Genomic DNA, 42,317 nt, shown 5'->3' with positions numbered 1-42,317 from the left:
AAAAAAATGCAAGGTTTTCAGTCATATTTTAGAAAACCTTGCAATATTTTCACAGGGTAGAAATCAATTTTCCCCAATAGTTATGCGGGTTGGACGAGATTTTAAGGGAGGACTAGCTAGTGGTTAGTTAGCGGTCAGATTTTAGAAGCCGTTGAAATTCAGATTTTGCCCGGAGTAGGCTCCTTCGCATCCCAATTCGACGGCTCGTAACCCGAAACCGCGTAATCCCGACGATGGAGGCTGTAACCGTAACCGTCCGCGTCTTCGGGCCAAAGCCCCCGATCCGAGTAAAGTATCGCATCGGAAACCTGATAATAGACGACCGAAGAATCTTTCAAATTCTTGGCGATTTCCAGCGGATTTTCCACGGAGATTTTTTCCCCGCGATTGGAAAGTTTTCCCGCATACTGGAAAATCTGCAGCGATTCGGGCAACTTCCATTTGGCGCGAAATTCTTCCACCGTTACGGGAACCGAAGAAAATCCGTCGGCTGCCGTATAATTGGTAGGAATAAGAACGGCGACTTCCTGCGGCAAAAGCACATTGCTCTCCCCGAATTCAAAACCGACTCCCGAAATTTTCCAACCGACGAATAGCGTATTCAGCATGGCGCGGAGAGTGACGGAAGAATCCGAGTTGTTAACGATTTCCAAAAATTCCACGTCGCCATCAAGAGGATTGTAAAAGACTTCGCTGATGAAAAGCGGCCCCAGGGAAATTTCCGAATTGGCTGCACCCTTTGTCGGTTTTTGCAGCATTCCCTGCTGGCTCGTCTCGTCGGAAAGCGAAATCACGCCCGCAGAATGCCCCGGAAGAACCGCAGCATATTCCAAGCCGGATTCCACGCCAGTCGCCTTTCCCGCTTGCACTTCCCGCAAGTAAACCGCTTCGCCCCGAGCCACAAAGGAAACGCTGTCCAATTCGCCCGATTCATTTTCCAAAGCATCCAGAACGGCATAGCCGCCTGCCGGAATTTTCGTGCCCGCCGGGATGAAACGCACGCTGTCTTTGACATCGGCACGGACGAGTTTCCAACCGCCGATATCCGCTTCCGCAGAACCCGCATTGTAAAATTCTATCCACGATTCCGATTCGCCGCCATGATACGGCATGATTTCGTTGATGCGCACCGACGATGCAGCATAATACGGGTCTTCCGCAGAGCCCGGATTTCCGTTCGGGGTTTTGCTCGCCGCCCAGGATTCCGCATAAGCGGGATTGTCTCCAATGAAAACGAGGGAGCTGCCGTTTCCGTCGGCAAGGCTCGGCCAAGGCGGATTGTTGTCAAAGCGGGCGTCAAAATCCCCCTTCCCGTCCAATTTGATTTCCAAAACATCTCCTGAATTGGAAAGTTTATACCCGGCGTCCCATTGGAAAAGCCGTCCCGTGAAAGAGGGATATTTCTCCCGGAAAAGCGACGCATCTTCCGTCACGACGATAATTTCATCGACATCCAAAGGTTCATCGGGAAAAGAATACTGCACGGCACCGTCCAAACGCAAATTGACCGCCGACATACTGGAAAGCGATTTCCCCGTCAGCTTGAGTTCGACAAATTCCGGATAGCCGGGCGCTGGATTGTACATCAGTTCGGTGCAAGTCATCGCGGCAATTCCCACTTCCCGCGTCTTTCCGCTGCTGCTGTCACTGCAACCGATAAAAGCGAAGGCAAAAGCCGCTGTCAAAGTCACCGTCGAAAACGGTAACCGCCATTCTTTTTTCATGCGAAAACCTCCTTGGAATCTTCAAAATCGCCAGCCAGATAAGGGAAACGCGCGTCACGAAAATCTCGGGGATTTTCATAAACCCGCTTCCATTCGGCGGCAGCATTCCCGAATTTAGAAAACGCTCCATGTTTTAAATTGAACCGGTGAATCAAATCGAGCATCCAGAACGGCACCTGTAAAGCGGGGCACTTCAATTCCAAAACGGCGTTGCAATCCCTTTGAAAAAATCGCGGCAGGCTGGTGGACCACATCTCCGCCGAATCGACGCTGTAATCAAATCCATTTTCTTCGCGAAAGCGCATCCCCATGTCGATTGTCACCCGGGAATATTCCTCGTTCAAGCCAAACCAGGCGCGCCTTTTGTATTGCGTCAAAAGCCTCGGTTGCGCATTATAAATATGCGTTTTGCCGATAAACTGACGCACATACATTTTGTCCGTTTCCGTTTTGCAGGGCCACTCCTCTTCGGGATGGGACCACACAAAAGAAGGATTCACGCCTTTAATCGTTCCTCGACTTTTATAGCCGACATTCGCCACTTTCCGCTTGACTTCAAAATGGAAAGAGCCCTCGTTGTCCGGATGTTCGCCGTAACAGCGCACCCGCATATTGAACCGGTCCAACTTGCCCGCTTTTTTCCAACTAAGAAAAGTCCACCGCGGGGAATCCAGATACAAATTCGTAATCCAGTAAAACCCGCCCGGCGTCTTTTTGGAATAGAAATCCTCTTCGCAATAAGGTTTCAGAAAATCCCCGATTTCGTCGGCGAGGGACACAGGAATGTGATACTTGAGTTCAAACCTTTCAAGCAGACTGAAACCGCGCGCTTCGCTCATTTTTCAGGTCCCGCTTTCAAATGATTGTTCACATCCGTTCTGCCGAGCGCTCCGGTCTGAAAAAGAAGATCCAGATACACGGTAAAAATATTGTCGTCCAATTCCACGATTTTGAGCTGGCTTTCCACAGAGCTCTGCTTGGCGCGCAGCAAAAGAAGGGGATCGTTTCCAGCCCGATTCGCAAAGTCTTCGAATAAAGCACCCTGATCGACCTGTTCCACAAATTTCTGCTGCACTTCCCGCTGGGTGATGAACCCTAGAATTTCTTCGCGGCGGCGTTCCACTTTTTGCGAGACGTCTCGCTTGGTCTTCTGGTAATCCCGTTCGCTTTCTAAGACATCGATTTGCCGTTTTAAATTGCCGGAATTGTCATTGCTGAAAAACGGAAGCCGCACCGCGATGGATGCGTAAAATTTATCCTGCGTTCTGCGGTCGTCATCGGTGCGCTGCAACTGCCACTCTTCAACACAACTCGAACCGCTGCATTCCTTCGTTATCCATTTGTATTTGTAACGCCCGTACACATACTTGTACCCCACGCCGATTTTTGAAATATAATTGCGATCGCTCGCCGTTTCCTGTTCGGCGCGTTTTTCATCCACGGCCCATTTTGCGCGAGCCGTCGCCACCTCGGAATATCTTTCTGCATTCAAAGACATCTCGGTCAGAATTTTTTTCAATTCCTCAATCGACGGTAAAAATGTGGAATCAATATCCACTTCATCGTAGCCTTCGACCCATGAAAGCAGTTTCATTTTAGAATCCCGAATCGCATTGGAGTCGGCGACAAGCTTTGCCGAAATCGACACCTGCTCTTCCAAAGCCGAAACCAGATCCTGCAAACGGAATTCTTCCGAGCCGCTCTGCGCATGCAAAACTTCTATACGATCCGCCGCGATTTGCGAAAGCTGCAAATGCAAATGCAAAATCTGTTGCCACTTGACAAATCGAAGCGCGTGTTCGTAGCGTTCATAAAGGACGAGCGCCCGATCCAGATTCTGGTGCGCCCGCTGGTATTCCGCTTGACTTTTCCAATAAGCATCGTCGGCAGAACCTTCACCAAAGGCTTTCGGCTTGATTTTCAATTCAAAATCGTGTTCCATAAAGCCGAAACCGTCCAATGTGTACTCCAACTCCAAATCGTCCCAAAGTTTGGTCCCTGAACGGTGAGCAATGGCGGACTGTTTTTTCCCCGACGCTTGCAAAACCGGATCGTTTTCCGCAGACGCAATCAGCTTTTCCCAAGTCAGAGGGGTCGCAAAAGCCGACACCGAAAGAACGAGACCCCAAACAGAAAATCTCATTTTTCATCTCCCTGCATCACGGATTCCTTGAAAATCTGGGGAATTTTTGTTTTTTCTGCAATGGAAACCCTTTCGCCTAAAAGCAATCGATTTCCCTGCGGAACCCGAATCGTCACTTCTCGCCCGTAAAGCGGCATATCTACCATTTTCAACAAACGAATCGGAAAAGGCACTATCCGGCTGGACATTCCTAAAATGGCGCCCATCATGTGCTCGCCGCTATTGGAAATGACTTCGACTGCATCGCCGACTTCCAGACGCGCCACAATCTTCTCGTTGATGTAGCCCCGTACAAGAGTCACCTCTTTATGCGTGAGAGTGATAATCGGATTAAAACTCGAAACCTTTTCCCCGTCACGCACATCGACACTGGCGACAATCCAATTTTCCTTGGCGATAATCGTCTGCTCGTCAATCTGCCGTTTAATCATTTCCATTTCGCGATGGAGCGCTTCGATTTCCGCCTTGTTACTCGTTTTCTCCAAACCTTTGCTCCCCCTCAAAAGACGGATCTGCGAAGCTGCATTCGCTTCGGCAACGCGCAATTCCTTTTTGAGATTCCGGATGCTCAACAGGATGCCGCTGTTGCTGTCCGCTTTGACCGAACCGGAAATGCTCTTAAGCTTGGAAGAGAGTGCCTGATTCTGCTGATACTGCGTATTCAGTTTTTCAATTTCCAAATTGATGGTGTTGCGGCGCATATTCAAATCGGATTGGACTTCCGCGACTTTCTGATCGATGCTTGCCGAATTGATGTTTCCGCGCCCTTCGATGGCGTCCAGTTCCCGCTGGAGTTCATTCATGCGCACGGCAAGGGCGGGGCGAGCCAATTCGACCAGAGTGTCGCCCGCTTTGACTTCTTGCCCCGGAATCACGTGAATTTTAACGACTTCCACCGCTTCCGGCATACTGATGATGGTTTCGTCCGCTTCGGCGATTCCCGAAAAAACGATATTCTGTCCGTGAAAACAATACCCGAGAACGACGATAGCTACCACAGCGACAATCCAGGCAAAAAGCATCTTGTGCGATTCAATGGCATGAAAACGAGAAGAATTCAAGTCCGCCAATTCGTCCAATTTCTTAAAAAACATTCCCATCTCCTAGACTTCCGTCGTTGCGTCCTGCATCATAAAGTGAATGTTGGAAACCCCGGGGATTTTCGTCAGCTCTTTGAGCACTTCGTTTGCCGGACGCTTGCGGCGCAAGCGCACCTGGTAGGCGACATCGATGCGTTCGCCGCCATCGACCTCTCGCATTGTAATCAGCACGAAGGTCTTGATATTTGCCCGCAAAACTTTTTCGAGTGCTTCCCGGGAAGCGGAATCGTTTGTCATGGCAAAGCGGAGCATCCCGTCAAAAAAATTCTTGGTGCCGAGACCCGAACGGGAAAGTACAAAAGCGATAACGCAAAAAGTCAGCGTTCCACCCGCAGCGATTCCCCAAGCGAAAACGCCGCAGCCGATGCCCGCACCCAGAGCGGCGAACAAGAACATAATGTCCCGCGGGTCCTTAAAGCTCGTCCGAAAGCGCACAATCGAAAGAGCGCCAAGCATTCCCAAACCGCGACCGACGTTATCGCCAATCGCCTGCATCACGGTGGCGGCCACAACGGAGCTTAGCACCAGCGCCTGGACAAAATTCCGGGAATAGGAAAGTCCCAAAAAAGTGTGTTCGTAGGTAAATCCTATCGCCGTCGAGCATACGAACGCCAAAAGCAGGGTATATACCATTGTGATGACTGTCGGATAAGCGGCGCTGGATTGCACCGTGAGAAGATCTAGCATAAAAAGCTCCAATGTTTGCCTAACTTGAAATTAAATATCCATCTTCCAGAAAACACCCTAAATAAAATTTAAAAAAAGGGTTTAAGCGATTTTTTACGTTCTTTTTGCGTTTTTCGGGAATTTTCGTTCTTTTTTTGGGGGCTTTCAAAAATTCGCGGAAAAGGCAAACCAAAAAGGGCGGATAATCCGCCCCGATTTTCTAAACAAGCAAGACTATTCCGTAGGTCCCAAAGGAGCGTCCGGAACCGACGACGGCTTCGACACCAGGCGCATATAAACAATCCCGAGGATTGCCGACGCGAAACTGCCCGAAAGGATGCCAACCTTGGCCGCGGCAAGAAAAGACGCATGGTCCGCATCGCTGAACGCCAGCCCCGCCACAAACAAAGACATGGTGAATCCGATACCGGCAAGCATTCCTCCGCCCAGAAGAGCTTTCCAGTTCACGCCCGCAGGCAATTTGCAAATCTTCGCTTTAATCGCCGCAAAGGACACAAGGAATATGCCCAGCGGCTTGCCGATTAAAAGTCCCAAGGCAACGGACAAAGTGACAGCACTGATTGCGCCCGGTTCAATCACAACGCCCGCATTTGCCAAAGCGAAAAGCGGCATAATCACAAAATTCACCCAGGGCTGCAAGTGCGTATTCAAGCGTCCCTGCAAAGAACCGCTCTCGCGAGAAGTCCGTTCCAGCATATCCAGAACTTCTTTGCGCTGATCGTTTGTCATCGGGCGATTCGCCTTGACCGCGTCCCCCACAGTCACAATAAGCTTGTCCATGTAGGTCTTGGCGACCATCGGCGTCACTGGAGTCAAAAGCCCGATAATCACACCGCAAATCGTCGGATGCACACCGCTTTGCACAAAGCAGAACCAGGAGATCAAAGCCAGAACCCCATGCACAAAGAAATTGCGGATGCCGACCTTAAAGGAGAGCCAAGTCAAGAAAAGGAATATGGCGGCGATCGCTAGGGCACTCCACTGCACACCACTGGAGTATCCGACAGCCACGACGATAATCGATCCGATATCATCGGCAATCGCCAAAGTCAGAATCATGACCCGAAGTCCATGCGGAATGCGAGAGCCGAGCAAAGCCATGCAACCGACCGTAAACGCAATATCCGTCGCCATCGGAATTCCCCAGCCGTGGTGCGCTGCGGGAGGGCAAATCAACAAATAGATAATCGCAGGAAAAATCATCCCGCCGACGGCAGCCAGAATCGGCAAAAGAGCCTTGCGCACGTCATGGAGTTCCCCCTGCACGATTTCTCCTTTGACTTCCAGCCCGACGGAAAAAAAGAAAATCGTCATCAGGGCGTCGTTCACAAACCAGCCGATGGTCGGAACATGACCGTGCAAAGCCTTGTCGATGCTCCACGGACCTATAGTAAAATTAAAGGGCAGGTTCCAAAAAGCACTGTAGGATTCCGGAGACAGGTTCGCCCACAGAAGAGCCAAAAACGTTACAACAATTAAGCCAATGCCCGCCGTCGATTCCACTTTTAAAAAGCGCTGAACGGGAGCGACAAATTTATCGATAGCCGCATGCGGCATAGCCGTATCGAAAACATTTTTTTCTGCCATCGCGATTCCTTTATAATGAAGGGGACTAAAAAATAAAAAAAGAACGGTCATATCCAATTCCCATTCTAGAAAAAGACGATGAAACGCCTAAAGTCGAAATAGTGCGGCACTTTCGCTTTGTAAAATAAACGCAGCGACTAGATTCACAAATCCGCAAACTAAAAAAACGCGAACGTCATCCTGCGCAGAATAGGCTCTCCGTTCTACAACGGAAAATCTGAAAACAAAAAGTTTCCTCTTCAAGTTGTCGGCAACAAAAAAAGGCCGCCACAAATACGACGGTCTTTTTAAAGGAAAAAATCCTTTGCGACCTTGAAGTCGTATCGGCGCGACGAATCGCAACCGATTTTTCGACTTTGATCAATACAAGTGCGGAGGCGGCCAACGCGGGTTCTTGGAACTCATATCGACCTTGTAGAAATTCTTGCTGTAACGGCCATCGTCTTCACCGTAGAGGCGCATGACATAGCGAGACATCCACTTGGCGATTTTCAGGACGGTAAGCTTGTGGCGCAAGCGGCCTTGGCAATCCCGGTTCGTAATATCGGGCAAAGTATTCGTCGTCAAAATTTCGTCGATAGCCGGACTGTTCAGCTTTTCACGGGCTTCCGGGCTGGAATTAAAATGCGAAACGCAGAAGCAGACCCGATTCGGTTTGCCGGTCTTCAAGTAGTCGCAGCAACGGACAATCGTCGAACCCGTGCGAACCATATCGTCGAACACGATGACATCCTTGCCTTTCAGGTAATCCAGTTGCACTTCGCTATCCGGAGAAAGCGACATGCTGACTTCCCGTTCGCCGGAACGCACCTTGCTCATAATGACGCGTTTGCACTTCGGCAATTCCAAAGCGTCGAACATCGCATTCACAAACGGAGTCGCCCCTTTATCCGGAGCAACGATGACCAGATTGTCGCCGTCTTTGCCGGTCTGGACAAAATTCGACGTCTTGATGTAATGCGCATACACTTCCGTCGGTATCATGTTGTGGAAATGCCCGCCGAAAATATCGCCGTAAAGATTCTGGACCTTGACCGAATGGTTGTGCACCGTCACCACAGCATCTACACCGGAAGTTTTGAGAAGCTGGGCGTAAAGGAGGGCGGTGAACGGCTGGCCGTCAAACTTTTTCAAGTCCGAAAGCGGGCGGTCCTTTTCCAAATCGCCAAAGCGATGAGCGCCGCGATCCTGTGCACTGTAAAACAAATCCGGTTCAATCAAAACAACGCTTTTAGCTCCGTTCTCTTTGGCAGCACGGGCTAGAATACAAGCGCGCATAGCAAGATCGTTGCGGCTCCACTCGTGGGTAGTGGACGAGCAGATGAGCACAATCTTGCCTTCCAAGCGCTTGCCGATATTTTCATCGTCGAAAACATCCAGCATGTAACGCGGACAGAATTCGGTATTCGCATAAGTTTTGAGCGAAACGGTATCGGAAATATCTTCGCGAAGCCCGATATACTGCGCCATATCTATCGCAAACGGGTCGTCCGTAAAGGTTCCTGTAACTATGAATCGATCTTGCATCCGGGAAATCCTTTTTTAAAGGTGTAACAAAGATAAAAAAAGGCAAAAGCACTAACGCGCTTTCGCCTAAAATTTTCGGATTAACCGCTGCCTTTTTTAAAAGCCGGCTTACTTGATAGAAATCGGACAGGCTTTGGTTTGCCAAATTTCCTTGGCATACTGTTCGATGGTGCGGTCCGAACTGAACTTGCCCATGCGAGCGGCGTTGAGAATCGCCATTTTCGCCCACTTGTCCTTATCCGCATAAGCCTTAGCGACTTTTTCCTGACATTCGACATAGGAGCGGAAGTCCGCAAGCAGCAGGAACGGATCGCTCGAAAGGAGCTTTTCCACAATCGGGCGGAAGGTTTCCGGATGGTCCGGGCAGAAGAATCCGCTGTTGATGAGATCCAGCACGCGACGCAGATCGTCGTCCTTTTCGTAGAAGTCGCGCGGACGGTATCCCTTCGCCAAAAGTTCCTGGACATCTTCGACGGTAAGGCCGAAGAGGAAGAAATTGTCCGCGCCAATCTCTTCGCGCATTTCCACGTTGGCGCCGTCGAGAGTGCCAATCGTCAGCGCGCCGTTCATGGCGAACTTCATATTGCCCGTACCAGAAGCTTCCGTTCCGGAAGTCGAAATCTGTTCGGAAAGGTCGGCAGCCGGAATGATTTTTTCGGCGAAGCTCACGCGGTAATTTTCCAAGAAAATCATCTGGAGCTTGCCCTTGCAATCCGGATCGCTGTCGATAATAGCGCCCACGGCGTTGGCAAGGCGAATAATCTGCTTGGCCATCCAGTAGCCCGGAGCGGACTTGCCACCAATCATCACGGTGCGGGGCGTCACCTTCTTGCCGTCCTTGATTTGGAGGTAAAGGTGAATGACGTGGAGAATATTCAACAGCTGGCGTTTGTATTCGTGAATGCGCTTGACCTGAATGTCGAAGAGGGTGTTCACATTGACATCCACATTTTGCGTTTGCTTGAGATACGCCGCCAGACGCTTCTTGTTTTCCAATTTGACCGCCATAAATTCCTTGCGGAACTTGGCATCTTCGGCAAACTTTTCGAGCTTTTTGATTTCGCTGAAATCCTTGACCCAGTTGTCGCCGATTTTAGAAGAAACCAGAGCGGACATCGCCGGATTCGCCTTGCGCACCCAACGCCGCGGCGTCACGCCGTTCGTCTTGTTGTTGAACTTTTCCGGCCAGAACTCGAAGAAGTCCTTGAAGAGGCTCGTTTTCAAAAGATCGCTGTGGAGAGCCGCCACGCCGTTCACCGCATAGGAACCCACAATGGAAAGGTAAGCCATGCGAATCATCTTTTCTCCGCCTTCCTGAATCAGAGACATCCGGGAAAGGCGCGCCGTGTCGCCCGGCCACTTGAGGGAAACCTTTGCAAGGAAGCGAGCGTTAATTTCGTAAATAATCTGCAAATGACGCGGCAGAAGCTTTTCAAAGAAGCTCACCGGCCACTTTTCCAAAGCTTCGGGCATGAGCGTGTGGTTCGTGTAAGCAAAGGTATGCGTCACGATGTCCCAAGCTTCGTCCCATTCCAAGCTTTCGTCGTCCAAAAGAATGCGCATCAGTTCCGCAATGGAAATCGCCGGATGCGTATCGTTCAACTGGATGGCGACCTTGTCCGGGAAAAGCTTCCATTCGCCGTCATGCAACTTTTTGAAACGGCGGACAATGTCCTGCAAAGAAGCGGCGCAAAGGAAATACTGCTGGCGCAAGCGCAAGATTTTTCCGTTCACGGAGGAATCGTTCGGGTACAAGACCTTCGAAATCGTTTCCGAAAGCTCCATATCCTGGACTGCGGCCAAGTAGTCGCCATTATTAAAATAGGCAAGTCCGAATTCGTCGGCACTCTGCGCACTCCAAAGACGGAGGTTGTTCACCGTGTTATTGCGGTAGCCGGGAATCGGCGTGTCATACGGCAGAGCCAGCACGTAATCCTTCGTTTCCCAACGGTTGCGAAGCTTGCCTTTGTCGTCCGTCCAGGTCACCACGTAACCGCCGAACGGCACCTTAATCGCATTGGCCGGGCGAGCGATTTCCCACGGGTTCGGCAGGCGAAGCCAGTTGTCCGGCAGTTCTTCCTGCTGGCCGTCTTTAATCTTCTGGTTGAACATGCCGTATTCATAGCGAATGCCCATACCCGTCGCCGGGAGTTCCAAAGTCGCCATCGAATCGAGGAAGCAAGCGGCCAAGCGGCCAAGTCCGCCGTTGCCAAGCCCCGCGTCCACTTCTTCTTCGCGAAGTTCTTCAAGGGTCATGCCCAGTTCGGCAACCGCTTCTTCCACAGCGCTTTCCACATCCAAATTCAAAACGGAATTGCCCAGGGTTCGGCCAATCAAAAATTCCAGAGACAGGTAGTAAACGCGCTTGACGTCCTTTTCGTAATAGGTTTCCTGCGTCTTGATCCAGCGATCGATCAGGCGGTCGCGCACAGCATATGCCACGGCCAAAAATTTTTCGTGTTTTGTCACCGTGTGTTCATCACGGGCAAGAGAATGGTGAATGTGATTATCAAAAGCGTTCTTGAAAGCCTGGACAGTATTTTCCAGAACTTCGGAATGTTTCTTGGACGGTTCTTTTTTTGCCATAAGTCACCTTTGCAAAGTTTTAAATTTTCCCCAAAGATAGAAAATTTCTTAAAATGCCGTTTACAAAACGGCATTTGCGCTGTAAATCGGGCAACGACGGCGTTTGGTTCTCTGTGCATCGACCAGCTCAGCAACCGGCGGTCCCTGAGTTTATCGAAGGGCAGGGACCGGTTGTCAAACCGGTCGAAGCGCACTAACCTAAGTTCAGAAAACCAGGCGAAAGGAAAAGTGATCCGTAAATAGTGGATAGTGGCCAGATAGACAATTCGGACTGACAACTGGAAACTAACAACTGATAGCTGACAACAAGTTACTCTAAAGCAACCGATTTTCGATGGGATCGATTTTTTAGAAGAGATTTTTGTAAAAAGAAAGAAAGAAATTGGTCCGCTTTTGTTTACGCTTTACTACATTTATTTTCAACAATGGATTCTAAATCAACAATTCACAAACAGAAGGAAAACAATGAACCGCATTTTCAAAATTTTCGCCCTGGTCGCTGTAGCAGCGACCCTGTCCTTTGCCGGCGGAGAATTTCATTTCGGCGCCCGAGCCGCCGGAACATTCGGAACCTGGTGGGGAGATGACACCGAAGACATCCCTTGGGGATTCGGATTTAACGCCGGTCTTACGGGCGGGATCGAAATTCTTCCCGTATTCGCCGTCACTCCTGAAATCGACATCGCCCTCCGCCGTGTTTCCGAAGACGACGCAACCGTTCGCCAATGGTATTTGGAAATTCCCGTTTTGGCCCGCGTGACCCCAATTCCGCAATTCTATTTGGAAGCAGGTCCCACCTTCGCATTCAACTTGTCCTCCGAAATCGAAGAGGAAGTCGGCGACGTAGAGGTTACAGCAGATCTCGACGACTATATAAGCACCTTTGAATTCGGCCTCGCTTTGGGTGCTGGCTGGTCCGTCATTCCCAATTTGGACGTCAATTTCCGCTTGATGCTGGGCCTCACCTCTATTGCGGAAGATTACGAAGAAGAAGACTATTCTTATTCCCCGGATGTTCAAAACCTGCGCCTGTCCATTGGCGCGACCTACTGGTTCCTGTAACCAGAGCCGCTATTTTAGGAAGCTCGTCTGCATGGCGGGCTTTTTTTGTAAAGGAATTCGCTAAAACAGCTTCGGCGATGCTTCGACTGACGGTCCCTGCCCTTCGGCAGGCTCAGCAACCGTTGGTTGGCGTGCTTCGATGGGCTCAGCAACCATGCTTTGACGGGTTCAGCAACCGCTTGTCGAACCAATCGAAGGGCGACAGGTTCACAAGAGTGGCGCATTCCCCCGCCCGAATTTTGCGTGAGGGATAGTTACCCGGATGGGCGGAGACGCTTGCGGCTCCGTTGCGGAAAGGCTTTTGCCTTGGAGCAATATAGCCCGACCCGCGAAAGCGGGGCACGCCCAAAAAAGAACTCCCGCCAATGAGGGTCAATGGAACTTCAGGTAACGAAACGCGTATTTGGCCAGTTCCAACGGCATTCCGAATATGAATTTTTTGCCCGACTGGAGATAGGACCGGATCAGTTTATACACGCGAATCTGGTCGTCGCGGGTCTGGGACAGCAAAAAGCGGCGGAACTTCATCAACCGCAAGTGCTTTTGCCCAAAGTTTTCGCGGCAAAGTTTTTCGTAGAGGCGCAAGGACGATTCTGAAAGTTCCCCCGCGCGAAGCCCGTCGCCCACGACCGCCGAAGCTAAAAGCCCCGCGCGCATCGCCGTCGCAATGCCGCCGCCCGTCAAGGGATTTGTATGGTGCGCCGCGTCGCCGACAAGCAAGAAGCGGTCTTTGACAGTCCGTTCCAAATTGCCGGAAACGGGAATGAGTCCGCCAACTACGTGATTTTCTACGACTTTCGCATTCGGGAACAATTTTTTCAGCCAGTCGAACGCCACTTCTTCTATGCACTTGTCGGATTTTGTCGAAATCAAAAAGCCAGCACCGAAATTCGTCACGTTGCTTTTCTCTTTCGGAAAACTCCAGATATAGCCGTCGTTAATGTAATCGACGCCCTGCCAAAAGGTGAGGTAATCGGGCTTTGTCAAAATCCCTTCGACTTGAATATCGACGCCGGTGCAAGTCGTCGCCGGTTTCTGGAGGGTGTTCAAGCCGACCATGCGCCCGATGCGGCTTTCCACGCCGTCGGCGGCGATGACCATTTTCGCTTGGATGAATTCGGTTCCTCGGGAGGTTTCCACGGTTACTGTACGATAGCCGTTCTGCACTTCGCCCACCGCAGAAGCCCGAGCGTTCGTCTCGACTTCCGCGCCGTCTTCCTCGGCCAAATGCGCAAGCCACGGGTCAAATTTTTCGCGGTTCAGCATCACGCCGACGCCCGGCATTTTGCAGTCGAGTTCCACACCGCCCGGACCGTAAACATAGAGCCCGTTCAATTCCGTTTCGATGCAGTCCGGTTCAATCGGGCCGAATTCTTCCTGGAGACGTTCCAATTTGGTGCTGGCTTCACCGCAACGCACAGGATAACCGATTTTTTCCCGCTTTTCAATCAGCAAAACCGAAAAGCCCTGCTTTGCCAAATTCCTTGCCGCAACGCTCCCGCCAGGGCCCGCACCGATAACCAGCACATCATAAGAAGACTTTTTCATTCTTCGACCTCCCGCAGCGTCAGCGCTCCCGCCGGGCACGCCTTGCAGCACAAACCGCAGCGCACGCATTTCGCATCATCGATTTGCAAATCCAGGCCAAACATATCCAGAGCCATCGATGCGCACACTCCGACGCAGCCCGCGCATTCCAGGCATTTTTCCCGATCGTGATACAACTTTTTCATTCGGCTACCTCAAAATCTTCGGTGAAAAAAATCGCGAGCGACAGAGCGATGCTTCGCCAAGCCAGTCAAGGCGCAAGCGACAAGAGCCGTCATGGCAAAGAATAAAACGACAAGAAAATGAATTTTTAGAGGCAGCCATGATGGGAAATATAGAATCTATTTGTTCAAATAAGTCCCCCAAAGACGGTGACCCCTTTGAGTCTTTCAATCGCCTATTTTAAAATGCCGGAGCCAAGAAGACCAAAAGTCTCTTTTTTCAATGCGACTCGCCCGACATCACCAAGGCATCTTTAAAGAAATTCTATATTTCTGCATTTCAGTGGGCTTTGTTCAAAAGCCCAAAGATTTTTTTGTTTTTAGGAGTTTTAATGGCTATCCAAAATTCAAAGCGCGGCATTTTGATCAGCATGACGCCCTATGAAAAGAGAATTGCCGTGATGGAAGGTGGAGATCTCGCTGAACTGGTTGTGGAAAGCGCAGAATCCAATCGTGTCCTCGGCAATATCTACAAGGGGGTCGTGCAAAAAGTACTTCCGGCGCTAAAGGCCGCATTTATCGACATCGGGCTTGAAAAGGCCGGTTTTCTTCATCAGGAAGACGCAATCGACCGCAACATCCTCCTTTCCCGAGAATATGGGGACAAGGACGACGACGAAGCCGTGGGCGAGGAACTTTCCATCGACCAGATTCTCCACGAAGGACAGGAGATTATGGTTCAAGTGGTCAAGGAGCCCATCAGCACCAAGGGTGCCCGTTTGACAACGCACCTGAGCTTTGCCGGTCGTTTTCTCGTCTGCATGCCGAACACCAACTTTATCGGCGTTTCCAAGCGGGAACGCGACCCCAAAAAGCGCCGGGAATTCAAAAAGGTCGTGCGCCGCCTGAAAGGACCGGATGTCGGCTACATCGTCCGCACCAACGGACTCTCTGAAAGCGAATTGGAAATTTCCAAGCAGATGCGCGAACTGGAAGCCAAGTGGGAAGAAACCAAAACCAATTTCGAAAACCAGCCCGCCGAGACCTGCATTTTCAAAGAATCCGACTCCGTGGCCCAGACCATTCGCGAGTACTTTAGCGACAACACGGATTACGTCTATGTCGATGACCGCGACGAATACATCGCGATTCGCAAGGAGCTGCAAAAGCTGTCCTCCGACAAAATCAACAAGGTCAAACTCTGGACTTCCAAAGAAAGCCTGTTCGAATATTTCAAAATCGAAGACGACTACGCCCGTTCCCTGCAACGCTCCGTCCCGCTTCCCCACGGCGGCAACCTGGTGATTGACCAGACCGAAGCACTCGTCGCCATCGACGTGAACACGGGTCCCAAAGTTTACGGCAAGGATCAGGAAAAAATCATCTTTGAAACCAACATCGACGCCTGCTACGAAATCGCCAAGCAGCTTCGCCTGCGCGACATCGGCGGACTGGTCGTCATCGACTTTATCGACATGGAACTTCAGGAAAACCGCGACGCGATTTACCAGGAATTCCGCAAGGCCATTCGCAAGGACAAGGCTCCGATTACGCCGACGCCGCTTTCGCAATTCGGCCTGATGGAAGTGACCCGCAAGCGCGTGCGCACCAACCTGATGACCGAAAAGACCCATGTCTGCCCGATTTGCCGCGGAACAGGACACGTTTTCCGTTTGGAAACGACCCTTTCCGCCATCGACCGCTGGCTCTCGCGCGCCCGCTCCAAAGGCAAGCTCAAAAAGGTCAAAATGGTCGTCAGTTCCGAAATGGTGGATCTCCTTTGCAAAGACATGGCGCGGATGTTCCACTACCTGGAATACAAGCACGAACTCCAGCTGGAACTGGTCGAAGACGACAAGATGTATCCGAGCCAGTTCTACATGTTCAACGACAAGGACGAAGACATTACGGAAGAATACAATTTCGTGTAGCCTTCCATTAAAACAGCAAAAGCCCTGCGGAAATTCTGCGGGGCTTTTTTTGATTTGGGAATTATGGATAATCTTCCACCAAATACTCTTAATTAAATTTTTTTCTTCAAAACAAGAATTTCTTTTCACAAGATGAATTTTTTCTCGCAGAGTGCGAGGTGCTCGCTTTCCCATGAGCCTTGGAAGCTCCGCTTCCTTTAGGCGAATTGTGCAGCGCCGCGGCTGGCGGAAGGGATAAGGGGGCTTCTGAGTTGACGCGTTGCGTCCGCGGCTGCGGCTCAGTAATGCCTTCAAGCAAGCTTGCGGCGCAACGTTCGCCTTGCACGCTTTTGCGAAGGCTCCCTTCCAGGGACAATTCGTCTAAAAGAGTAAAACTCTTAAGACTCATGGGCAGCCCCTTTTCCCTTCACCCTATCCCCCGCCACGCTTTGCTGTGGGAAATTTTGGATTCTGGGGCGGAATAAGATGTGTTACGTTACGAGAAGGTGAACTTCTTCAAGCGGGGCTTTTTCTTTCACTCAATTATCAGTTCCAACTCCCAACCGGTCCCTGCCCTTCGGGCAGGCTCAGAATCCGCTAGTTAGTGCACCTCGGCAAGCTCGGTAACCGCTTGTCGAACTGGTCGAAGGCCCCCAACTTCTAATCCCTAGTCGCTAATCACTTCTCTCTAATCCCTAACCTTGAATTTCGGTTTGTACACAAGAGAAACGACTTCCAGCCGTTTTGCTTTTGCGCAATCGTCTTGGCGAGAAGCGAAAAAAATGAGAAGTCAGCTCCCAGTGAAATTTCAAAACGAATCAATTCATCATTTCGTTTTGAAACCTTTTGTGCCATTTTGAAATATCCGCGCCTTTCTTTTCGGCGAATCCATTTGATTTTAGCGAACCGGCTTTGTTTGGCACGGCTTTTGCTTTTAACAGGAACGAAAACAAAAAAAAGGAGATACACTATGTACAACACACAAATCATTCCGACTCGTTTCTTTGGACTGGATCGCTTTATGGACGCTTTTAATGGCGATAACGCCAATCTGCCTCGTGCTGCGGTCGTCGAAAAAGATGGCGTCTATACGTTGGAAATCGATCTTCCCGGCGTCAAAAAGGAAAACATCGACGTCCATGTTGAGGGCGATTCGCTTTCCATCAAGGCGGTTCGCAAAACGGAAACCTCGCAGGCGTCTTACGAGCGCACCTTCAAGCTCGCCAAAGACTTGGATCCTTCTACAGCGGAAGCGGCTTTTGAAGACGGCGTTTTGAGCTTCAGACTGTCGAAGAAACCGGCGGAAGAAAAACGCAAAATCGCAATCAAGTAAGCAATCGATTAAAAGTGAAAATTGAAAAAAGGAGATGAATATGTTACTGACCAAGATGCTTCCTACAAATATCTTTGGATTGAACGACTGGTTCGATTCGCTCAATGAAGACGTCAAATCCTGCGATACTTGCTCGCCGCACGCTTCCGTTTCGGAAAAGGGCGGAATCTACACTTTGGAAGTAGAACTTCCCGGCGTAAAAAAGAGCGATATCGACGTCGATGTGCAGGGCAATACGCTTTCTGTTCGAGCCGTTCGCAAAAAAGCCACATCCGAAATCAAGTTCGAACGGGCGTTCAAATTGTCCGAGGATTTGAATCTGGAAAATATCGACGCCTTTTTGGAAGATGGCATTCTGTCTTTCAAATTCGTCAAGAAGCAGAGCGCACAACCGCACAAGCTGGAAATCCAGTAAATCCCAAGATTTCACAAAGACCGCAGGCAAATACCGGCGGTTTTTATTTTAGTAGAATGTGCTTTAGGGCAATCGCGTTTACGATTTGATGCCACTATCCCTATGTTCTTTGGGCACTCCCAACCTCTCGCGGACTTCTTTTCCCTCGGCTCATCCAGCTTAAAACCAGATTTTGCCATACGACATAAAATGTCGGGCAAAGAGCGGCAATGGGTCCCGCATAAAGTTGGGCAAGCCAAATGACGAGCATCGTATTTTTTTGTCCCATGCTTTGCGAGCCTTCAATCGGATGTGACTTCCGTTCGCATACCCAACCCAGAAAAAAGAGCAGAACGCACAGGGAAAGGGAAAGCAGGGCTGTCTTTTGAAAGTCGCCGGCTTCCCACAATTTCTGGACTCCCATCGCCCGGACATCGTAGCTCGCTTTGGAAAGCAGAATGAAGACATTGAAAATCCAGATGAACATCGTGTATTTTTGGAGCTTTTCGATTTTGTCGGCGACTTCGGGGTAAAAACTGCGAAGCCCAAGCGCAATAGCCAAAGGAATGGTGATAATCGGCTGGATTGAATTGAAAATCGTTTTGGAAAGCCCCATGAAATCCAGATGTTCCATACCGACGGGTGGCGGGCAAAAGTAGCCGAAAATCAGAGGAATCGAAAAACAGGCGAAGATGCTTCCGACCAGAAAAATTTTGAGAGCGAGAATGGGATTGCCACCGAGCATTTTGGTCATGACAGGCGCCGAGTTCGCCGGCGGACACAAGCAAATCAACATGCCGCCCAGTACGATGGGAAGCGAAAGCCCGAAAAATTTTTTCATGCCAAGCAGACAGCCGCACAGGAAAATTCCCATCAAGAGCGCCCGGAGTTCGATTTTAAAAGTGTAACCGTGTTTTTGCGGAGGCACTTTAGAAACAAAAGTCAAAGCCATCATCAGGCCGATGAAAAATGGCATCAGAGGAGAAAGAATATGCGCTTGCGGCAGCAAAACGCCTAAAAGAATCGCAAGCAGCATTAAAATGGAACGCAATTTCGCCATAGTGCGCCGAAAGTTAGTTAAATTGGGGCGAGAAATGATACTTTCGCGCTATAAAGACATCCCGACGGCAGGAACCGTCGTCAAAAAGAAATCATCCAATCCGATGATCTTTTTGATTCGGGGTTATCTCATCCTGATCGTCCTGGGAACCATTCTTTTAAAATGCCCGTTTTCGCTGAAGCAGGAACTCTCTTTTGTGGATGCTTTTTTTACGGCGACTTCGGCGGTTTGCGTGACGGGGCTTTCCGTCATCGACATCGGCAACGTCCTCTCTTATACAGGACTCTGGATTCTGGCCGCGCTTATTCAGGTCGGCGGTTTGGGAATCATGACGTTTTCAACGGCGATTTTGCTTTTTTCGGGAATCCGACCCGGATTCAATCAGCAGGCTCTTTTCAAGTCGGGATTCACTTCGCAAGAAGACATAGAACCTAAAAAAATTCTGATTGCGATTTTGCCGTTTACCTTTGTTCTCGAAGGGCTAGGGACGGCCTCCCTGTTTACCCAGTTCGGCGACCTTCCTTTAGACGAACGCATCCTCTATGCGGTGTTTCATTCCGTGAGCGCATTCTGCAATGCGGGATTTTCACCGTTCGCCAATTCTTTGACGGACTACCAGTTCAATCCTGTAGTGAACACGGTGATAATGCTGATGGTTCTTTCGGGGGGCGTCGGCTTTTTGGCAATGTCGGAAATCAAGAATCTTTTCAATTTTTCGACGCGGGCAATTCAAAAAATCTCGTTGCATTCCAAAATCGTCCTGCTCTCGACGGCGATTATATCCTTGATTGAGCTCTTTTCGATTTTCGCTTTGGAATGGAATGGCGCTTTTTCCAGTCTAAGTTTTGGGCAAAAATTGCAATCCTCGGCGTTTATCGCATTCTCTTCCCGAACAGCGGGATTCAACAGTTTCGACATGCTTTCGCTGCGGGAGACCAGCGTAATCATTTTAATTATCTGCATGTTCATCGGGGCGAGTCCCGGCAGTTGCGGCGGAGGCGTCAAAACGACGACGGCGGCGGTAATTGCGATTCTCGGAATCAACCGCTTGTTTGGGCGGGAACGGACTCAAATTTTAGGGCGGACAATCCCCGAAGAAACCGTAGGCAAAGCGATTCGGGTCGTTATCGTCTATATTATTTTGACGTTCGTGGGAACCTTGGTTCTGCTGTTGACGGAATTTCCCGGGACATCGGTCGGGTCGTCGCCGTCGCACTTGCTGGTTGTCTTTTTTGAAGTGACCAGTGCGCTTTCTACTTGCGGACTTTCGTTGGGGCTAACTCCGGAGCTTTCCATCTTTGGCCGGATTTTTGTTTGTATTTTTATGTTCGTCGGGCGTATGGGCGCGCTCTTCCTGATTTCCGCAGTGATTCAAAAGAAAGAAGGCGGTGCCTGGTATGCGGAAGAAGACATTATGGTAGGTTAATATGGCCAAAAAACAATTTATCATCATCGGGCTAGGCAATACGGGAATTTTCCTGGCCAATCATTTGACAAGTCTCGGCTGCGAAGTCCTTGCCGTCGACAATACTCCCGAAAAAGTGCAAGATATCACCCAGAACGTAGCGCAGGCCGTCGTCGCCGACACGACTCGCAAAGCGCAGCTTTCGGCCCTTCCCGTGACCAAAGTGGACGCAGTAATTTGCTGCATCGGAGCCGACCTGGAAGCCTCCCTTTTGACCATTCTGAATTTGAAGGAATTAGGTGTCAAACACATCATTGCCAAAAGTTCCAGTTCCCAGCACACTTCTATTCTGGAACGCTTCGGGGTTTCGGATATTTTCCAGCCAGAAAGGGACATGGCGATATCCTTGGCGGAACGCTTGATTCACCCGAATATGCTCGACCGCTTGCCTTTTCTGGAAGGATTCTCGATAATCGAAATCGTATGCCCGAAAAAGTTCAAGGACAAAACTCTAAAAGAACTGGCGCTCACCGCCAAATACGGCATTCAGATTATCGCGATTCGGGATCCGCTGCAACCTCACGCGCTTATCGGCAACTTGGCGGATTACCAGATCAAGGAAAACGACATCCTTTTCGTGCTGGGGCCGGACAGCGTCCTGAACGACTTGCCCGATTGACGGGAACCCCTTTTTGAATTTCGGATTTTGAACGAGGGCAGCGTTCAAGACGCAGCCCATTATCGTATTCCATCGTGCTCCTCTAAAAATGGCTTTGGTGAATGCTTCGGCAGGCTCACCAACCGGCGGTTCCTGAGTTTTGGTTAGTGAGCTTGTCGAACTAATCGAAGGGCACCAACCATGCTTCGACTAGTTCGGCAACCGATTTTTTGAAAATGGATTTTTAAAGCCGCCCATAATAATATGTTTGCGCATTGGCGCCGATTTTGTGTAATTTACCAATATGCAAGAATCGCTACAGCTGAAATCCATTACTATTCGCAATCTCCGTTCCATCCGAGAAGAGACTTTTCCTCTCAGCGATTTTACGGCTTTAATCGGTTACAATAATGCAGGCAAAACAAATATCCTGATGGGGATTCGTTGGCTTCTGTTTCGATCGTCGCTGAACAATTCCTATTTCGACAATCCCAGCCAGCCTGTCGAAGCCGAAGGACTTTTTGCCGGCGTTTCCGAAACGATTCTCGGCAAGCTGGAAGAAGACGAGCGCAAAGTGATTACGCCTTTTGTAAAAGACGGCAAAGTGCGCGTGCAGAGATCTCAAAAACTTCCGGGAGAAAATTCCGCCGACGTGGAATTTTGGGTTTTGGATTGGCAAGGGGCGAACGGGCGCGGCGAATGGGTAAAAGCGCCTTTCGGTTTTGAAGAAGCTTTTTCCCGAATTTTCCCGCCGCCGATTCAAATTTGGGATTTTGAAGGCGACAAGGCTTTTGCCAAACTGTTGAATGAAATTTTCAAGCCGTTAGAGCGACGACTGGGCAAAGAATTCAACGAGTTGATACAAAAATTCAGTACGCTGCTCGATGCGCAAAGCGATTCCCGAGCCGAGGAGTTTAAACTTTTTGAACGCGGAATCAATCAGAAGCTGCGTCCGCTTTTCCCATCGGTCAATGTTCGGCTGGATATTCCGGCCCCGACCCTCGACACCTTCCTTTCTTCGGCGCAGCTGAACGTTTTCGACGAGGACGACGGCTTTGAACGGGACATTCAGTTGATGGGCGCCGGTTCCAAACGAGCGATTCAGATGGCACTTATCCGTTACTTGGACCAAGTGAAAAAGCACCATCACAATCACTACTTGAGCCGAACTCTTTTGCTCATCGATTCTCCAGAACTTTTTTTGCATCCACAGGCGGTCGAGCTGGTGCGGGTCGCCTTAAAAAATCTTTCCAACGAGGGATATCAGGTTGTATTTGCCACGCATTCCGCGCAGATGGTAACGAGTGAAGATGTCAGCACGTCCCTTCTGATTCGCAAAAACAAGGAACGCGGGACTTTTATGCGCCGCCGGATGGAAGACGCCGTACATTCGGTGATTAACGATGCGCAAGCGCAGCTGCAAATGCTTTTTTCCCTGTCCAATTCCAACGAACTGCTTTTTGCGGACTACGTTCTTTTGACCGAAGGAAAAACGGAATGGCGGGTTTTGCCTACACTGTTTGAAAAAATGACGGGACTCTCTTTTGCTCTGATCCGTTGTGCTCTGGTTCATCAAGGCGGGGTCAGCAATACCCGAAAAAGTATGCAAGTACTGTCGGCCATGGATTTGCCCGTCCGGGCGATTGTCGATTTGGATTACGCGTTCAACAATGCCCAACAAGATGGATTCATCTCTCGCGACGATCCGGATGTGGAATACTGTAAATCCCTGTTTCGGGAGCTCGCCTTGCAGGAACACATCCGCCTGGTCCATGGAATCCCGGTCAGCAAAAAATCGCGGGTCAGTGCAAGTGAAGCTTATGCCATGATGGCCGCTCTGCCCGAAGCGCAAAAACCTTTAAAAAACATCCATCGGAAATTGGCCGATATCGGAATCTGGGTCTGGACCCGAGGAGCCATCGAGCAGCATCTCGGTTTGAACGGCAAGAACGAGCACGTCTGGCATCAATTTACAGAACGCGTCCGGCGAGAAAATCCGCACCGGTTCCTGCCGAATTACAACGAAATCCGTTCTCTTTGCGATTGGATTATCGAAGGAGCCAAAGGATTACAGTAAGTGCTTACTCCACGAGGCGGAGCGGCATCAACAGAAACATGCTGTTCATGTCGGAACCGACAGGCTCGATGATGCTCGCCGCAACAGGACCGTTCATCTTTAAAACGACATCGTCGCTCTGGCAAAGCTTCAGAACTTCGAGCAAGTATTGCCCGTTGAAACCGATGCAGAAAACGCCTTCGCCTTCGTGCATAATGGAAATCGCTTCCGTGGAATCGCCTCCCACATTCGGGTCGTTGGCGGACAGCTCCATCTGGTTCCCGTCGATTTGCAAGCGAATCATGCGAGTGCGGATATTCGCCATGGAAAGCACCGTGGTGATTTTATTATACAGATCCGTGCGATTGACCTGAATCGTCCGTTGGAAATTGGTCGGAATAACCGCGTCGTATTTGGGATACGGGCCTTCGATGAGCTTGGAAATAATCTGAACGCCTTCGCTGGCAAAAAGAATGTAGGTGTCCGAAATACGGACTTCGATAGCCGCTTCGGGAGAAACGCTTTTCAACGCGTATTGCATGGCTTTGGGCGGAATGATGACACCTTTATCCAACGCGGCGTCTTCGACATCGATGAAGGATTTTCCCAGACGATGCCCGTCCGTCGCCACCATAATCAGCTTGCCATCCTTGATTTCGATAAATGCCCCGTGCAAGCTCAGGCGGGTCGGGTCCGTAGAAATCGCAAACAGCGTTTTGGAGGCCAGAAATTCCAGTTCGCTTTTTCCCAGCTGGAACGAAGAACCGTCATCCACCTCGGGAAGCACCGGAAAATCGCTAACGTCAAATCCCGTAATCGAAGCCTTGCCCCGTTCGCTCCAGCGAATCGTGACCAGATAATCGACAACTTCGACGGCAATGGTTTCGATTTTCGGATCGATAAGGCTTTTGACTAAATCCAAGAGCTTATGGGCATTGACAACGACCGCGCCATCGATTTCCCCTTGAACGTCCAGTCGAACGCGAATTCCCAAATCCAAGTCCGTAGCGCAGACTTCCAACGAGTTGCCTTCGAGCCGGAGGGAAAAATTATTCAGGACTTGAATGGTGGCTTTATTCGGCACCGCTCCGATGACCATATTCAGGGCGGCGAGAAATTTTGTCTTTTCAATCTGAAATTTCATGAGTTCTCCTTAATTCCTGACCATGACAAAAGCAATCCAAGCGACGACCACAATGACGGCAAGGATAGCGATGCCCGCGGAACTCATTTTGTTTCGTTTCGGCGGAGTAAAGTGCTTGGCGTCCTGCTTTGCTTTTCTGCGTTCTCTACGGCTCATAAAAAAATCTCCATATTTTTTTCAAGCTAAAAACTATTATTTTATTGGGAAAAATGGAAAAAGGATTTGAAAAATATGACCGAAACTTGGAACAAGATTAAATCCGGTGCTTTGAATTGCGCCAGTACCATGCTGAACAAAGTGTCCATCGCCACCGAAGAATCGCGTTTGAAATCCAAATACGAAGCTTTGGGGCGACGCCTGCTGCCCGCATTGGAAAACGACGCTTTGGATGAACTCAAAAACGATCCCGATGTGGTGGAGCTCGTGGGCTGCATCTCGGAAATGCGCAAACGGATTCGCGACATGAAAAAACAAGAGAAAAATGGTTTTCATCTTTAGGACGTTCGTTGAAAAAACTGAAATTTCACATCTTTTCGAAAAAAACGGGCAAGGTAAAATCGAAACGGATCCCTCTGTGGAAACCGATTTTTTGGATTGTCGCCGCCCTGGTCGCCATTTGCGGTTTCGTTTTCTTTTCTCCGCTTCAAATTTGGGAAAAGGTCAGCGACGGCACGCTGGTGGATTTGCGAGCGCAGAACCGGTCGATTCGGCAGAACATCAAAACGCTGAAGGAAAACAACGACAGCGCAGAAAATTATCTGACTCGAACGGCAAACCACCAGGACAGCGTTTACAAAATCGGAGGCATTCCCTTGCCGACATCTTCGGATTCGTCGGATTCCGTTTACAGGCAAGAGCGTACAGAAGCGCTTTTTCAGACTTATAAAACTTATTCCGCATTCCGCAAGGCGTTGAACGACAATAAAAATCTGGCAGAAGCGATTCCGGTTTTACGACCGCTCAAAAAAAAGACATACATTACCAATCGCTTTGGCATCGTATTCGATCATTTTACGGATCAGGAACTGCCGCATCGCGGAGTGGATTTTTTCGCAGAAGAGGGCGACACCGTTATTGCGCCCGGAGCGGGCAAAGTCATAGAAATCCGCGCCCACCGAGGATTTGGCCAGACCTTGAAAATCCAGCATTCCGACCGGATTCGCACATTCTATGCGCACCTCGACCGGGTTCTTGTCAAGCAAGGAGAAACCGTTCGGCGCGGTGAACCGATTGCCATTGCGGGGCGTTCGGGCAGGACTGCCGGTTCCGTACTGCATTATGAAATTCGCATGGACGGCGAACCCATCAATCCAGAAGATTATTTTATCGAACGGTAATTTTTCCCAACGCGCGGAGATTTAAAATGGCAGAAACGGCAAGGCCCTTTGAACAGAACATCATCGCGATGGTCTGGGATTTTGACAAGACCCTTATTCGGGACTATATGCAGGTTCCGCTTTTTAAACGGTTCGGGATAGACGGCGCAGCGTTTTGGAAAGAAGTCAATGCGCTCCCCGGATTTTACGCCGCCCGAGGAATCCACGTCAATCGGGACACATCGTACCTGAATCATATTTTAACCTACGTCAAGTCGGGAAAAATGAAAGGGCTTTCGAATAAAATCTTACGGGAGTGCGGGCAAGAGCTGGAATATTTTCCGGGGCTTCCAGAATTTTTCCCGCTCATCAAAAAACGGATTGAAGAAGACGAGAAATTTCAGAAAGCCGGAATCAAGCTGGAGCATTATGTGGTCAGCACGGGATTTGCCGAAACGATTCGGGGCAGTGCTGTGGCACCTTTTGTCGATGGCATTTTTGGCTGCGAATTTATTGAAGAGCCTGCTCAACCCGGATTTTTGCAAAGCGGAAAACCGGCGGAAGAGGGAGAGATTTCACAGATTGCGACGGCTCTGGACAACACGTCCAAAACGCGCTACCTTTTTGAAATAAATAAAGGTTCCAATAAATTTCCCGATAGCATTGACGTCAATTCCCAAATAGAAAAAAGCAATCGTCGGATTCCTTTTGAAAATATGATTTACATTGCCGATGGACCGTCCGACGTGCCTGCGTTCAGCATTTTGAACCAATCGGGCGGTGTAACTTACGCCATTTATCCGGCAAAGGATCGGGTAGCGATGCGCCAGGTGGACTCTCTCCGCCAAGACCGTCGGATTCAAATGTATGGCGAAGCGGATTACCGGGAAGATTCGATGACGGGGATGTGGCTCTTTGAACAGGTGACTCGCATTGCAGAAAATCTGGTACAAAAACAACAGCAAAATATACAGCAAAGTGCATCCCGTCCACCTTCGCATTTGAACACCTGATTTTCCAAAGAACGAGAAATAGCGAATGCTGGTAGTGATTAGCGACCAGCGGCGAGTGCCCTTCAACAGGCCTAGGGACCGGTTAAGAGTTGGGAGTTGGAACAGGGAACTGGGAACTAATAACTGAGTTTCCCTTGCGAAAAGAAGTTCAGACGTGAAAAAAAAATTAACTTGTATGTATTTGGTAAAGGACAGTCCATCATTCCCGTTTTTTCCGTGTAGGACATAACATCCAAAAACTCCGCAGGATTTCTGCGGAGTTCTTTGGTGTGAGAGATGGGAATCTTGCCAAATTAGCGGACGATGCGAACGGCCCTCATTTGATTTGTCTTTCTGGAACGGATGTAATAGACGCCTTGATTTTTCAAGTAATCGCTTTCCTTGACCAAACGAACCGCTTCGTGAATGCCGTAGGCGCTGAGTCGTCCCATACGCACTCCCTGCATATCAAAGACATCATAGTCCGCCAAAACATGAGCAGCGTCAAAATGCAGATTGTCAGAAGCTATCGCCGAAGGTTCTTCTTTTTGAATCGGTTCCGGATCATCCGCATTGGCTCCAGCGACAAAAGTGAAGTAGTCCAAATCGAACCATGCACCCGTCACCGTCAATCGCAGAATATGTTCGCCCGCAGGGAGTTCCACATTTTCCGAAACATTGTTATAATCTTCGTAATTTTCTTCGCCCGAAGACGCCGCTGGCACTGCGATTTCCGAAGAGATATTTACGCCATCCAATGAGAGTTGAAAACTGGAACCGCTATTCGCCGCAGCCACAGCCGCAAAAAAAGTATATGTTCCGGCTTTCTGCACATTCACAGTCCATTCAAGCCAGTCGCCTTTGGCATTGTAGCCGACAACGATACCCGTCGCCTTCTTATAAAGATCTACACCGGTTCCTTCGCGATAATCCGAATCGCCGTGATTTTCCGCATCATCGCTATAGGACTCGTTCCCGCTCCCGACGCCCGGAATATCAAAATCTTCCGCTTCAATTTTCCCTGGAATCGCCGAAGCAATTCCTTTAAAAGGTTTCTGCGATTCTGGTTCCACTGGATCGAACGACACTTCATTGCGTCCCTTGTCCAAATTTTCCGCAAAGTATTGCTTCAGCCAAGTCATCGCTGCGCGATCCTGCCCATTCTTAATAAGTCCGGTATTCGCTGCCCAAGTCGCCCCGTCAATATACCCCCAGATGGTAATACCTGCAATCCACGGCGTTTCCCACATAAAGGGAATATGATTTGCATAGTCGGTTTTCTGTTTCTCGTCGTCCGCTTCACCAATGTCGTATTCCGAAATCAATAGCGGAAGTCCCGTTTCTTGATGGATCTTGGTCAGCTTGTTTTCAAAATCGGTTTTGCTCATGCCCTTGCAATCGTGCGCCTGCTGGCCATAAACATCGACCGGCGCACCGTTCTTGACAATCGTCTGGATAAGTTCGATGCCTTCATTCATCTGCCAAGTGAGAGTATTGTAGTCATTGTAAATCAGCACCGCTTTCGGCCAGCGTTCGCGGGCCATCTTAAACGCCGTTGTGATAAAATTGTACTGGTGCTTGCCATTCACAATTGAGTCGCCGCCGAGCGCTTCAATAATGTAAGAGCCTCCGCATTCGGTATCATCCGTGCTGATGCCATTTGCACCTTGAGCAGGTTTTCCGTAACCAGAATGGTAATTGTCTCCGGCCCAAATCGCTTCGTTCACCACGTCAATGTATTCCAAATCAGGAAATTTGGCCGCAACAGCATCAAACCATTCCGTAATGTATTGCCTGGTCTGCTCCACCGTAATGCCGGGGTTTTTCTTTTTGCAAAGGAAATTCGGGTATTGCGAGCCCCATACCAGCGCATGGAATTTAAAATGCCGCTCGCCGGGCTTTTCTTTTGCCCAGTTGTATGCGCTTTCGCACTTGTCGTAATTGTCCCAGGCGAACCGACTCGTACCACTGTTGCCATTAGAAAGCGAATGGATGGAACCCCATTTGCAACCGTTTTCCGGCGTAATCTGATTCCAAAGATCGCCCATGTCGCTGCGAATCTGGCCACTCGTCGTAATGTTTCCCAGAAATTTTGCACCGCCCCCAGCAAGAGGCTCTGCCGCAGCCATCGAATACATGGCGAAGCTCACAAATAAAAGAAATTTTTTCATATTGTACCCTTTTTCTTCAATCTATTTTCAAACCCCTTCCCGTATTTTTCCGCCAAAACAGATTTTATGGATAAATAATCCATGACGCATCTACAAAAAGTTAGGGATTAGCGACTAGTGCCCTTCGATTAGTTCGACAAGCGGTTACCGAACTTGCCGAGGTGCACTAAACTACGGACCCTAAGCCTGCCGAAGGACAGGGACCGGTTAAGAGTTAAGAGTTAAGAGTTGGGAGTTAGAACTGACAACTGAAAACTGAGTCCCTTGGAGGACTATGTATATAAACCCCTAAAAAAATGCCCGACTTTTCGCCGAGCATTTGAAAAACAAAGATATTCAGATTCGACTAGTATTGCGCTTGAAGAGCGGCAGGGCACTTCACTTCCCGATATGTGTGATTCGGGTTGCCAGCAGCCTGCATCCAAGTCGCCAAGAAGAGGCAGCCCTCTTTAGCCACGGCATCATTGGCAAACACGCTGTTGCATTTTTTTGTCAAGCAATTTTTACGCAAGGTTAAAAGGTCGCCACTATAGCCGACTTCATCTTCACAATCCGACAAAAGTCCGCCATACTGTTTTCCCATATCGCCCCAACCCATATTTGCACAGCCATTATAAATACCGACACCACCACCCGGAATCATTACGTCAAATTGACCTTGAGCCACATCGGTTCCCACATTGGAAGCCATGACCACAAGAATCTTGCCTTTTATCGCTTTATGGTTGGCTTTCGTTTCATACTTGCCCGTTCCATCGAAAGTCAAAGCATAGCAATGCCCGCACTGGCCGCCGTTAGAAGCCGGCACCGCCGCAAAGGCATAAGCGAGATTGTCGTTCACAATGATAGGAATCTGGCTGGTGCAGGTCGCCGCAGAACCTCCCTGACAAACACTTTGCGCATTTTTATCGCTGATAACGCTACCGTTTACCGAACACATTTTAGCTTCGTTGCCTGCGCCCGCGTTCTCTGTCCAAGAACAGCTCGGTTTGCAGCAGTCCCAATAACGCGTGGCAAATCCGCTTCCCGAAGCACCGCCCGAAATGTATTCCAAATCGATGTTGCCCGAAATCACAGAAGAACTGGACTTGGCCGAAGAACTGCTCTTTGCAGACGAGCTGGACCTTGCCGAAGAGCTGCTGCGAGCTATCGAAGAACTGGAGCGGACAGAAGAACTGGAACTTACCGCTTGAATCGAAGAAGAAGAAGACTTTTCGGAAGCTGCGCCAACATGGATGGTCAAAGTAATCGTCACGCCGTCAAAGACAAAATTGTCTTTAGTCGTGCCGTCCGAGAAGTATTCGGGAACCGTTCCCGAAACCGTATATGTTCCCGCATTTTTGTCATAACTCGTATTCAGCCAGTAAAGATTCCAACTGCGAGAAGGTTCTGCAGTGACATTTTTAAAAGTCACCGTCGAAATCGGCGCATTCTTGGCAACCGTTTGGGTCAATTCGCCCACCACAGTGATGTTTCCCGTATCCATCGAGCTGCTCGAAACGCTAGCCGTCTGCGAAGAACTGGAGATAGGCACGTCCACCGCCGAAGAAAGTGGCAACGAGAGGGATGAGGATGACGGAGCGGAAACTAGCGTTCCATCCACCGTAACGACAGAACCGTCGTTCAACGTGATATTTCCCGTGTCCGGATTAAATGTACCGATGACATTTCCATTTGCATCGCGAACCGTCAAATCGGAATAGACATCCCCGACAGGAACTTGAGCAACGAGGGTTGCGCTCGTATCCGCGACAATGCTCGACGACGAAATTTCAATAGCCTCGCTAGAAATCGCCACATCGCCTTCCTGAATGACATTGCCCGAAAGATCTATAATCGAACCATCTTCTTTGGTAATCGTTGAATTGTCCGAGTTTAAGGAACCGATAACGTTTCCTTCCAAATCGGTGACAACACCATTCTTATTGACAAGGAATCCCGCATCCGTAATCACAGGAAGAATCGTCGTGTCGGCGACAAGGATAATGTTCCCTTCCATATTGAGAACATTGCCATCGGGATTCAGCTGCCCGACAACGTTTCCGCCCGCATCAAAGACGGCACCCGTAGAAGCGTCAATGGTAAAGCCTCCAACATAATAAGGAAAGTCGGAAGTGGCAGGCAGATTTTCACTGCCCGATGTCCCTGAAGAACTGGAGTTTTCGCCGCAGTTCCACGCCAAAAGCGCAGCGCCCAGCAGAATGGTGACTAAGTAACGTTTTTTCATAGATCCTCTTTGTTTCCCAACACACTCTCACCAAAAACTTTACCAGACATTTTTTTAAGGGCAGCCAGTGTCGTCGCAATCCTTCGTTTCAAAATCTCCGCCGGTATAACTCGACCAGTCGTCTTGCCAAGCGATATCCGTCGAAATCGTCCGGTTGATAGTCGTCATATACTTGTCGATCAGATACTGCGGGCATTCCACTTCTTCCCAGTTATACGTAGGATTGTCAGCGGCCATATACCAGTCAGCAAACCAATGGCAGCCGCGGAGCAGGTTGTTGTAACCGGTGAATGCAGCGTCGCACATGCTCTTGATACAAGATTGGTATTTGGCGACGGTGTTGTCGTAACCGAGGGATTTTTGGCATTCGGTAAGGAATCCGCCAAATTGAGCTCCCCAGTTTACATTCGATCCGCTGACCATGGTGGAAAGCGCATCGTATAACCCGACTCCGCCGCCCGGAACCATCATGTCAAATTGTCCCTGTTCTACATCATAGCCGATATTCGAAGCCATCACGACCATATGCTTGCCCGAGAGGGCCTTGTGCGTCGCCTTGATATTGCCGTCGTGATTGCCACCGTTGAATTGAATATGGTAACATTTGCCACAGCCGTCGTTTCCAGAACCCGGAGCAGCCACAAAAGCATAAGCCAGCGTATCATTCACAGCGACCGGAGCCATATCGGTACAGACAAACGCACCGCCCGCTCCCCCACCGCGATCACTGCTACAAGCACTTGATGTTCCCTGATAACCCTTCCAATACTGCTGCACGTTGTAGCTCAATGTCCAAGCGGGAATTTCATAATCGTTGATGTTGCAGTTTCTGGCTGCATAGTGGTTCGCTTCAAAAACAGCCTGACTAGAAGTATCGACATTTCCAGGCCAAGAGCAATGCGGTTTGCAAGCGTCCCAATAGCGGGAGCTCCAGCCTTCTTTTCCGTTTCCTAAAAGCGAAGCGTAATTCATAATTTCGTAGCCGCTCGGATCCATTTCACCGGAGCCCGACGGTTTCGTTGCACTCGAAGAGCTTTCCACATTTTGCGACGATGAAGATTCGGGTATAGAAATCCCCTCGGACGATGAAGATTGCGGTTCGATGGGCTGCATCGCTTCGCTCGAAGAAGATGCCGGGTTTTCTTCACCCGCCACCGACGACGAGGATTCGGGATTTGGCACGATGTTCCCGCCTTCATCCACAATGCCTACGTTAGAGCCATCCAAAGCCTTCACCGAGCAATCCCGATAAATCAGATGAGTCCCATCAAAATAAGGCTGCTCCAAAACATTCGGGATATTGCCGATAACCGTGCCCGCGGCGTCCATCAAGTTGCCGCTTTCAAAATCAAAAACGCCGACCGCATTTGCGCCATCCGTCACCGAACCGTCCGCATAAATAAAATAGGCTCCGGTCCAAATGGGATATTGCGCAGAAATTTTGCTTAAATCACACTCCGCCGCCGGCAGGTTTACATCGCCACCCGTGCTGGAATCGGAATCGCTCGAACAATTCCATGCAAAAATGGCGGAAGACAAAATCAAAAAATTCTTGGCCAGAAAGGCTTTGGAAAATAGAGCACTCATAAATACCTCGTCCCGTCGGACAATCAAATTCGAACAGCCTATAAAATAAATCCTAAATTCCAAAATCCATGTAAATTTTCCATAGACACTTTGCAGAAGTGTTCCGCGAACGTTCCCAGAATCACGCATTCCTGCAATGTAAGCGTTAAAAAAGCAGAATGAAACCATACAAAAAGCAGCGAGACCCGCTTGTCTCCTATTGAATTTTTTTTTAATTTCATCGTAATGAAACGAGTACTTGCCTCAATCGCTTTTTGGGGGATTTGCGTTTTTGCCAGCCCCTTATCCATCGACGACGCCATCGCGGTCGCCAAACAAAAAAATCCGCAAATACTTGTCAATCGCACTCATCTAGAAAAAGCGGAAAGCCAGAAAACTTCAGCGCGTTCCCTCTTGATGCCTTCCCTGACCCTGTCCGGCAAAGTAACCAAAATCAACGACCCGATAACCATCGACCTTTCCCCCGTCCGAACGGCAATTGTCGGTTCCAATTACGCATCCACCTATGCGAGCGTTTATGGGATGACCGCACCCACAGTCGGCGATGCGACCGCCCAAATGCTTGCACAACAAGCGGCGGGAACCGGAAGCAATCAATTCGCCGCACAACTTCCCGAAGACAAATTCAAAATCCAAGTTCAAGACGACCTGTTTTGGAATGCAACGGCAACCCTCGTCTGGCCGATTTTTACCGGAGGGAAAATCCTGTCAGCATACAAAGCTTCTTCCGAAAATATCGACGCCCAAAAATTCGCCTTCGCCATGACAGAGAACGCCGTCTTATCCGAAGTCTGCGCGCGCTATTTTACCATGCGACTGGCCGAAGAAATGCTGGAACTCCGTAACGAAGCGTTGCAAACGATTCAAACGCATTTGGAACACGCGCAAAAGCTAGAAGCCGCCGGACAAATTTCCCGAGCAGAACGCCTGCGGGCAGAAGTCGCCTTGGCCGAAGCGGTTACGGAAAAAGAAAACGCCGAACGGGATTTTTCGCTTTCCCGGTTGGCTCTGGCCAATTCGCTGGGATCCAGCGATACGGCATTGACCGCGACGACATCCATTCAACCTGTAGAATTAAAATCGTCCCTGAAAGAATTTAAGGAACGGGCGCAAAAAAATTATCCGGGAATCAAACAACTTGAACAAGAAAAAAAGCGGGCGGGTCGAGCGGTTACGGCAGCTCGCAGCGACTATTTTCCGACCGTCGCCCTTTTTGGCAAAAAAGAACTCTACACCAAGGACCTGACCATCTTGGAACCGGAATGGGCTTTGGGAGTCGCCGTAGAATGGAACATTTTTCACGGCGGAGAAACCACAGGGAAAATCGCCGAAGCCAAGTCGCAGGAGCGGGAAGTCGAAAGTTTGCAGCACCAGACAGTACAAAACATTTCCCTGCTGGTGGAAAAACGCTACCGCGAATACGAACACGCCAAAGGTCAGCTGGAAAGCCTTCAAAAAACGGAAGAGCTGGCGAAGGAATCTTTGCAAGACCAACAGAAAGCCTTTGATGCAGGAATGGGAACGAGCCTCGCTGTCGTTGATGCGCAACTTTCCCTTTCGCGCTTGCGTCTGGCAACCCTCAAAGCGAACTATGAAGCGGTGATGTCCCTTGTCGGGCTTTTGGAAACCTGCGGAGAAGTCGAAAAAATCAGCCAATATCTGGAGAATCGAAAATGAAAAAGATTCCGGCCATTTTGATGTTGACAGTCATTGTCGCTTTAATCATTGCGGCATTCGGGGCCATTCGGCATTTTGCCTTTGTCCCACAGCAGGAATATCAGCAAGGGCAAATCGATGCCCGACGCGTCATGGTCGCGGGAAAACTCGCCGGGCGCATCAGCAAATTTTCCGTTCACGAAGGAGACAGCGTAACCGCAGGCGATATCATCGCCGAAATCTACTCCCCCGAAGTGGAAGCCAAAAAATTACAGGCGGAAGGCGCATACAAAGCGGCCAAAGCGCAAGCGACCAAAGCGAAAAACGGTTCCCGCAGCGAACAAATCGATGCCGCCAAAGCCATGATGGAAAAAGCGGAGCAGGCGATGAAACTGGCCAAAAGCACGTACGAGCGCGTGCAGCAACTATACGACGACAGCGTGCTCCCCGTTCAAAAGCGCGACGAAGCGGAAACCCAAAAAAATGCGGCGGACGCCCAATGGGAAGCGGCCAAGGCGCAATACACGATGGCTCTAAACGGAGCTCGTTCCGAAGACAAAGCGGCAGCAAACGCTCTCGTTCTGCAAGCGAATGGAGCCAAAGCCGAAGTCAATGCTTATTTGAAAGAAACAAAAATCCTCGCCCCGATTTCCGGAGAAATCACGCTTAAAATTTCAGAAGAAGGCGAAGTCGTCGGAGCCGGAATGCCCGTCGTCGCCATCACCGATTTAAAAGAAGCCTGGGCGGTTTTCAACATCCGGGAAGACGCGTTGAAAAACGTATCCAAAGGAAAAGAATTTTCCATTTTCATTCCCGCTTTAGAAAAGACCATACCGATGGAAGTCTATTACATTGCCAGCGCCGGAAATTACGCCATCTGGAAAAGCAGCCGGGAAAGCGGAGGCTTTGACCTGAAGACATTTGAAATTCGCCTGCGCCCGAAAGCTCCCGTCGAAGGACTGCGCCCCGGCATGACCGCTCTTTGGAAAAAATAATTCGGGAGAATATTCTTTTGCCGCAAAAGTTTTTTGCCGTAGTAAAAGACGCCTATTTGCAGTGGAATCCCCTGCTGCACATTTTGCTGTTTATTTTCCCCTTGTTTTTATGCCTGGGCATCCTGTCGCTTTTTTCCGAAGAATCGCCCAGCAACCTGCCAGTAGGAGTCATTGCCGAAGGGGGCGGACCCTTGCAGGACCGCCTTTTGCGCGCCATCGAAGCAACCCCGACAGTCAAAATATCCAAACGCTGCCAAAGCATTTCGGAATGCGCATCGGCAATGCGAAGTGGAGAAATTCTGGCTTTTGTCGATATTCCCGTCGATTTGGAAAAGTACGCGCTCCGTTACGAAACGCCAACCGTCAGCGTTTACACCAACGGCCAATCCCTGCTGACCAGCAAATTGATTACAAACGACCTGCGCATCGCCGTTGCCACCGTCGGAGCGGTCTTGGTCAAGAACGTCGTCGCCCCGCCGATCACTACAGAAATTCATCTCATCGGCAATCCGACGGGAAACTACGAACGCTTTTTGGGAATCGGATTGGTGGTCGCCCTCTTTCACGTCATCGCGATGCTTTTAGGGGCCTACATTTTTTCGTACCCGACAAGGGAAAAACAAACTCGGGAATGGTTTGAAATCGCAGCACAGAATTCTCTGCTTTGTGCATTCGGGGGAAGATTCCTTCCGGCATTTTTCATTCTCGGAACGGAATTTTGCGGAATGCTTTTGCTTGCCCGAAACGGCATGCCAGAACTCGGAGCCATTCAACAGGTCCTTTTGTTCGGAGGCGCATTTTTAATGGTGGGGACTTGCCTTGCCGCAGGAGCTGCTTTCGCCGGCATCGTCGGGGAAATGCGAGTCGCCTTGAGTTCCGCGGCGGTAAGCGGAGGCCCTGCATTCGCCTTTTGCGGGCAAACTTTTCCGTTGATGGCGATGCCCTTTCCTATTCGCTGCTGGGCATTCGTGCTACCCATCACCCATTTTATGCAGCTCCAGTCGGCATTTTTTTTCGGGCAGATAGGAACAGTGCGGGCAAGACATTCTTTTGAAATTCTCGCCATGGAATTTCTGTTTTGGATTCTGGTCGCCGTTTTGGCTCAAGGATTTCGAATCCGCAAAAATCTGAATCGGGAGCGCGAAAAATGTTCCATCGAATAGACCAGTTCTTTCACATCGTCCTGACCGAATGGAAAATGTTCTTTCGGGATCCCGCATGTTTTCTCGTCATTGTCGTCGGCGTTCTTTTGTACGCATTCTATTATCCGTATCCTTACGTTCATGAAATCGTCAATAAAGCTCCCGCCGCCATTGTCGATGAAGACCATTCAGCCGTTTCCCGGCAAATTATCCGAATGGCTTCGGCAATGCAAGAAGACACTCTTGTCGCCATTTACGATAAAGAAATCGATGCTCAACGCGCCCTGGCCGATGAAACCATCTATTGCTATATGAAAATTCCCGAAGGCATGGAATCGGACCTTATCAAAGGAAACAATCTCTCTCTGGGCGTTTACTGCCACGGCGCATTCATCCTTTTATACGGCAACATCGCCAGCGCCTTTGCAACAGCCGCAGAAACCGTCGGCGCAACCACGCAAGTCAAGCGCATCGTCGCAAACGGGCACACTCTGGCCGAAGCAAAAGCGATTCGCAACCCCATCCCAACCCAGTTTTTCCGGATGTTCAACCGTTCTGGAGGCTACGGCATCTATGCGGTTTGCGCAGTCCTTATGATTATTTTGCAACAGACATGCCTCATCGGAATCTGCGTCATGGGCGGCCCTCAAAAAAATCGTCCCTTTAAATGGCTTCAAGGGCACGAAGACACGGAAAACGCTCCTTTGCTCTTGCGCTACTTCGGACGATCTTCCGCTTTTATTCTACACTATCTTTGCGCCCTGTTCTTTTATAAAACCGTAATTTACCCTATTTTCGATTTTCCCGATCGCGGAAACATTTTTTTGACGTTACTCTTCGGAATTCTTTTTTTGGGAAGCGTCGTCAATATGGGAATGTGGATTTCACAATTCTTTTCCCGCCGAGAATCGGCTCTCGCCCTGTTCGCCGCCGTTCCGATTTTAGTGCTTTTCGTTTCGGGATTCAGCTGGCCTCAAGGAAATATGCCCGCATGGCTTCAAGTGCTTGGAGCATTCTTTCCCTCGACTTATGCCATTCCCGCTTGGCTTAGCATTCAAAACATCGGTGCCGATTTTCAAGAAGTCGCTCCGAATTTGCTCAAGCTGTTTTTGCTTTCCGTTTTCTATTTGGCACTCGGGCTTATCCACGCCAAAAGGCATGATTTGCTGAAAGAGAAGAGTAAGGGGTAAAAATTTCGGGGCTTATTACAAGTGGTCCGTGCCCTTCGATTGGTTGAAAGTTAAAAGTTGGGAAAATAGAAGAAACGGATCTAGCATTCCGTTTTCCATGGGAAGGCGAAGCATCCAAATTATTCAAAACAAAGAACCCTTGGAGACCTTCCTCGACAAACAAAAAAACTGCCCGAATATCGAGCAGTTCAAAATCAAAAAAACAACCTTATTTCTTTTTCACTATCACGGCATCTTGAACATTTTTGCCCTTGAGCTTTCCAGATTCTAATTCATTTGCTTTCCGGCGCGCCCGATTGACCAAGGCATACTGGCCAATTCCCCACAGATTCGAAATAATCCAGTAGAGCACCAATCCCGACGGCATGACCGCGCTGAAAAGGAACATCATAATGGGCATCATCCAGACCATCATTTTCTGTTGCGCAGGATCCGTCATCGAAGACATGGACTGTTTCGTCTGGAAATAAGTGGTGAAAACCATCACAATCGGGAGAATCGCAATGCCGTCCGGCATGATGAATGGAATCGTTATGCCGTTCCAAATCACATCGGAGCGAGAAAGATCCGTAATCCAACCGATAAATGGCATTCCGCGCAATTCAATCGCTCGACCGAACACCATAAAGAGCGCAAAGAAAATCGGCATCTGAATCAGCATGGGCAAGCAGCCGCCCGTACAAGACGCCATCGGATTGATGTGATTCTTCGTATAGAGTTCCAGAATCGCCGCCTGCTTCTTTTGCGGATCCGAACGGTATTTCACATTGATGGCATCGATTTCCGGCTTCAGCTTGCTCATCGCGCTCGTCGAACGGAGTTGCTTCAGCGTCAGCGGTGTTGTAATCATGCGCACCAGAATGGTAATCAGAATAATGCCAACACCGTAATTCGGAATAATGGAATAGAAGAACTTCAAAAGCCAGAGCAAAAATCCGCAGAGGGCGACAAACCAAACGTCCGCACCGCACCAGCTCCAACCGCTCACGATGATTTTTTCAAATCCCAAATCAAAGCTCTTGATGTCTTGCCAATTCAGCGGCAAAATCATAAAGTCAAACGCTAGAGTGTTGGCTCCGTTCATATTGTCGGAAACAGTTAGTTTGTACGTGCCCGGATCCTTGCTATCTGAACCTCGCGCCGTAAAGTGTTCCGCCAAAAGGGTCGCTTCCGAAGCTTCGGGGAATTTAATGACGGCGGCAACATATTTGCGACGCATTCCCGCCCAAAGCATTTTTCCCGTTTCGGCATTGAATTTTTCGCGGTCGCGGACCGTTTCCCGTTCCACGCCGACCATATCGTTAAAGACGACTTCGCTAAAGAAATAGCTGCCTCCGCCAAAGCTTTTTCCCTTTGGAAATTCTTCGGTTTCCTTCATGCCGCCCAACCAAAGAAGTTCGTAATCGTTGGGTTTGAATCCTTCAAAGAAAATCTTTTGCTGAATGGAAACGCCCTTTGGTGTAAAGGCGAAATGGCGAATGATTTTGTTTCCGTTGGGATCTTGGAACGTAAAGGAGAGAGCCGTGTCCCTTTCGACGCGAATAAAATCCGGCGTATTTTCCGGCACGGAGAACATCTGTTCGGAAAGATCGACCCCGTCCACTTTCAGCGCTAAAGCACCCAAAGTCGTATCGGCGATAATTTCAGGATAGTTTCCAGCAGAATCCTTGAGAGCCTTGACCACGACGCTCGTAATCTTGGCTCCACGATTGTCAAAGACCGCCGTAAAATGTTCGGTTTCCACTTTGATTTTTTGACGGGCAATCGGTGCAAGCGCAACCGAAGAGTCCTTCACAGAATCCGCAGCCACTTCCGGAGTTTTCGCAGCCGGAGCCAATGTCGCCGGGACAAGATTCGCCGTATCCAGCGGAGAAAGTTCGGGAGTCCGAAGTGCGCCGCTGCGCTGATTTTCCGATTGTTCCGTTTTCGCTTTTTGCGCCGCAACGGCTTGCGCTTCTTTTGCGCGATTCGTGGATAAGGACATCGACCAAATAAACAGGCCGACCAGAAGAATGAGTCCGATTAAGGTGTTCTTGTTCATATTAGCTTCTCTTTCTTTGGCGGAACAGGATCGTAGCCTCCCTTACAAAAGGGATTGCAACGCAACACTCGAAAAACAGCAAGATAAAAACCTTTGCATATCCCGTGCACCCGAACCGCTTCTATCGCATAAGCGGAGCAAGTCGGCGTAAAGCGACAGACTCCACGAAAAAAAATAGGATGAATTTTCCGGTAAACGCGAATCGGGAAAATCAAGGCCTCTTCCAGAAAACGCCGTCCGTCGAACTTGCTCATACCCAACCCATTTTTTCAAAAATCTTTCGCGACGCCTTGTGCAGTCGCCCAGAAGTCATTTCGTCCTCTTTGTCATTGACAATAATCATCGCCCAGACAGGAACGGAAATTGTTTTGGCCATTTCAAAAAAAATCGGGCGGAGAATGCGACGGCAACGATTGCGATAAACCGCATTTCCATTCTTTTTTTTCGCTAAAAAGCAAAAACGACAAACCCCATCCGGGCTTTCCATCCAGCGCATTGTCAAAGACGATGCGTGAACGCGCTTTCCTTGATGGGCTATTTGTCGGTAATTAGACTCCGAACCGAGCCTAAAAGAGCGAAGGCTGGGGATACGAAGCCCTACTTTTTATAAATGGTATCGCTGACGGTGAGGCGTTTGCGGCCTTTAGCGCGACGACGGCTAAGTACGGCACGACCCCAACGGTCTTCCATACGAGAACGGAAACCGTGAGTGTTCTTACGCTTGCGATTGTGCGGCTGGAATGTTCTTTTCATAATTCTAAACCCTTAGGCGACAGTAATCGCCATGAAAAACTTTTGAGTCCTAAAGATAGTAAAAAAAATCCACTTCACAAGGGATAGCGTTCTGGGGAATGCGGGCGTTTTCGCCATCAAATGTGGACAAAACGTTGAAAGAATGTTGAATACAAAGAAATTTCCCACCAGAACACATTGACAAAAATTTCTTGTCAAAGATTTGCCGATTTTATTCCTCATCGCAAAACGAACAATTAGCATGTCCGATGAACCATTCGCTCCCCCCCCCCCCAAAAAAAAACGCGCTTACCGGGATTCCCTGACCATCGGCACGATTCTTGAAAAAATCAAATGGCAGCCTCCGAAGGTTTATGCGCTTTTTTATATTTACGCATATAAATTTCTTTTTCAAGAGGAACCGATGGAATTTAAAGTCAAGGATCTGAATCTCGCCGTCGAAGGCCGCAAGGAACTCGACCTCGCCGAAACCGAAATGCCGGGCCTCATGGCACTCCGCAAAGAATACGCAGGGCAAAAGCCCCTTGCCGGAGCCCGCATTATGGGCTCTCTCCACATGACCGTGCAGACGGCCATCCTGATTGAAACTTTGACCGAACTCGGCGCAGACGTCCGCTGGGTCAGCTGCAACATCTTTAGCACCCAGGACAACGCGGCAGCGGCGGTCGTCGTCGGCAAAAAAGGAACTGTGGAAAATCCGCAGGGCGTTCCCGTTTTTGCATGGAAGGGCGAAACCCTCGAAGAATACTGGGAAAACACAGCCAAAGCTCTTGTCTGGCCGGATGGCAAAACCGCGGATCTCATTGTCGATGACGGCGGCGACGCGACCATGCTCGTCACCTGCGGTGCGGAATTTGAAGACGCCGGGAAAGTTCCAGACTTCGACCCCGCTAAAGATTCCGAAGAATGGGGAGTTTTTTTGGCCACCTGCAAAAAGATTTTTGAAAAAGACCCGAAACAGTGGACCCGCGCCCGTGAAGCGTTGAAGGGCGTTTCCGAAGAAACCACGACCGGCGTGCATCGCCTTTACCAGATGGCAAAAGAAGGCCGCTTAAAATTCCCCGCCATCAACGTGAACGATTCTGTCACCAAGTCCAAGTTCGACAACCTCTATGGCTGCCGCCATTCCCTGATCGATGGCATCAACCGAGCGACAGATGTCATGATGGCCGGAAAAATCGCCGTCGTCTGCGGTTACGGCGACGTAGGCAAAGGCTGTGCACAATCCCTTCGCGGTCAAGGCGCGCGCGTCATCGTCACGGAAATCGATCCGATTTGCGCACTCCAGGCCGCCATGGAAGGCTATGAAGTCAAGACTCTCGATGAAGTCGTCGGATTCGCCGATATTTTCGTCACCACGACGGGCAACACCATGATCATTTCCGCAGCACAGATGTCCAAGATGAAACACCGCGCCATCGTGGGAAACATCGGGCATTTTGACAACGAAATCGACATGGCCGGATTAAAGAAAATCCCGGGCATTATCCGCAACGAAATCAAACCTCAATACGACGAATGGATCTTTCCCGATGGACACAGCGTTCTGGTGCTCGCCGAAGGCCGCCTCTTGAATTTGGGTTGCGCAACCGGACATCCGAGCTTTGTCATGAGCGCTAGCTTTACAAACCAGACCATTGCCCAAATCGACTTGTGGCTCAACGCCAACAACAAGCCGACTGTCGCCGGATGCCATTACCAGTCCGGAACCGTTTACACTCTCCCGAAAATTCTGGACGAAAAAGTGGCGCGCCTCCATCTAGAAAAACTCGGCGTTCATTTGACAACGCTGACCCAAGCGCAAGCCGATTACATTGGCGTTCCGGTCGAAGGCCCTTATAAAGTGGAATTTTACCGGTACTGATTTTTCACATTTGGATTCGAGCCGCCGAATTTCTCCCAGTTCGGCGGCTTGTTTTTTAGAGCTTAGCAAGTTAGGGATTAGTGCCCTTCGATTGGGATTTATATATAAAATTCCACCTCGATTTGCTTGGTTGGTGTGCTTCGACAGGCTCAGCAACCGGTTGTCGAACCATGGTTAGGGATTAGTGGTTAGTTGAAAGTTGGGAGTTGAGGGTTGAAACTGACAACTGAAAACTAATAACTGATAACCGAATTCCCCCTTCTCGCTATGACGCAATATCCAATTCCACCCCACAAAA

35 protein-coding genes are annotated in these 42,317 nt (G+C 49.6%); 15 read left to right on the top strand and 20 right to left on the bottom strand.

Annotation, left to right across the window (positions count from 1 at the left end; genetic code table 11):
* Nucleotides 1-158: 158 nt before the first annotated feature.
* The 8 genes from B5D40_RS08405 to B5D40_RS08365 form a co-directional block, all read right to left on the bottom strand.
* The gene (locus tag B5D40_RS08405) at nt 159-1,724 is read right to left on the bottom strand and encodes a lamin tail domain-containing protein (RefSeq protein WP_078776567.1); all 1,566 of its coding nucleotides are present in this window, start codon (nt 1,722-1,724) and stop codon (nt 159-161) included.
* Complete coding sequence (locus B5D40_RS08400; protein WP_073305975.1) at nt 1,721-2,563, bottom strand: polyphosphate polymerase domain-containing protein; 843 nt, start codon at nt 2,561-2,563, stop codon at nt 1,721-1,723. Before B5D40_RS08400 ends, B5D40_RS08405 begins: the two co-directional genes overlap by 4 nt.
* Nucleotides 2,560-3,867 carry a TolC family protein gene (locus B5D40_RS08395; RefSeq protein WP_078776566.1) on the bottom strand — a complete coding sequence of 436 codons (1,308 nt, stop codon included), beginning with the start codon at nt 3,865-3,867 and terminating at the stop codon, nt 2,560-2,562. The genes B5D40_RS08400 and B5D40_RS08395 overlap by 4 nt, the downstream gene beginning before the upstream one ends.
* A complete protein-coding gene (locus tag B5D40_RS08390; RefSeq protein WP_143394476.1) occupies nt 3,864-4,961 on the bottom strand; it encodes an HlyD family secretion protein in 1,098 nt (365 codons plus the stop codon). The genes B5D40_RS08395 and B5D40_RS08390 overlap by 4 nt, the downstream gene beginning before the upstream one ends.
* 9 nt (nt 4,962-4,970) lie before the next feature.
* Nucleotides 4,971-5,654, bottom strand: coding sequence for a DUF4956 domain-containing protein (locus B5D40_RS08385; protein WP_073305978.1), 684 nt, complete (start codon nt 5,652-5,654; stop codon nt 4,971-4,973).
* A gap of 213 nt (nt 5,655-5,867) precedes the next feature.
* Entirely contained in the window at nt 5,868-7,241 is a 1,374-nt protein-coding gene (gene nhaA, locus B5D40_RS08380) for a Na+/H+ antiporter NhaA (RefSeq protein ID WP_233134307.1), read from the bottom strand.
* A gap of 360 nt (nt 7,242-7,601) precedes the next feature.
* Complete coding sequence (locus B5D40_RS08370) at nt 7,602-8,768, bottom strand: ribose-phosphate diphosphokinase (RefSeq protein WP_073305980.1); 1,167 nt, start codon at nt 8,766-8,768, stop codon at nt 7,602-7,604.
* 108 nt (nt 8,769-8,876) lie between these two features.
* Nucleotides 8,877-11,354, bottom strand: a complete 2,478-nt coding sequence (locus tag B5D40_RS08365) for a glycogen/starch/alpha-glucan phosphorylase (protein ID WP_078776564.1) — start codon at nt 11,352-11,354, stop codon at nt 8,877-8,879.
* A 465-nt stretch (nt 11,355-11,819) separates the two neighbouring features.
* Between B5D40_RS08365 and B5D40_RS08360 the strand changes: the two genes are divergently transcribed.
* Nucleotides 11,820-12,416 (top strand): porin family protein, encoded by a 597-nt coding sequence (locus B5D40_RS08360; RefSeq protein ID WP_143394477.1) that lies wholly within the window; start codon nt 11,820-11,822, stop codon nt 12,414-12,416.
* Nucleotides 12,417-12,788: 372 nt separating this feature from the next.
* Here B5D40_RS08360 and B5D40_RS08350 read toward each other — a convergent pair whose 3' ends face one another.
* Both B5D40_RS08350 and B5D40_RS08345 read right to left on the bottom strand, forming a co-directional pair.
* Nucleotides 12,789-13,964, bottom strand: coding sequence for a geranylgeranyl reductase family protein (locus B5D40_RS08350; protein ID WP_078776561.1), 1,176 nt, complete (start codon nt 13,962-13,964; stop codon nt 12,789-12,791).
* The gene (locus B5D40_RS08345) at nt 13,961-14,149 is read right to left on the bottom strand and encodes a 4Fe-4S binding protein (protein ID WP_073303573.1); all 189 of its coding nucleotides are present in this window, start codon (nt 14,147-14,149) and stop codon (nt 13,961-13,963) included. The genes B5D40_RS08350 and B5D40_RS08345 overlap by 4 nt, the downstream gene beginning before the upstream one ends.
* Before the next feature lie 368 nt (nt 14,150-14,517).
* Here B5D40_RS08345 and B5D40_RS08340 point away from each other — a divergent pair, with 368 nt between their 5' ends.
* The 3 genes from B5D40_RS08340 (at nt 14,518) to B5D40_RS08320 (ending at nt 17,783) form a co-directional block, all read left to right on the top strand.
* Nucleotides 14,518-16,056, top strand: a complete 1,539-nt coding sequence (locus tag B5D40_RS08340) for an Rne/Rng family ribonuclease (RefSeq protein WP_078776560.1) — start codon at nt 14,518-14,520, stop codon at nt 16,054-16,056.
* Between the two features lie 949 nt (nt 16,057-17,005).
* Nucleotides 17,006-17,368, top strand: coding sequence for an Hsp20/alpha crystallin family protein (locus B5D40_RS08325; RefSeq protein WP_073303570.1), 363 nt, complete (start codon nt 17,006-17,008; stop codon nt 17,366-17,368).
* 40 nt (nt 17,369-17,408) lie between these two features.
* Nucleotides 17,409-17,783 carry an Hsp20/alpha crystallin family protein gene (locus B5D40_RS08320; protein ID WP_073303569.1) on the top strand — a complete coding sequence of 125 codons (375 nt, stop codon included), beginning with the start codon at nt 17,409-17,411 and terminating at the stop codon, nt 17,781-17,783.
* A gap of 100 nt (nt 17,784-17,883) precedes the next feature.
* Here B5D40_RS08320 and B5D40_RS08315 read toward each other — a convergent pair whose 3' ends face one another.
* Entirely contained in the window at nt 17,884-18,822 is a 939-nt protein-coding gene (locus B5D40_RS08315) for a bile acid:sodium symporter family protein (RefSeq protein ID WP_078776556.1), read from the bottom strand.
* 34 nt (nt 18,823-18,856) lie between these two features.
* On the opposite strand from B5D40_RS08315, the gene B5D40_RS08310 reads away from it, so the two are divergent.
* The 3 genes from B5D40_RS08310 to B5D40_RS08300 all read left to right on the top strand — a co-directional run bounded on the left by B5D40_RS08310 (nt 18,857) and on the right by B5D40_RS08300 (nt 22,962).
* Nucleotides 18,857-20,248: a TrkH family potassium uptake protein gene (locus tag B5D40_RS08310; RefSeq protein ID WP_078776555.1), complete on the top strand. Its 1,392-nt coding sequence runs from the start codon at nt 18,857-18,859 to the stop codon at nt 20,246-20,248.
* Nucleotide 20,249: 1 nt separating this feature from the next.
* Nucleotides 20,250-20,906 (top strand): potassium channel family protein, encoded by a 657-nt coding sequence (locus tag B5D40_RS08305; RefSeq protein WP_073303565.1) that lies wholly within the window; start codon nt 20,250-20,252, stop codon nt 20,904-20,906.
* Between the two features lie 283 nt (nt 20,907-21,189).
* A complete protein-coding gene (locus B5D40_RS08300) occupies nt 21,190-22,962 on the top strand; it encodes an ATP-dependent nuclease (RefSeq protein ID WP_078776554.1) in 1,773 nt (590 codons plus the stop codon).
* Between the two features lie 4 nt (nt 22,963-22,966).
* Here B5D40_RS08300 and dnaN read toward each other — a convergent pair whose 3' ends face one another.
* Nucleotides 22,967-24,085, bottom strand: a complete 1,119-nt coding sequence (gene dnaN / locus B5D40_RS08295; RefSeq protein WP_078776553.1) for a DNA polymerase III subunit beta — start codon at nt 24,083-24,085, stop codon at nt 22,967-22,969.
* A 9-nt stretch (nt 24,086-24,094) separates the two neighbouring features.
* On the bottom strand, nt 24,095-24,241 hold the full coding sequence (locus B5D40_RS15650) for a hypothetical protein (protein WP_158222164.1): 147 nt from the start codon (nt 24,239-24,241) through the stop codon (nt 24,095-24,097).
* Nucleotides 24,242-24,316: 75 nt separating this feature from the next.
* On the opposite strand from B5D40_RS15650, the gene B5D40_RS08285 reads away from it, so the two are divergent.
* From B5D40_RS08285 to B5D40_RS08275, 3 genes are read left to right on the top strand one after another with little or no spacing between them, the layout of a single operon-like run.
* Nucleotides 24,317-24,583 carry a hypothetical protein gene (locus B5D40_RS08285; protein ID WP_073303560.1) on the top strand — a complete coding sequence of 89 codons (267 nt, stop codon included), beginning with the start codon at nt 24,317-24,319 and terminating at the stop codon, nt 24,581-24,583.
* An 8-nt stretch (nt 24,584-24,591) separates the two neighbouring features.
* Nucleotides 24,592-25,422, top strand: a complete 831-nt coding sequence (locus B5D40_RS08280) for a M23 family metallopeptidase (protein ID WP_158222165.1) — start codon at nt 24,592-24,594, stop codon at nt 25,420-25,422.
* Nucleotides 25,423-25,448: 26 nt separating this feature from the next.
* Complete coding sequence (locus tag B5D40_RS08275) at nt 25,449-26,414, top strand: HAD family hydrolase (RefSeq protein WP_073303556.1); 966 nt, start codon at nt 25,449-25,451, stop codon at nt 26,412-26,414.
* Between the two features lie 293 nt (nt 26,415-26,707).
* Here the strand turns inward: B5D40_RS08275 and B5D40_RS08270 are convergent, their stop codons facing one another.
* From B5D40_RS08270 to B5D40_RS08260, 3 genes are all read right to left on the bottom strand, one after another.
* Nucleotides 26,708-28,564, bottom strand: coding sequence for a cellulase family glycosylhydrolase (locus B5D40_RS08270; RefSeq protein WP_078776549.1), 1,857 nt, complete (start codon nt 28,562-28,564; stop codon nt 26,708-26,710).
* A 346-nt stretch (nt 28,565-28,910) separates the two neighbouring features.
* Nucleotides 28,911-30,791 carry a hypothetical protein gene (locus tag B5D40_RS08265; protein ID WP_078776548.1) on the bottom strand — a complete coding sequence of 627 codons (1,881 nt, stop codon included), beginning with the start codon at nt 30,789-30,791 and terminating at the stop codon, nt 28,911-28,913.
* 54 nt (nt 30,792-30,845) lie between these two features.
* Nucleotides 30,846-32,507 carry a hypothetical protein gene (locus tag B5D40_RS08260; protein ID WP_233134308.1) on the bottom strand — a complete coding sequence of 554 codons (1,662 nt, stop codon included), beginning with the start codon at nt 32,505-32,507 and terminating at the stop codon, nt 30,846-30,848.
* 96 nt (nt 32,508-32,603) lie between these two features.
* On the opposite strand from B5D40_RS08260, the gene B5D40_RS08255 reads away from it, so the two are divergent.
* From B5D40_RS08255 to B5D40_RS08240, 4 genes are read left to right on the top strand one after another with little or no spacing between them, the layout of a single operon-like run.
* Nucleotides 32,604-34,055, top strand: a complete 1,452-nt coding sequence (locus tag B5D40_RS08255) for a TolC family protein (protein WP_078776546.1) — start codon at nt 32,604-32,606, stop codon at nt 34,053-34,055.
* A complete protein-coding gene (locus B5D40_RS08250) occupies nt 34,052-35,029 on the top strand; it encodes an HlyD family secretion protein (RefSeq protein ID WP_078776545.1) in 978 nt (325 codons plus the stop codon). Before B5D40_RS08255 ends, B5D40_RS08250 begins: the two co-directional genes overlap by 4 nt.
* A 17-nt stretch (nt 35,030-35,046) precedes the next feature.
* A complete protein-coding gene (locus tag B5D40_RS08245) occupies nt 35,047-36,192 on the top strand; it encodes an ABC transporter permease (protein WP_159433691.1) in 1,146 nt (381 codons plus the stop codon).
* Entirely contained in the window at nt 36,177-37,361 is a 1,185-nt protein-coding gene (locus B5D40_RS08240; RefSeq protein WP_078776544.1) for an ABC transporter permease, read from the top strand. Before B5D40_RS08245 ends, B5D40_RS08240 begins: the two co-directional genes overlap by 16 nt.
* Nucleotides 37,362-37,569: 208 nt before the next feature.
* Here the strand turns inward: B5D40_RS08240 and yidC are convergent, their stop codons facing one another.
* Genes yidC through rpmH form a run of 4 tightly spaced genes read right to left on the bottom strand, consistent with a single transcriptional unit; the run spans nt 37,570 to nt 40,155 of the window.
* The gene (yidC, locus tag B5D40_RS08235) at nt 37,570-39,402 is read right to left on the bottom strand and encodes a membrane protein insertase YidC (RefSeq protein ID WP_078776543.1); all 1,833 of its coding nucleotides are present in this window, start codon (nt 39,400-39,402) and stop codon (nt 37,570-37,572) included.
* Nucleotides 39,399-39,656: a membrane protein insertion efficiency factor YidD gene (gene yidD, locus B5D40_RS08230; protein ID WP_073303539.1), complete on the bottom strand. Its 258-nt coding sequence runs from the start codon at nt 39,654-39,656 to the stop codon at nt 39,399-39,401. Before yidD ends, yidC begins: the two co-directional genes overlap by 4 nt.
* Nucleotides 39,653-39,991 (bottom strand): ribonuclease P protein component, encoded by a 339-nt coding sequence (gene rnpA / locus B5D40_RS08225; RefSeq protein WP_078776542.1) that lies wholly within the window; start codon nt 39,989-39,991, stop codon nt 39,653-39,655. The genes yidD and rnpA overlap by 4 nt, the downstream gene beginning before the upstream one ends.
* Nucleotides 39,992-39,999: 8 nt before the next feature.
* Nucleotides 40,000-40,155 (bottom strand): 50S ribosomal protein L34, encoded by a 156-nt coding sequence (rpmH, locus tag B5D40_RS08220; RefSeq protein WP_073303535.1) that lies wholly within the window; start codon nt 40,153-40,155, stop codon nt 40,000-40,002.
* A gap of 403 nt (nt 40,156-40,558) precedes the next feature.
* On the opposite strand from rpmH, the gene ahcY reads away from it, so the two are divergent.
* A complete protein-coding gene (gene ahcY / locus B5D40_RS08215; protein ID WP_073303532.1) occupies nt 40,559-42,019 on the top strand; it encodes an adenosylhomocysteinase in 1,461 nt (486 codons plus the stop codon).
* Nucleotides 42,020-42,317 lie beyond the last annotated feature (298 nt).

The sequence above is a fragment of the Fibrobacter intestinalis genome (genome assembly GCF_900167415.1).
GTDB classification, from domain to species: Bacteria; Fibrobacterota; Fibrobacteria; order Fibrobacterales; family Fibrobacteraceae; genus Hallerella; species Hallerella intestinalis.
This window is presented reverse-complemented; position numbering and strand designations above follow the sequence as displayed.

Coding starts and splice junctions, on each gene's coding strand:
- nhaA (WP_233134307.1), bottom strand. CDS start 7,241: ATGGCAGAAAAAAATGTTTTCGATACGGCTATGCCGCATGCGGCTATC.
- B5D40_RS08270 (WP_078776549.1), bottom strand. CDS start 28,564: ATGAAAAAATTTCTTTTATTTGTGAGCTTCGCCATGTATTCGATGGCT.
- B5D40_RS08305 (WP_073303565.1), top strand. CDS start 20,250: ATGGCCAAAAAACAATTTATCATCATCGGGCTAGGCAATACGGGAATT.
- B5D40_RS08400 (WP_073305975.1), bottom strand. CDS start 2,563: ATGAGCGAAGCGCGCGGTTTCAGTCTGCTTGAAAGGTTTGAACTCAAG.
- rpmH (WP_073303535.1), bottom strand. CDS start 40,155: ATGAAAAGAACATTCCAGCCGCACAATCGCAAGCGTAAGAACACTCAC.
- B5D40_RS08345 (WP_073303573.1), bottom strand. CDS start 14,149: ATGAAAAAGTTGTATCACGATCGGGAAAAATGCCTGGAATGCGCGGGC.
- B5D40_RS08370 (WP_073305980.1), bottom strand. CDS start 8,768: ATGCAAGATCGATTCATAGTTACAGGAACCTTTACGGACGACCCGTTT.
- ahcY (WP_073303532.1), top strand. CDS start 40,559: ATGGAATTTAAAGTCAAGGATCTGAATCTCGCCGTCGAAGGCCGCAAG.
- B5D40_RS08275 (WP_073303556.1), top strand. CDS start 25,449: ATGGCAGAAACGGCAAGGCCCTTTGAACAGAACATCATCGCGATGGTC.
- B5D40_RS08315 (WP_078776556.1), bottom strand. CDS start 18,822: ATGGCGAAATTGCGTTCCATTTTAATGCTGCTTGCGATTCTTTTAGGC.
- B5D40_RS08385 (WP_073305978.1), bottom strand. CDS start 5,654: ATGCTAGATCTTCTCACGGTGCAATCCAGCGCCGCTTATCCGACAGTC.
- yidD (WP_073303539.1), bottom strand. CDS start 39,656: ATGAGCAAGTTCGACGGACGGCGTTTTCTGGAAGAGGCCTTGATTTTC.
- B5D40_RS08285 (WP_073303560.1), top strand. CDS start 24,317: ATGACCGAAACTTGGAACAAGATTAAATCCGGTGCTTTGAATTGCGCC.
- B5D40_RS08405 (WP_078776567.1), bottom strand. CDS start 1,724: ATGAAAAAAGAATGGCGGTTACCGTTTTCGACGGTGACTTTGACAGCG.
- B5D40_RS08395 (WP_078776566.1), bottom strand. CDS start 3,867: ATGAGATTTTCTGTTTGGGGTCTCGTTCTTTCGGTGTCGGCTTTTGCG.
- B5D40_RS08260 (WP_233134308.1), bottom strand. CDS start 32,507: ATGCGTGATTCTGGGAACGTTCGCGGAACACTTCTGCAAAGTGTCTAT.
- B5D40_RS08240 (WP_078776544.1), top strand. CDS start 36,177: ATGTTCCATCGAATAGACCAGTTCTTTCACATCGTCCTGACCGAATGG.
- B5D40_RS08300 (WP_078776554.1), top strand. CDS start 21,190: ATGCAAGAATCGCTACAGCTGAAATCCATTACTATTCGCAATCTCCGT.
- B5D40_RS08265 (WP_078776548.1), bottom strand. CDS start 30,791: ATGAAAAAACGTTACTTAGTCACCATTCTGCTGGGCGCTGCGCTTTTG.
- yidC (WP_078776543.1), bottom strand. CDS start 39,402: ATGAACAAGAACACCTTAATCGGACTCATTCTTCTGGTCGGCCTGTTT.
- B5D40_RS08340 (WP_078776560.1), top strand. CDS start 14,518: ATGGCTATCCAAAATTCAAAGCGCGGCATTTTGATCAGCATGACGCCC.
- B5D40_RS08360 (WP_143394477.1), top strand. CDS start 11,820: ATGAACCGCATTTTCAAAATTTTCGCCCTGGTCGCTGTAGCAGCGACC.
- B5D40_RS15650 (WP_158222164.1), bottom strand. CDS start 24,241: ATGAGCCGTAGAGAACGCAGAAAAGCAAAGCAGGACGCCAAGCACTTT.
- B5D40_RS08250 (WP_078776545.1), top strand. CDS start 34,052: ATGAAAAAGATTCCGGCCATTTTGATGTTGACAGTCATTGTCGCTTTA.
- B5D40_RS08350 (WP_078776561.1), bottom strand. CDS start 13,964: ATGAAAAAGTCTTCTTATGATGTGCTGGTTATCGGTGCGGGCCCTGGC.
- B5D40_RS08365 (WP_078776564.1), bottom strand. CDS start 11,354: ATGGCAAAAAAAGAACCGTCCAAGAAACATTCCGAAGTTCTGGAAAAT.
- B5D40_RS08320 (WP_073303569.1), top strand. CDS start 17,409: ATGTTACTGACCAAGATGCTTCCTACAAATATCTTTGGATTGAACGAC.
- dnaN (WP_078776553.1), bottom strand. CDS start 24,085: ATGAAATTTCAGATTGAAAAGACAAAATTTCTCGCCGCCCTGAATATG.
- B5D40_RS08310 (WP_078776555.1), top strand. CDS start 18,857: ATGATACTTTCGCGCTATAAAGACATCCCGACGGCAGGAACCGTCGTC.
- B5D40_RS08255 (WP_078776546.1), top strand. CDS start 32,604: ATGAAACGAGTACTTGCCTCAATCGCTTTTTGGGGGATTTGCGTTTTT.
- B5D40_RS08390 (WP_143394476.1), bottom strand. CDS start 4,961: ATGTTTTTTAAGAAATTGGACGAATTGGCGGACTTGAATTCTTCTCGT.
- B5D40_RS08325 (WP_073303570.1), top strand. CDS start 17,006: ATGTACAACACACAAATCATTCCGACTCGTTTCTTTGGACTGGATCGC.